Here is a 56,438-nt window from a genome sequence, read left to right as displayed (position 1 = left end):
GTCGATGGCGCCCGCGAGGACGGGCAGCTGGCCGGCCACGTGGGCCGTCACGGCCGCCACCACCCGGCGGCGCTGCGTGTCCGTCAGGAACGCCGCCTCCGACGTGGAGCCGAGCAGGAACAGCCCGTGGACCCCGCCCTCCACGAGATGGCCGACCAGGCGCAGCAGCGAGGGCACGTCCACCTCGCGCTCGGGTGTCAGGGGCGTGCAGACGGGCGGGACGACACCGGTGAGCGGGGCGGGGAAGGTCATCGGGGCTCCTGGCGAGCGGGGTCGCGGGTCGGCTGGTCCTCCTCCACAGGATGGTGGCAGCGGTAGCGGTGTCCGGGCTGCGACGCGGCCGTGAAGTCCGGCATCGTCCCGGCGCACACCGCGTCCGCCTTCCAGCAGCGGGTGCGGAACGGGCAGCCGCTCGGCGGCCGGGTCGCCGAGGGCACGGGCCCGGTCAGCGGGATCGGCTCGACGGGGTGCAGCAGGCCCGGCGTGGCCGAGAACAGGGCGCGGGTGTACGGGTGCCGGGCGCCGTCGGTGACGCGGCCGGCCGGGGTCTCCTCCACGATCCGGCCGAGGTACATGGTGATCACCCGGTCGCTCATCCGCCGTACCGTCTGGATGTCGTGTGAGACGAACACCAGTGCGAGACCGAGGCGTTCGCGCAGGTCGAGCAGCAGGTTGAGGATCTGCGCGCGGACGGAGACGTCCAGGGCGCTGGTCGGTTCGTCGGCGACGAGCAGGGCCGGGTCCAGGGCCAGCGCGCGGGCGATCGCGACGCGCTGGCGCTGCCCGCCTGACAGCTGGCCGGGCAGGGCGTCGGCGAGGGCCGCGGGCAGGCCGACCAGACCCATCAGCTCCCTCACCCGCTCCTCCCGCTCGGCCCGTGTCCCGCGGGCGTGGACGTCCAGCGGGTCGCGCAGGACCCGGCGGACGGTCAGCCGGCGGTTCAGGGCCGTCGACGGGTCCTGGAAGACCATGCCGACGCCCGCGCCGACCGTGGCCCGGCGTTCGGCGGGCGGCATCGTCCACAGGTCCCGGCCCCGGAACGACACCGTCCCGCGTACGGGCCGTTCGATGCCCACCAGCACCTTCGCCAGCGTCGACTTCCCGCATCCCGACTCGCCGACCACGCCCACCGTCTCACCGGCGCCGACGCGCAGGGTGGCGCCGGTCAGCGCGTACACCCGGTCGCGCCGGAACAGGCCGCCACCGCGCGCCCGGTGGACGACGTGCGCGTCCCGTACCTCGACGACAGCGGTCACGGGCGGGCCTCCTCGCTCTGCGCCGACGTCAGGTCCACCGCCGGGTGGTGGCAGGCGGCCGTGTGCGCGGGGGTGCCCGCGAGGACCGGTGCGGCGGTACGGCACGCCTCGCCGGCGAGCGGGCAGCGGTCGGCGAACCGGCAGCCCGCGGGGAAGCCGGCGGGGGCCGGTACGACACCCTTGATCTGCGCCGGCCGTTCCTCGGCGGACTCCAGCGACAGGACACTGGCGAGCAGGCCGCGCGTGTAGTGGTGGGCCGGCGCGGCCACCAGGGCGGAGGTCACCCCGCTCTCCGCGATCTGCCCGCCGTACATGACCACCACCCGGTCGGTGACGTCGGCGACGAGCGCGAGGTCGTGCGAGACCAGGAGCAGCGCGAAGCCCAGTTCCCCGCGCAGCCGCAGCAGCAGTTCCATGATCTGGGCCTGCACGGTGACGTCCAGGGCCGTCGTGGGTTCGTCGGCGACGATCAGGCCGGGATCGCGGGAGAGGGCCATGGCGATGAGGACGCGCTGGCGCTGCCCGCCGGACAGTTCGTGCGGGTAGCTGCGCAGGGTGCGTTCCGGGTCGAGGCCGACCAGTGACAGCAGCTCGCGGGGGCTGCGGCGGCCCCCGCGCCGCACCAGCTGGGCGAGCTGGGCGCGGACCGTCATCGCGGGATTCAGCGCGGACAGGGCGTCCTGGTGGACCATGGCCATCTCGTGGCCGAGCAAGCGCCGCCGGGCGCGCGCCGGTTCGGCGAGCAGGTCCCGCTGCCGGAACCGCACCTGGCCCCGGACCCGCGCCCCCTTGGGCTGGAGGCCCATGACGGTCAGCGCGGTCAGCGACTTCCCGCAGCCCGACTCGCCGACCAGGCCCAGCACCTCACCGGCGTACACCTCGAAGCCGACCCCGGCCACGATGTCCACGCCCCCGTGCCGGTCGGGGAAGCCGATGGTGAGGTTCTCCACGGCGAGCACCGGCTGCCCCTCGCGGGAGGGCAGTGGCCGGGCCCGGGAGCGCAGCCGGCGGGCGGCCTCGGCCAGGCCGGGCAGCGGGAGCACCTCGCCGCTGCCGGGCTCGGGTGCCTCCAGCCGGTCCGGCGGCGCCGCCACCTCGCGCGGTGGGGGCGCCGCCCAGGCGTCGGAGACACCCTCGGACAGGATGTTCAGCGACAGCACGGTGAGCAGGATGAGCAGTCCGGGGAAGACGGTGGCCCACCAGCCGCCGGTCAGCACCATGTTCTTGCCGTCGGCGATGACACTGCCCCAGGACGGGTCGGGGGGCCGTACGCCCGCGCCGATGAAGGACAGCGACGCCTCGAACACGATGGCCTCGGCGACCTGGACGGTGCAGAACACCAGAACGGGGGCGGCGCAGTTGACGGCCACGTGCCGCAGCACGATGTGCGGGGTGCGGGCGCCGATGACCCGTTCGGCGGTGACGTAGTCCTCGCCGTACTGGTCCAGGACGTTGGCGCGGACGACGCGGGCCACCGGCGGGGTGAACAGGAAGGCGATGGCGCAGATCAGTACGCCGATGCCGCCGCCGAACACGGCGACGAGCACGGCCGCGAGGGCGATGCCGGGGAACGCCATCACCACGTCGAGGCAGCGCATCAGCGTCTCGTCGACGGACCGGCGGGAGGTGGCGGCGAGGGCCCCGAGCAGTGCCCCGGCGACCAGGGCGAGCGCGGTGGCGCCCAGGCCGATGGCGAGGGACCACCGGGCGCCGTACATGAGCCGGCTCAGGATGTCCCGGCCCAGGCTGTCCTGCCCCATCCAGTGCGCGGCGGACGGGTGCCCGGTGCCGCCGGCCGGGTCCTGCTGGTCCAGGGGGTCGTCCGGGGCGAGCAGCGGGGCGAGTACGGCGACCAGGACGACCAGGGCCAGGAAGCAGAAGGCCGCCTTCGACGACAGCGGCAGCCGACGTAGGCCACGCAGCCGGACGCCGGGCCGGGAGAGCCGCTCGGTGAGACGCGCGCGCGTGATCATCAGCCCGCCCTCAGACGTGGGTTGACCAGCAGGTACAGGAGGTCGATGACGAGGTTGACGACGACGAACCCGGTGGCGGCGGTCAGGACGACGCCCTGCACGACGGCCGGGTCACCGTTCTGCACGGCGTCGATCATCAGCTTGCCCATGCCGGGCAGGGAGAAGATCGTCTCGATGACGACGGCGCCGCCGAGGAGGTAGCCGACGCGCAGCCCCAGCACGGTCAGCGGGTTGACCAGCGCGTTCCTGAGGACGTTCCGGCCGACCACCACCCGGGGCGGCAGTCCGCTGCCGATCGCGGTGCGCACGTAGTCCTTGTCCAGCTCCTCCACGACCGACGTCCGCACGATCCGGGTCAGCTGCGCGGCCACCGGCAGGGACAGCGCGACGGCGGGCAGGGTCATGGTCCGCAGCCAGCCGGTGACGGAGTCGGCCGGGTTGATGTAGCCGCCGGTCGGGAACCAGCCCCGGCCGACGGCCAGGTACTGGATCATCAGCAGCGCCAGCCAGAACGCCGGCGCCGCCACCCCGATCAGCGAGACGACCCGGATGGCCTGGTCCGGCACCCGGTCCCGGTACACGGCCGCGGTGACCCCGCCGGCCAGCGCCACCACGACCGCCAGCGCGAGACCGAGGAAGGTCAGCTGGAGGGTGAGCGGCAGGGCGGTGGCGACCTGGTCGGCCACCGGGGCGCGGGTGAGGGCGCTGGTGCCCAGGTCGCCGTGGAGCAGGTCGCCGACGAAGTGGACGTAGCGCACGGGCAGCGGGTCCAGCAGCCCGTTGCGTTCCCGGAAGTCGTGCAGCTGCCGGGGGGTCGGATTCGCGCCCTGGAAGAACGCGGACGCGGGGTCGGCGTCCGAGAACCGCATCACCACGAAGACGAACAGCACGATGCCGAGGAACAGCGGTACGAGCAGGACGATCCGCCGGAGCAGGATGCGTACGACGGCCGTCATGCCGTCAGGCCCAACGGGCGCGCAGGAGGTTGACGCCCGGGTACGGCTGGGCCCGTATCCCGGTGAGCCTGCGCGGGTCCCAGGCGGTCATCAGCTCGTTGTGCACCACCGGGTACAGCACGGCCTGTTCGGCGACCACGTCGATGTAGTCCTGGACCATGGCCTTCTTCTTCACGGGGTCGGGTTCCCGGGTCGCCCGGTCCATGTCCTTGAACAGCTGCCGGGCGACGGGGTCGTCGGCCCACCGGGTGTAGCGCATCCACAGGTTCCGGGGCCCGTAGTTGTAGTGCATGATCAGGTCCGCGTCGAGCCCGAACTGGTTGGGGTTGGAGGCGGCGGCGACGACCTGGTAGTCCCGCTTCTGGTCCATCTTGGTGAAGACGGCCGTGGTCTCTTGCGGGGCGAGGGCGGTCTCCACACCGATCGCGTCCCACGAGGCCTTGACGGTCGGCAGGCAGTCGACGATCCAGCTGACGTTGACGGCGAGGATCTCGATCTTGAGGTCCTTCACCCCGGCGGCCTTCAGCAGCGCCTTGGCCTTCTCGGGGTCGTAGCCGTAGACGGTCCTGGCGGGCCGGTAGCCGGGGTTGCCCTCGTCGAGGAAGGACGACGCGGGACTCCCGTGCCCCTTGAGCGCCACCCGCACCATCTTCTCGCCGTCGATGGCGTAGTGCAGCGCCTGGCGCACCCGCACGTCGTCGAAGGGCTTGTGCCGGGTGTTGAACATCAGGAAGAGGTTGTTCATCCCGGCACCGCCCGCGACCTTCAGCCCGCCCTGCTCCAGGCGCGGGATGTTGGCGTAGGGGACGTTGTCGGCGATCTGGGCGCCGGCGTCGGTCCCCGAGATCTTCGCGACGCGCGAGGCCGCGTCCACGATGGTGAGCCAGTTCATGCGCTTGAAGCCCGGCCTGCGGGGGCCGTTGTAGGCGGCGAACGCCTCGAAGGTGGTGTTGGACTTCGGGTGGTGCGCGGTCTGCCGGTACGGCCCCGAGCCGACGGCCAGCCCCCGGACGGCCTCGTCCCAGGCGCCGGGACGGGAGAAGACGTGCTTGGGCATGATCTTGGCGAGGGTGAGCCGGGCGAGCCCGTCGGGGAACGGGAACCCGAGCACCAGCTCGACCGTGCGCGCGTCGATCTTCTTCACGCCGTCCAGCCAGCCGGCGAAGAACCCCTTGGCGAGGGTCTCGGTGTGCGGGTCGAGGATCCGGTCGAAGACGAACACGACGTCGTCGGCGGTGACGGGCCTGCCGTCGTGGAAGGTGGCGCCCGGCCGCAGGCTGAACCGCCAGCGGGTGGCCCCCGGATCCTTCGGCACCTCGGTGGCCAGCGCCGGATACGGCACCCGGGTGATCGGGTCGGTGTCCAACAACCCCTCGTAGATGTGGTTGTTGGCGGCCATGGCGAACGCCGACGCCGTCTGCGTCGGGTCCCAGCTGCCGTCGTTGCCGTACCCGATCACGGCGGTCAGCGTCCGCTCCTTGCCGCCGCCCCCGTGCCCGGTGTCGTTCGTGGACTGCGGCCCGCCGGAGCAGGCGGCCAGCGCGGCGCCCGCCCCCAGCGCCCCGGCACCCCACAGGAACGACCGGCGGCGCGGCGCTGGTACGTCGGGAAACACGTCGTCGCGCACGGGTCCTCCAGCAGGTCGGTGGGGAGGGCTGGGAGATACGACGTCCTACGTCCTACGTCCGATCGGTAGCGCGACCTTAGGAGGGGCTGTGGGGGCGGTCAAGACGGCATGCGCGAATGGCCCAGCCGCCAGAGGTCGGGCCAATGACGGAGCCGACCGGCACCTGGGCTGTCGAGCCGGCGCGCTCAGGCCGTCAGGGTGCCGACGAACTCCGCCCAGGCGGGGGCCCCGACCACCAGCACGGCCCCGCCGGGCACCTTGCTGTCCCGGACGGGCACGACACCGGGAACTCCGTCGGCCACCTCGACGCAGTCGCCGCCCTCGCCGTTGCTGTAGCTGCTCTTGCGCCAAGCGGCACCGGGGAAGTCGTGACCGACCTCGACGCAGTCGCCGCCCTGGCCGTTACTGTGACTGCTCTTGCTCCAGCGGGCGTTGCTCAGGTCGTACTCGCGCATCGTCTGAAGTCCTCCGCCGCCGATTCGATCAGGGGCAGGGACGCCTTCGGCGACGGCGCGGCGGCCCTCAGCAGATCGTAGGCGCGCTGTGCGTGCTTCACCACTGCCGGGTGATCCAGCAGGTTCCCCGAAAACTCCGTCTCTGTATAGGCGGTTGGCGGAGCGTCTTCGAACTCCATGAGCTTCAGCGTGCCGGTCATGTACGCGTGTGCTCCCTCCGCGCACGGGAGCACCGTCGTCAGAACCTTCCGGTCGCGTGCCAGTGCCGTGATGTGCTCCAGTTGTTGGGCCATCACGGCAGGTCCACCCACCGGAACGCGCAACGCGTTCTCGTGCACGATCACCCAGTACTCCGGCCGGGTGGCGTCCTTCAGGATGTGTCCGCGCTCCAGTCGCGCCCCGACGATCTCCTCGACGTACTCGTCGGTGACGAACGGGTTGGCCGCGACGGTCACCGCCTGCGCGTACGCCCGAGTCTGCAACAGTCCCGGCACCGCGGTCGGCGCGAACTCGCAGATCCGCGTCGCCACCCGCTCCAGCTCCACGACCTCGGCGAAGTACTCCGCGTACCGCCGGTCGTCGATGAGCTTGCGGCACAGTCGCTCGAAAATACCGTCGGTTTGCAGGACCTCGTCGATTCGCTGGGTGATGTCCAGCTGGGGTTTTCGAATGGCCTGCTCGAACTGTCCGATGTAGGCGCCGGAGACGAAGACCCGGGCTCCCAGCTCCACCTGGGTGATCCCCGCGTCCTCCCGGCGCCTCTTCAGCTCCGTGCCGAAGAACTCCCAGACCGCCTGACGTGAACCGCTGGCCATGGCCAACCCCCTTCACCTGCCGTGCGCTTGTAGGGCGCGGGCGATTGCCGAGTGTAGATGCGGAACGTCACCCTGGATGCACGAAGCGTGAAACCGGGAAGGGCAGGGAAGCACAGTGAAGGCTCTCGAAGAGGCGGAGGAGACATTGCGGGAACTGCGGGTGGCGCTGGAGAAGGCCGGGGTCGTTCTCCCGTCCCTGGGACTCGACCCGGTCAGTCTCGCGAGAGAGGCGCCCAGCCCGCTGGTGGAGCTGGGCCGCTGCTCGGTGGAGACCGCGCGGAGCCTCACGGCGGCCCTGACGGCGCCCTCGGGGGTGGCGCGGTGAAGCCTCCCGCCGGCAGCCATGTGGTCGACACGCGTACCGGCCGGGTCGGCGTCGTCATGGGGCACGAGGGGCCGTACGTACAGGTGCGGCCCTACGGCGGGGGCCGGGAATGGGACGCCGAGCCGGAGGCGCTGCGCGGGGCGACGCTCGCCGAGCGGCTGAGCGCGGCCACGGCGTACGCCAACGCGCGCAGCCGCGGGGAGGCGCTCTAGTTCCGCCACGGCGTCAGGGTCGCCGAGTTCAACTCGGCTCTCGGCCGGCGGCATGCCATCGGCCCGTTCGCGAAAACGCGAGGCCGGCGTAGCCTCGATCGGCCATGCTGGGGACCCCAGCGTGTGCACTATGAGGAGGAGACGTGGCTGAGCTGGTCAGCCGTCGGCAGTATCCGGTGGAAGTCGATCACGGTGGCTTCGCGCTGGAGGATGCCGATGATCGGCACGTGCCGGTTGGGTTCCCTGAGGACTTCGACCAGGATGTGTTCCTTTCCGCTCACCCTGGGCGTCTTGATTTCGTGAGCGCGGGTCACACTCACACCGCTGACCTCACTGTCGAGGTCTGGGATGCCGAGCCTCCCGTCCCGCCCGGTGCTTGGGAGGAGAACGCGACAGCCGGCCTCTCCTGCTCGTCGGGAGAGCTGCGGGCACGGTCGATCACCGGCGGCCCGATGCCGGAGCTGATTCCCCTCTCGGATGGTCCGGGAAAATGGTCTGTGCGGGTGGTGTGCGCGGGCCGGGAAGCGCTTGCCGCACTGGCCGAGGAAGGCGCTGTGGAGGGAGTGGAGCGGTACGTGGCCCAGTTCTGGCCTCAGGGGTAGCGGGTCGGCGGGCGCGGTTCATGAGCTGCGTGAACCGTGCCCACCGCGAGCGCGCACGTCCCGTCAGGACACGATCTTGACGATGAACCCGTCGTCCGGTCCGTCGAGAATGCGGTTCTTGTCGTAGAACTGCGCCAGCAGGATCCCGGCGGCGCCGTTCTCACCCTTCTTGACCGGCATCACACTGAAGTTGTTCGGCTCTGCCCGATGGTCATATTTCGATTGCGCAGCCCCCTCGTAGGTGCTTTGGAAGGGGAATTCGTCGCACTCCCTGGTGCCGCCCTGCGAGTAACCCGTTCCGTAGTACTTCTTGCAGTTGTAGACAGAACGGTTGTAATTCTCCTTTCGGCGCTTCGAATCCCAGTACAGACGTGTGAGGGGATCGTCGGCAGTCCGACCTGGGAGGTGCTTCCTCGTGCTGGGCGGCAATGTGCTGGACGGTTTGGTGAAGGCCTTCTGAATGTGAAGTGCGACACCCCGCTCAGGTGCCTGTGCTTTTGTGCTGTACTGCAGCGTGGCCAGGACACTCCACGCAGCGGAGCCCGTGGCAGCGTTGGGCAGGTAGCCGGCCTTGTCCCAGCGCGGCGGCAGCATGAAAAGGTCGTGTTTCCCCGGACCGGTAAGGGCCCAGCCAGGTGGGGCTTTGAGGTCGATGGTGGGTTGGTAGACGGCGAAGACGGTGTCGGCCTTCATGCCGGTACTTCCCTGGCCCGCTCTAGCGGTGACGGTGTGCTTGAAGCTCCCTTTCTCCAGCAGCTGCGCCCAGGTCCTGGTGACGGGCATTGCCACACCGCCGCGGGTGTATTTGACCGAGGAGGGCCAGCTCTTCGTGATTCTCCCGTTGGTGGCGATGCCCAGGCCAGGTGCTCCGTTGGTACCGGCTGCGGTGAAGGCTGTGAAGTAGTAGGTGACAGTGATGGTGCGGCTGGCTCTGGGGATCGTCCCGATCGCCAGTACGTCGAAGCTGCTCGTTCCGACGGGCTCACCGTTCACGAGCCAGACCTGGCTGAGCAGGGATCCCGAGCACACCGCGAAGCGTGACTTGAGGTAGAACCGCGACGTTCCGAGCCCACGGATGCACTCGATGGGCGTCATGGAATGCGACGGCTCAGGAAGGCTCACCGCTGGGTCGGCCCCCGCAGCCGGGGTATGTGACTCTGGGATCGTGGCCTGTGCGGAGTCCTTGACGGACAACGGCGCATAGGATTTGGAGGGGCCGACCGTCTCACGTGGCAAGAGCGGCTGCGAATTCTGCAAGGCGCCCATGTGCCGAAGCCTGCTGAGGCCGCCGGGCTGTCTGATCGCACTCAGATTCGGGGCCTTGCCGGTGAGCGGTAGCGCATAGGTCTCGATGTGCGCGGTCTTGCCGCCGTCGGCGTGGGCGGCCTCAAGCGGTGTGGTCAGCGAGGCCAGTAAGGCGGGGAGCATCACGGCAGCTGTCCGTATTCGCGTCCGCCAGGACGGACTCCTCTTCATCGAACCCCCTCTTTCAGGAAACACCTCACCGGTGTGAAGCCTTCAAGGAAGTACCAGGCACGGGAAGCTCACAGCACCGGAGTGTTGCCTTCTGGCGCGATGTCACCAGCTGTTGACCGGAAGGCAGGCAGGTGTGCGGTCGTCACCACCGTCACCAGGCGGGTCGAGCAGTGGTCCAGCACGGTGGGTTCCTCGCTCGACGGCCGGTCACCGCCGAAGCCCTACCTCTCGGAGATCACTTACGGGACAGCCCTCAGGAGCCGGGGGAGGGGGTCCGGTGTCCCCCGGCCGCTTCCCGCATGGGCGAGAATGGTCGCATGAGTCTGTTCCGCGACGACGGCATCGTGCTGCGCACCCAGAAGCTGGGTGAGGCGGACCGGATCATCACCCTGCTCACCCGCGGTCACGGGCGCGTACGCGCGGTGGCGCGCGGGGTGCGGCGCACCAAGTCGAAGTTCGGGGCCCGGCTGGAGCCGTTCTCCCACGTGGACGTGCAGTTCTTCGCGCGGGGGAGCGAGCTGGTCGGGCGCGGGCTGCCGCTGTGCACCCAGAGCGAGACGATCGCGCCGTACGGCGGGGGGATCGTCACCGACTACGCGCGGTACACGGCGGGCACCGCCATGCTGGAGACCGCCGAGCGGTTCACGGACCACGAGGGGGAGCCGGCCGTGCAGCAGTACCTGCTGCTGGTCGGGGCCCTCAGGACGCTGGCCCGGGGCGAGCACGCCCCCCACCTCGTCCTCGACGCCTTCCTGCTGCGCTCCCTCGCCGTCAACGGCTACGCGCCCAGCTTCGGCGACTGCGCGCGGTGCGGCATGCCCGGTCCGAACCGGTTCTTCTCCGTGGCCTCGGGCGGCTCCGTCTGCGTCGACTGCCGGGTGCCCGGCAGCGTCGTACCGTCCCCGCAGACCCTGGTTCTGCTGGGGGCGCTGCTTACGGGAGACTGGGAGACGGCGGACGCGTGCGAGGCGCGCCACGTCCGCGAGGGCAGCGGACTGGTGTCCGCCTACCTGCACTGGCATCTGGAGCGCGGGCTGCGCTCCCTGCGGTACGTAGAGAAGTAGTCCACGGTCGAGGAGACGAGAAGCACATGGTCGTACGCGGGTTCCTGGGGCGTCAGCGGCGCGAGTACACGGCGCCGGAGCCGCATCCGTCCGGTGCCCGCCCGCCCAAGCTGCCGGCCGAGCTGGTCCCGGAGCATGTCGCGATCGTGATGGACGGCAACGGCCGGTGGGCGAAGGAGCGCGGGCTGCCGCGCACCGAGGGGCACAAGGTCGGCGCCGAGCGGGTGCTGGACGTGCTCCAGGGGTCCATCGAGGTCGGTGTGCGCAACATCTCCCTGTACGCCTTCTCCACCGAGAACTGGAAGCGGTCGCCCGACGAGGTCCGCTTCCTGATGAACTTCAACCGCGACTTCATCCGCCGGACCCGCGACCAGCTCGACTCGCTCGGCATCCGGGTGCGCTGGGTGGGCCGGATGCCCAAGCTGTGGAAGTCGGTCGCGAAGGAACTCCAGGTCGCCCAGGAGCAGACCAAGGACAACGACCTGCTCACCCTGTACTTCTGCATGAACTACGGCGGCCGGGCCGAGCTGGCCGACGCGGCGAAGGCCCTCGCCGAGGACGTGAAGGCCGGCCGGCTGGACCCGTCCAAGGTCAGCGAGAAGACCATCCAGAAGTACCTGTACTACCCGGACATGCCGGACGTCGACCTGTTCCTGCGCCCGAGCGGCGAGCAGCGCACCTCCAACTACCTTCTCTGGCAGAGCGCGTACGCCGAGATGGTCTTCCAGGACGTGCTGTGGCCCGACTTCGACCGCCGTGACCTGTGGCGGGCCTGCGTCGAGTTCGCCTCCCGCGACCGGCGTTTCGGCGGTGCCGTCCCGAACGAGGACCTGCTCGCCATGGAAGCCGCCATGAAGGGCGATTCCACCTCCTAGCCACCGGCGGTTCACGCGGGCCGCCGAGGATGCGGATCATGAGACGCCTCACGCCTGTCCTCGCCCTCGGCGCCCTGCTGCTCACCGCCCTGCCCGCCCATGCCGCCGACGACGGCCCCGCGCACCGCGAGAGCTACGGCACCAAGGCGCCCTACGCGCCCCGGCAGGACTTGCGCGACTACCAGGGGCCCCCGGCCGGCTTCGTCCCCGTCTTCACCGAGAACGTCTCCCGGCACGGCTCGCGCGCGGCCACCGACAGCGAGGACGGGGACCTGATCCTCGCGCTGTGGGACAAGGCCGCGGCGGCGGGGCAACTCACGCGCAAGGGGGAGGAGTTCGGACCCCGGGTGCGGGCGCTGCTGGCCGCGATGGCGAAGACCGGCTACGGCAACCTCAGCGGGCGCGGCCGGCAGGAGCTGGCGGACACCGCCGCCCGCATGGAGAAGCGGCTGCCGTCGCTGTTCGCGAAGATCGCCCACGACGGCGAGAAGATCGACGTCGTCAGCTCCGGCCAGGGCCGGGCCGTGGACAGCGGCAACGTCTTCGCCGGCGCCCTCGCCGACGCCGACCCCGCGCTGAGGCCGCTGATCGGGCCGACCCGCACCGACAAGGACCTGCTGTACTTCCACAAGGGGGCGGGCGGCGCGGCCTACCGCGACTACCTTGGCAACGACCAGCGACTCAAGGACACCCTGAACGGCATCACCAACCAGGACCGCACGCGGCAGGCCGCCCGCAGCGTGCTGAGGAAGATCTTCACGGACTCCTTCGTCGCCCAGATCCCGGACCCGACCGGCGCCGCCCAGGCCGTCTACAACCTCTACGCCATCGCCCCCGCGATGAGCGAGGAGAGCCCGGACGGCGCGGGCTGGGGCCTGGAGCGCTACCTCTCCCGCTCGGACGCGGCCTGGTTCGGCTACCTCGGCGACGCCGAGGACTTCTACGAGAAGGGCCCCGCCTTCTCGGACAGCGACATCACCTACAAGATGGCCGGTGTCCTGCTCGACGACCTCTTCAAGCAGGTCGAGGCCAAGCGCGCCGGCACGAGCGACCTCGGGGCCGAGCTGCGCTTCACCCACGCCGAGGAGGTCATCCCGCTGGCCGCGCTGATGGGCCTGCCGGGCAGCACCCGGCCGGCGGCACCGGGGGAGCCGTACACGTACGCCGGCAACCCGTGGCGCGGCGCCTCGGTCTCCCCGCTGGGCGCGAACATCCAGTGGGACGTGTTCCAGAAGGGCGACCGCTACCTGGTGCGCATGCTCTACAACGAGAAGGAGACGGCGTTCAGGGCCGGCTGCCGTCCCGTCGCCCGCAACAGCAGCTTCTACGACCTGGACGAACTGGAGCGCTGCTTCGGGCGGGGCTGAGTGAGCGGCCGGGATCCGCTCAGCCGGCCGCGCAGTCGGCGCACGTGCCGAAGATCTCCACGGTGTGCGCCACGTTCACGTACCCGTGTTCCGCGGCGATGGCCTCCGCCCACTTCTCGACCGCCGGGCCCTCCACCTCCACGGCCCTGCCGCAGGCGCGGCAGACCAGGTGGTGGTGGTGCTCGCCGGTGGAGCAGCGGCGGTAGACGGACTCGCCGTCGGAGGTGCGCAGGACGTCGACCTCGCCGGCCTCGGCGAGGTTCTGGAGGGTGCGGTAGACGGTGGTGAGCCCGACCGAGTCGCCCTTGTGCTTGAGCATGTCGTGCAGTTCCTGCGCGCTGCGGAACTCGTCGACCTCGTCCAGGGCCGCCGCCACGGCTGCACGCTGGCGGGTCGCGCGGCCCTTAACGGGCGGTCCAGCGGTGGTCACCGGTTGCCTCCTCACGTCTGGCGTCTGCCGGGCCATTGTGCCAGTTGGCACCGGCTGTGGTCAGGCGCCGACCTGGTCCCCGGCGCCCCGCGCAACCGGAATCGAGCACTCCGCCGGGTCGCCCGCGGGCTGGGCCGCGGCTGCCGCGCGGGCGCGTCGCCGGGCCAGCGGGGCGGCCAGGGCGGTCAGCGCGACGAACGCGGCGATGGTCAGGAGGACGATCGTGGCGCCCGGCGGGACGTCCTGGTAGTAGGAGGTGACCGTGCCGCTGACGGTCACGGCCACCCCGATCGCCACCGCGATCACCAGCGTGACGGTGAAGCTGCGGCTGAGCTGCTGCGCCGCCGCCACGGGCACGACCATCAGCGCGGACACCAGCAGCAGGCCCACGACCCGCATGGCCACGGTGACGGTCACCGCCGCGGTGACCGCCGTCAGCAGGTTCAGCGCACGCACCGGCAGGCCCGTGACCCGCGCGAACTCCTCGTCCTGGCTGACCGCGAACAACTGGCGGCGCAGGCCCAGCGTGACCAGCAGCACGAAGGCGGCCAGGACGCAGATCGCCCGCACGTCGGACGGCGACACCGTGGACAGCGAGCCGAACAGGTACGACGTCAGGTTGGCGTTGGAGCCGCCCGGCGCGAGGTTGATCAGCATCACGCCGCCGGCCATGCCGCCGTAGAACAGCATGGCCAGGGCGATGTCGCCGCGGGTCCTGCCGTACCAGCGGATCAGCTCCATCAGCACCGCGCCGAGCACCGAGACCGCCGTCGCCGTCCACACCGGGGACGTGGACAGCAGGAAGCCCAGGCCGACGCCGGTCATGGCGACGTGCCCGATGCCGTCGCCCATCAGCGCCTGGCGGCGCTGGACCAGGTAGATGCCGACCGCGGGCGCGGTGATGCCGACCAGCACGGCCGCGAGCAGCGCCCGCTGCATGAAGGCGTAGTCAAGGAATTCCATCAGCTCAGCAGTCCCGTGCGGATCGGTTCGGTGCCCGCCGGTGCGTGCGGGTGTACGTGGTCGTGACCGGGCAGCGCGTGCTGGCCGACCGCGCGGGGCGGCGGGCCGTCGTGCAGCACGCAGCCGTCCCGCAGGACGACCGCCCGGTCGATCAGGGGCTCCAGCGGGCCCAGCTCGTGCAGGACCAGCAGGATCGTCGTACCGGCCTCGACCTGCTGCCGCAGCGTCCGCGCCAGCACCTCCTGGCTGGCCAGGTCGACGCCCGCCATCGGCTCGTCCATGATCAGCAGTTCGGGTTCGCAGACCAGCGCGCGGGCGATCAGCACCCGCTGGTGCTGGCCGCCGGAGAGGGCGTCGACGGAGTCCTTGGCGCGGTCCGCCATGCCGACCAGCTCCAGGGCCCGCCGCACGGCCTGCCGGTCTGACCTGCGGAAGACGCCGAAGCGGGTGCGGGACAGCCGGCCCGAGGAGACGATCTCGGTCACGGTCGCCGGGACCCCGCCCGCGGCGGTGGTGCGCTGCGGTACGTAGCCGACGCGCGCCCAGTCGCGGAAGGACCGGCGGGGGGTGCCGAACAGCTCGACCGTGCCGCCGCTGACCGGCACCTGGCCGATGACGGTGCGGATCGCCGTCGACTTGCCGGAGCCGTTCGCGCCGAGCAGCGCGACGACCTCGCCGCGGCCGACGGTGAGTTCGATGCCCCGCAGCACGGGACGCGCGCCGAGTTCGGCGGTCACGCCGCGCAGGGCTATGACGGGCTCTCGCATGATCCTGCCTTCCGTGCCGGTCACTTGGCGCCCAGCGCCCGGCGGAGTGCCTCGAGGTTGGCCTGCTGGACGGCGAGGTAGTCCTCGCCGCGGGATTTGTCGGTGATGCCTTCGAGCGGGTCGAGGACGTCGGTCCGCAGGCCCGTGTCGTGGGCGAGGGTCCGCGCGGTCTTGTCACTGACGAGCGTCTCGTAGAAGACGGTGCTGACACCGTCGGCCCGGGCCGTGCGCTCCAGGTCCTTCACGCGCGCGGCGCTCGGCTCCGACTCGGGGTCGAGGCCGTTGACGGCCTCCTCGGTGAGGCCGTAGCGCTCGGCGAGGTAACCGAACGCGGCGTGCGTGGTGAGGAAGACCTTGCTCCGGGTGTGCGCGAGGCCATGCCGGAACCGGAGGTCCAGGGCGGCCAGCTCGCCGGTCAGGGTCGCGGTGTTCTTCCGGTAGTCGGCCGCGTGCCGGGGGTCGGCCTTCTCGAAGGCCCTGCCGACGCCCTCGGCGACCTGGGCGTACTTCACCGGGTCGAGCCAGATGTGCGGGTCCTTGCCCGCCCTCTCGCCGTCCTGGTGGCTGTCGTGCCCGGCCGCGTGGCCGCCCACCTCGGTGCCGTGCTCCTCCAGCGTGGTCAGGCCGGCCGCGTCGATCTTGGTGCCGACCGGGGACTGGGCCACCGCCTCGTCGACGGAGGGCTGGAGGCCCTTCAGGTACAGGACGGCGTCGGACTCCTCCAGCTGGGCGATCTGCCGGGGGCTGATCTCCAGGTCGTGCGGCTCCTGGCCGGGGGAGGTGAGCGTGGTGACGCGGACGTGCTTTCCGCCGATCCGCTCGGCGAGGAAGGCCATCGGGTAGAACGACGCGACGACGTCGAACCTGCTGGTGTTGGCCACCACCGCCGGGCCGCGGGAGCAGCCGGACAGCGTGCCGGCCCCGAGGGCGGCGACGGCGGCGACCGCGGCGGCGGATATCAGGCGACGACGTTCGTTCATGACAGTCATTTTCAACAAACATGGAAACCGTTGTCAACTACGCTCACCAGATGGTCTTCACGGGGGCCGATTTGGTCGTGGGGGAGCATGCGCCGGTAACCTGAATCATTCGCTGGAAGCATCTCGCTTCAACGCCCGTCGTCGTAATGAAGAGAGCACCGTGGCCGCCGACAAGATCGACACCATCGTCAGCCTGAGCAAGCGCCGTGGCTTCGTTTTCCCGTGCAGTGAGATCTACGGCGGACAGCGTGCCGCCTGGGACTACGGACCGCTGGGTGTCGAGCTGAAGGAGAACATCAAGCGCCAGTGGTGGCGCTACATGGTGACGTCGCGCGAGGACGTGGTCGGTATCGACTCGTCCGTCATCCTGGCCTCCGAGGTCTGGGTCGCCTCCGGTCACGTCGCCACCTTCACGGACCCGCTGACCGAGTGCACCTCGTGCCACAAGCGGTTCCGTGCCGACCACCTGGAAGAGTCGTACGAGGAGAAGAAGGGCCACGCCCCGGCGAACGGCCTGGCGGACATCAACTGCCCGAACTGTGGCAACAAGGGCCAGTTCACCGAGCCCAAGCAGTTCTCCGGCCTGCTCTCCACCCACCTCGGCCCGACCCAGGACTCCGGCTCCGTCGCCTACCTGCGCCCCGAGACCGCCCAGGGCATCTTCACCAACTTCGCCCAGGTGCAGACCACTTCGCGCCGCAAGCCGCCGTTCGGCATCGCCCAGATGGGCAAGTCGTTCCGCAACGAGATCACTCCTGGCAACTTCATCTTCCGCACCCGCGAGTTCGAGCAGATGGAGATGGAGTTCTTCGTCAAGCCGGGCGAGGACGAGCAGTGGCAGGAGTACTGGATGGAGCAGCGCTGGGGCTGGTACACCGGGCTGGGCCTGCGCGAGGAGAACATGCGCTGGTACGAGCACCCGAAGGAGAAGCTCTCCCACTACTCCAAGCGCACCGCCGACATCGAGTACCGCTTCCAGTTCGGCGGCTCGGAGTGGGGCGAGCTCGAGGGTGTCGCCAACCGCACCGACTACGACCTCGGCGCCCACTCCAAGGCCTCCGGCCAGGACCTCTCCTACTTCGACCAGGAGGCCGGCGAGCGCTGGACGCCGTACGTCATCGAGCCCGCGGCGGGCGTCGGCCGCACCATGCTGGCCTTCCTGCTCGACGCCTACGTCGAGGACGAGGCGCCCAACGCCAAGGGCAAGATGGAGAAGCGGACGGTGCTGCGCCTCGACCACCGGCTCGCCCCGGTGAAGGTCGCCGTCCTCCCGCTGTCGCGCAACCCGGAGCTGTCCCCGAAGGCCAAGGGTCTCGCCCAGGCCCTGCGGCAGAACTGGAACATCGAGTTCGACGACGCGGGCGCCATCGGCCGCCGCTACCGTCGCCAGGACGAGATCGGTACGCCGTACTGCGTGACCGTCGACTTCGACACGCTCGAGGACAACGCGGTGACCGTGCGCGAGCGCGACACCATGAAGCAGGAGCGCGTCTCCCTCGACCAGATCGAGGGCTACCTGGCCAGCCGCCTGCTGGGCTGCTGACACCGGCCGAACCGGCCACCCCGGCCCGTCCCTCCGCCCCGACGCGGGCGCAGGGGCGGGCTGCGCGCTGCTCACGCCGTCGGGCGGGCCCGCCGTCCACGGCCGCGCGGGGGCCAGGCCCGGCCACCGGGCGACGCTCGGTCAACGGTCGTAGGGTGAAGGCGTGTCCAGCCCTCACCGGTTCGGCGCCGACCGCCGCCGCGCCACCGAGGCACGCATCCTCGACAGCGCGCGGGAGCTGTTCGCCGAGAAGGGATTCGACCGCACCACCATCCGCGCCGTGGCGACCGCGGCGGGCGTCGACCCGGCCCTGGTCATGCAGTACTTCGGCTCCAAGCGCGAGCTGTTCACCCGGATCGCGCAGACGCTCCCCGCGCTGCCGACGGCCACCGGCACCGACGCGCTCGTCGAACAACTGCTGGCCGCGCTCGGCCTCGAACTCGGAGGACTCCCCGAGGGTGCGCTGGTGATGATGCGGTCCATGCTCACCGACCCGGCAGCCGCCGACCAGGTCCGCGGCACCCTCGGCCGGCAGATCGACACCGTCGCCGCCGCCCTTCCCGCGGGCGCGGACCCCGAGCTGCGCGCCGCACTGGTCGTCACCACCCTGCTCGGCGTCACCGTCGGCCACCAGCTGCTCGGCCTGCCCCCGCTGAAGGACGCCCCGGCCGACCGCACGGCCGCGCTGCTCCGGCCGGCGCTCAGGGCGCTGGCGGAACCGCGGGAGCGTTAGCGCGTTCGGCCGCCGGCACCGGGAGCCGGTGCCGGCGGCCGAACGGCCAGGTCAGCGGCCCTGGAGCGCCTTGACGTTGTCGCCGAACGTCCAGTTCTTCGACCCGTCCCAGTTGAGGGACCACGTCATCAGGCCCTTGAGCGACGTGCCGTAGTGCTTCCAGGCCTGGGAGACCAGGGAGGGGGACATGTAGCCGCCGCCCGCGCCGGACTGGGCGGGCAGCCCCGGGACCTGCTTGTCGTAGGGCACCCTGATCGTCGTGCCCTGCACCACCAGGCCCTTGTTCAGGCAGTCGGTCTGCGCGGTGAAGCCCTGCACCGTGCCCGCCGAGTAGGAGTCGCCGGAGCAGCCGTACATGCTGCCGTTGTAGTACTGCATGTTCAGCCACCACAGACGGCCGTTGTCCGCGTACCTCTTGATGACCGGCAGGTACGCGCCCCAGATCGAGCCGTAGGTGATGCTGCCGCCGGTGACGTACGCGGTCTCCGGGGCCATCGTCAGACCGAAGCCGGACGGCATCTGGGCGAGGATGCCGTCGATGATGCGGATCAGGTTGGCCTGGGAGGGCGAGAGCTGCCCGATGTTCCCGCTGCCCGTGAGGCCCGTCTCGATGTCGATGTCGATGCCGTCGAAGTTGTACTTCTTCAGGATCGGCACGATGGTCGACACGAAGCGGTCGGCGACCGTGGAGGACGACAGGTCGATGCCGGCCGCCGCGCCGCCGATGGAGAGCAGGATCGTCTGCCCGGACGCCTTCGCCTGGCACATCTCGGCGGGCGTGGCCACCTTCACGCCGGAGTCCATGCCGTCCTCCCACAGGGCCGTGCCGTCCGAACGGATCACCGGGAAGGCCGCGTTGATCACGTTGTAGCCGTGGGCGGGGATGCGGGAGTCGGTGATCGGGGTCCAGCCGAAGGGCGGGTGGACGCCGTTGGCGGCGCCGTCCCAGTTCTCCCAGTAACCCTGGAGCACCTTGCCCGCCGGCCGCGACTTCACCGCGCAGGTGTCGGCGCCGGCGGTGGTGGGAGCGGCGGAGGCGGCCGGCGCGGCGGTGAGGGCGAGCGGGGCGAGGACGGCCGTGGTGACGGCGGCGGTGAGCAGGCGCAACGTGCGGCGGAGCATGCGGTCCTCCCGGTGGGGTGCGGTGAGGTGGGGTGCGGTGCGGTGCGGTGCGGTAACGGGGGGGTGCGGTGTCGGAGGCATGACAGTCGGGGCTATGACAGTGCGGTTGGTCCAGACCTTCCGTCAAGAGGTCTGGACCAGATGTCTGAGGGAGTCGAGGGAGCGGGTCGCACGGCGGGTGGACTGACAAATGTCAGCTGACAGATATTGAAATCTGTCAGTCATTCGTGACAGGCTGGGGGCATGACGCTGCGAACCCGAAACCTCGGTACCACCGGCCCCCAGGTCTCCGCCCTCGGCCTGGGCTGCATGGGCATGTCCGCCCTCTACGGCGACGCGGACCGCGCGGAGTCCGTCGCGACGGTCCACGCCGCCCTGGAAGCGGGCGTCACCCTGCTCGACACCGGCGACTTCTACGGCATGGGCCACAACGAGATGCTCGTCGGCGAGGCCCTGCGCACAGCCCCGCCGGCCCGCCGCGAACAGGCTCTGGTCAGCGTGAAGTTCGGCGCCCTGCGCGACCCGGACGGCAACTGGAGCGGCTACGACGGCCGCCCCGCCGCCGTACGCAACTTCGCCGCCTACTCCCTCCAGCGCCTGGGCGTCGACCACATCGACGTCTACCGCATCGCCCGCCTCGACCCGGACGTGCCGATCGAGGAGACCGTCGGCGCCATCGCCGAACTGATCGAGAAGGGGCACGTCCGGCACGTGGGCCTCAGCGAGGTCGGCGCCGAGACCGTCCGGCGGGCCGCCGCCACCGCCCCGATCGCCGACCTCCAGATCGAGTACTCGCTCCTGTCGCGCGGCATCGAGCAGGACATCCTGCCCACCACCCGCGAACTGGGCATCGGCATCACCGCGTACGGCGTGCTCTCCCGCGGGCTCATCTCCGGCCACTTCTCCCGCGACCGGCAGCTGGCCGCGAACGACTTCCGCGCCCACTCGCCCCGCTTCCAGGGCGACAACCTCCGGCACAACCTCGACCTGGTCGACGCCCTCCGTGAGATCGCCGGGCGGAAGGACGCCACCGTCGCGCAGATCGCCATCGCCTGGGTCCTCTCCCGAGGCGAGGACATCGTGCCGCTGGTCGGCGCCCGCACCCGCGAGCGGCTGACCGAATCCCTGGGCGCCCTCGACGTCACCCTGGACGCGGCCGACCTCGCGGCCGTCGAGAAGGCGATCCCGGCGGACGCGGCGGCCGGAGAGCGCTACCCGGCCGCGCAGATGGCACACCTCGACAGCGAGCGCTGAATCCCCCGGCGGGTACGGTCTAGAGCATGCCACCGACCAGCGAGATCCTGACCGCCGAGCGCATCCTCGAGGCGACCGAGGAGGTGCTGCGCCGCCACGGCCCGGCCAAGGCCACCGTGGTCGACGTGGCCCGCGCGCTCGGCGTCAGCCACGGCAGCGTCTACCGGCACTTCCGGACCAAGGCGGCGCTGCGCGAAGCGGTCACGAAGCGGTGGCTGGACCGTACGTGCCGGTCGCTCGCCGGCACCGCCGTCGAGGACCGCGACCCGCAGGAGCGGCTGCGCGCCTGGCTCAGGGAACTGTTCGACGCCAAACGCCGCAAGGCGCACGACGATCCCGAACTGTTCGCGACGTACGGGGTGCTGGCGGCGGAGAACGGGACGGTGGTCGGCCAGCACATAGCCGATCTGACCGCCCAGCTGACCGGGATCATCACGGCCGGGACCGCGTCGGGCGCCTTCTCGGTGCCCGACCCGGCCGCCGCGGCCCGCGCCGTCTTCCAGGCCACCAGCCGCTTCCACGACCCCTGCCACGCGGGGCAGTGGCGGCGCCCCGGCGCCGAGGAGGAGTTCCAGGCCGTGGTGGACCTGCTGGTACGCGGCCTGTCGGCACCCGGCACGCGCTGATCCGGCACGCGCTGATCCGGCACGCGCTGATCCGGCACGCGCTGATCCGGCATGCGGTGATCCGGCATGCGCGGACCCGTCACGCGCTGATCCGCCAGAAGTCCCGCATCAGCGGGGTCGGCGTGGGGTCGGTCATCGCGACCTGGGTCAGCAGGATCGCGACGGTGCCGGTGGCCGGGACCAGGTGGGCGGTGGTGCCCGTGCCGCCGACCCAGCCGTAGCGGCCCGGCACGTTCCAGGGCTCGGTCCGGTCGATGTCGACCTGGCCCCCGTACCCCCAGCCCTGCCCCTGAAGGAACAGCCGGCCGCTCTCCCGCTGCGCGTCGTTCAGCTGATCGCTCGTCATCCGGCTGACGGAGGCCGCCGAGAGCAGCCGATGCCCGCGCGCCTCCCCGCCGGCCAGCAGCATGCGGGCGAAGCGCAGCCAGTCGTCGGCCGTCGAGACGAGCCCGCCCTGACCGGAGGGGAACGGGGGCATTCGGCTCCAGTCGCCGTCCGGGCCGTCCACCGGCTCCAGCACGCCACCGGCACCCGGCCGGTAGTACGAGGTGAACCGGTCCCGCTCCGCCGCCGGTACCGCGAACACCGTGTCCCGCATGCCGAGCGGTTCGAAGATCCGCTCGGCCAGGAACTCCGGGAGCGTACGGCCCGACACCCGCGCGATCAGCAGGCCCTGGAGATCGGACGAGGTGCCGTACAACCAGGCCGCACCCGGCTGGTACAGCAGCGGCACCCGGGCCAGGGCGGCCAGCCAGTCGTCCGGGGCGGGGTAGGCCTGCGGGGCGCGGCCGTCCTTCTGCACCTCGAACAGCGCGGTGACCGCCGGCAGCGTGAAGTCCGAGGGGAAGCCCCAGCCGGTGCGCGAACTGAGCAGGTCCTCCACCGTGATCGGCCGTTCTGCGGGGACCACGTCGTCCACGGCGGCGGACGGGGTGCGCACCACCACCGGCTCCGCCAGCTCCGGCAGCCACCGCGCCACCGGGTCGTCCAGCGCGATCCGGCCCTCGTCCACCAGCGCCAGCACGCCCGCCGCCGTCACCGGCTTGGTCAGCGAGGCGATCCGGAAGAGCGAGTCCCGGGCCATCGGAGCCGCACCGCCCACGTGCCGATGCCCGACGGCCACAGCCTCGACGTCGTCCCCACGGGCGACCAGCCCCACAGCGCCGGGCACGCCTTTGCCCTCGACGTACCGGTGCAGCATCGCGCGCAGTGCGGTCCCGGTCATGTCCTCGGCCTCCGTTCGCCGATCGAGGGACGGCGCCACCGTCACCGTCCCTTCCTACGACCCGCCCCACCACCGGAACTCATCGCCGGCGCACCCGGAAGCCGAGCGCGCGTTCGCGGCCCCGGCCGCGGGCACCGGCCCAAGGGCCGACTGCCTCCCACCGTTCGCCCGGGTTGGCGATCGAGGCTCCCAAAGACCGCGGCTGCCCGGGCTCATTGCCCGTCCACACGACCGTTCAGATGAAAGAGGAGCCACTCCAGCCGATCCGCCGGGACGCCCAGGGACGCGGCCCAGCCGTGCATGGAGCTGACGTAGGTGGCGTAGCGGGTGGGCCAGTGGTGAGTGCCGGCCACCTGCCAACTGGACCACCCGAGGGCGTTCAGTGAGCGAAAGACCCGGTCGTCGAGGATCAGGGCCCGCTCACACGTGGCGTCGCGGTCGTCCACGGCCGCGAACCACTTGGTGAAGAAGGACCGCCCCACTCCCTTGATCACGAACTGCCGATAGGCCCTGCTCAGGTCACCCCTGCGGACCGTCGCGCGCGTGGTCCGCAGGACGCTGGGCAGACGCGGGTCGCACAGGGCCGCTTCGGTGTACCGCGGCCCGCGTCCGTTGGCGGTGCCGGAGCCCCAGATCATGACGGCCACGAACAGGTCGCGCAGGCCGTCGGGATCGTCGTCACCGACGCGGTCACGGAGACGGGCCAGGTCGCCGCGGCTGATGAGGCGGTCACCGCTCGGCCTGCTCTCGGCTTCGACGCCGATATCGAGCACGTGTTCCGCCCCATGCGGCTCCAACCGTGAGCGCCACGTCCCTGGACGGAAGCGCACGGGCTTCTGTTCGCAATCTCCGTAGCGGACGACGAGCTCCCGAAGCTGCTCCATGAGGTTCCCCCTGACCGAGACGGCGGCATTCCGTCGTGGGCCACAGCGTAGGGGGGACACCGCAGGAGGACACGCGTGTACGCGATGACCCGCATGCGCATCGGGTCGAGCGGGACCGACGCAGCGGACTGCCGGCCCGGCAGACGCACGACGCGTTCCGCAGCTCTGTGGGCGTGGCTACGGTCGCGGCGCGGCGTGCCCAGCGGTCTCATCACGCCGAACCAGGCGTCGAGGGCGGGGTCGGCCGGGGCCGCCGCCGGTGGCCGTCGCGGCCGGGCACCTTCTAGGCTCTGGCCTCATGACGGCGACGCATACCTACGACGTGACGGTCGAGTGGACGGGCAACCTCGGGTCGGGGACGGACGGTTACCGGTCCTTCAGCCGGGATCACGAGGTGCTGGCGGACGGCAAGGCCGGGATCGCCGCCTCCTCGGATCCCGCGTTCCGCGGGGACCCCGCGCGGTGGAACCCCGAGGAGTTGCTCGTGGCCTCCGTCGCCCAGTGCCACATGCTCTGGTACCTCCACCTGTGTGCTGTCGGCGGGGTCACCGTGACCGACTACGAGGATCACGCCCACGGGGTCATGACCATGGACGAGAGCGGCGGCGGGGGCCGGATCACGGAGGTCGTCCTGCGTCCCGAGGTGACGGTCGCCGACGCGTCGATGGTGGAGAAGGCGCGCTCCCTGCACGGCGACGTACCCGCCGTGTGCTTCATCGCCCGCTCGGTGAACTTCCCCATCACCCACGCACCCGTGACGCGCGTCCGGGAGAACTGAGTCACGTGGCGTCCTAGCGCCACGGATCGAGGGCGTGCTTGCCACGGGTCAGGCCCGACTCCAGCCGCCGGAGCACTGCCGGCCCCTCGGCCAGGGGATGGACCCGGGGAGTGCCGGGCGGATACACGCCTTGAGCGATGAGCGCGGTGAGTTCGGCGAGCAACGACGCGTAGAGGGACGGCACCGCGGTCGCGAGCGCGCCGATGTGCAGGCCCTTGATCTGGACCTGATGGGTGAACACCAGGTCGTGCGTGCTGATGCCGGCGTCGCCGGACGCGGCGCCGAACACGACGACGCGTCCGGTGAAGGGCTTGGCGACCGACAGGCTGACCTCGAACGTGGCCCGTCCCACCGATTCCAGGACCAGGTCGACACCGCCGGTGAGGCGGAGGATCTCCTCGGCCAGATCGGGGCGTGCGCCGTCCAGGACGTCGTCGACGCCGAGAGCCCGTACGGTGTCGTGCTTGCCCGGTGACGCCGTGGCGATCACGTGCGCACCGTAGTGGCGGGCGAGGCGGACGGCGGCCTGTCCCACGCCTCCGGCCGCGGCATGGACGAGCACTACGTCACCTGTCCTGATCTCGCCCAACGGCTTCAGGGCCGCCAACGCGGTGGCCCAGTTCAGCACCAGGCCGAGGGCTGCCGCGTCGCTCCAGCCGGACGGGACGGGGAGCGCGCCCGCCGCCGGCATCGTCATGTACTGCGCGAAGGCACCCGGTCCGGTGCCGACGACGTGGGTGCCGAGTGGGAGCGGACCCTCGATGCCCGGGCCGGCACCCACGATCTCGCCGGCGGCTTCGAAGCCTGCCACGTAGGGCGCCCGCGGGCCCCCTCCGTAGGTGCCGTGGCTCTGCGCGACGTCCGCGAAGTTGACCCCGGCGGCGCCCACTCGGACCAGGTACTCGCCGGGCCCGGGCTCGGGGCGGCGCCCGGTCGTGAGGGTCAAGTCCATCGGTCCTCGGTGCGACCGCTGGACCAGTGCCCGTACCGTCTGCTCAGCGGCGGGTCGCCGCTCGTCGATCTCCATGCACCGGAAGGTAGGAGCCTCACACTGGTGTCAAGGTCAAGCCGCGGTCATCCGTCAGCGGGGCCGGCCTCACGCAGGTACGCGTCGAGAGCCGCCTGCCGCTCGCTGAGTCCGGCGATCCGTGCGGCGAGCCGATCGCGGTACCTCCGTACCTCCCGCAGGAACTCCGCGCCCGCCGCGCCCGCGTCGGCGTCGGGGTCAGCGGTGAGGTGGGGCAGGACTTCCCTGATCAACCTCACCGGCAGACCGGACTCCAGCAGGGAGCGGATGACGCCGACACGGTCGATGGTGAACCGGCAGTAGTCCCGGTACCCGTTGCCGCGCCGGCCCGGGACGATCAGGCCCTGGTCCTCGTAGTACCGCAACGACCTGGCACTCACACCGCTGGCTCTGGACGCCTCGCTGATCCTCATGCCCGCAGTCAACGCTCCCGCGCACCGCTGTCTTCCAGGGGCCTGCCTGCCACGCCGACGCGGAGCGGAAGACGGGCAGCAGCGCCGTGGCCGGACCGGGCTTCAGCCCCGGCCCGTGGCCCCCACAGGCTCGCGTGTCTCCGCCGGCTCCAGGTCGCGGGCCGTGCGTTCGGCCGTGCGGCGGGCCCACCGGCCGCTGGTCAGCAGGCCGAGGACCAGAACGGCCAGGCCGCATCCGGCGAGGATCCACCAGCCGGGGCGGGCGGCGGCGACGAACGTGTGCCGGTACGACGACGAGCCGATGCCGGACGCCAGGACCGCGCCGATCACCGCGACGCCGAGCGTCTGGCCCAGCTGCCGGCTGGTGGAGGCGACGGCCGCGGCGACGCCGGCCTGCGCCCGGGGCATGCCCGAGACGGCCGTGTTGGTGATGGGCGCGTTCACGAAGCCGAAGCCGATGCCGAAGAGGACGTAGCCGGCCAGGCGGGTGGGGCCGGTGGTCTGCGCGTCGAACGCGGCGAACAGGACGGCGCTCGCGGTCATCGCCGTACCGGCCACGAGCAGGGGCAGGCGGGGGCCGCGGCTGCCGACCAGACGGCCGGACAGGGGCGCGCACAGGAACGTGGGCACGGCCATCGGGAGCATCCACAGGCCGGCGTGCAGCGCGTCGAGGCCGTGTACGTTCTGGAGGTACAGGGTGGACAGGAACAGGAAGCCGCCCAGGGCCGCGAACGCGCTGATCGCTATCACGGTGGCCCCGCTGAACGGGGCCGAGCGGAAGAAGCGCAGGTCGATGAGGGGTTCGTCGCGCCGGGGCTCGTACCTGAGCAGGGCCAGCAGGGCGGCTGCGGCGATCACGGCGAACGGCACCACCGTGCCGGCGCCCGCGTCCGGCGCCTCGATGATCGCGTACGTCAGCGAGCCGAACAGGGCGATCACCAGCAGCTGGCCGACCGGGTCGGGGCGGCGGGCCCTGGGCGCGCGGGACTCGGGGACGAAGCGGAGGGTGAGCAGGAGGGCGGCGAGGCCGACGGGGAGGTTGACCCAGAAGATCGCACGCCAGCTCACCGACTGCACCAGCAGGCCGCCGACCAGTGGGCCTGCCGCCATGGAGATGCCGACCACGGCGCCCCACACGCCGATCGCGCGGGCGCGTTCCCGCGCGTCGGTGAAGGTGTTGGTGATGATCGACATGGCGACCGGGTTGAGCATCGAGCCGCCCACCGCCTGGACCATGCGGAACACGATGAGGAGTTCCAGGTTCGGGGCGAGGGAGCAGAGCAGCGACCCGATGGAGAACACCACCAGGCCGGCCATGAACACGCGTTTGCGGCCGATGCGGTCGGCGGTGGAGCCGGCGAGCATGAGCAGGGAGGCCAGGACGAGCGTGTACGCGTCGATCGTCCACTGGAGGCCGGACGTGGCGGCGTGCAGGTCGCGCTGCATGGAGGGCAGTGCCACGTTCAGCGCGGTGTTGTCCAGGCTCACGATCAGCAGGCTCATGCAGCAGATCGCGAGCACGAGCAGACGTCGGCGATGGCTCAGCTCGGGCATGCGCTCCATCGTACGCCGATTTCGATAGTGCGGCTAACTAATGAGGGTTACATCGAGCGGTGTGTCGGCTTCGTGTCGGCCGGTGGCCCCGGCTCCCGTTCAGTCCGCCACCCGGGGCAGCCGCAGGCCGAGCGCGCCCAGCCCCACCAGGGCCGCCATCTGCACCGACAGCACCACCGCGAGCGCCTCCGGCATGCCCAGACCGGGGACCAGGGACAGGAACAGGGAGCCGAGCGTCGCCACCCCGACGGCCAGGCACGACTGCTGGAGCGTGGCCGCGAGGCCACTGCCCGCGCCCGCCAGCCGGGCCGGGACGGCCGCCAGCAGGATCCGGTAGTACAGGGGCAGCTCGAGCCCCTGACCCGCACCGCACAGGACCAGGCCGGGCGCGAGCAGCAGCGGGCTCAGCCGCGGCCAGGGACCGAGCAGCACGGTGGCCGTGACCGTCGCCAGGCCCGCGAGGTGCAGCACCGCCGCCAGGGTCACCGCCCGCCCGCCGAACCGCCGTACCGCGCGCGGCGCCAGCATCGACGCGGCGAACTGCGCCACCCCCATCGGCACCAGCGTCAGCCCCGCCCGCAACGCCCCGTACCCGAGGCCCTTTTGCAGCGTGACCGCGCTCACGAACATCCAGCCGGCGAAACCGGTGAACACCGGCAGGCCCAGCAGCAGCCCCCGGCGGATCTCCGGGGCGGCCAGCAGGGACGGCGGCAGCAGCGGGCTCCCGCCGGTCAGCTCACCGCGCCGCTCCACCGCGTGGAACACCCCGGCCGCTACCGGGGCGGCGCACAGCAGCAGCACCGACCACGGCGGCCAGCCCGCGGCCCGGCCCTCGGTCAGCGGCAGCAGCAGCGCGGTCAGGGTCGCCGCCAGCAGTGCCGTACCGGCGAGGTCCCCCCGCGCGGGCCGCGCCGCCCGGCTCTCCGGCACTGTACGCAGCGCACACCCGAAGGCCGCCACCGCGACCGGCACGTTCACCAGGAACACCGCGCGCCAGCCCGTGCCCGCCAGGTCCGCGGCGACCAGCACCCCGCCCAGCACCTGCCCGAGCACGACGGACACGCCGCCGACCGAGCCGTACAGGGCGACCGCGCGGGCCCGCCGCTCACCGGACGTCGTGGCGTGCAGGGTGGCCAGCACCTGCGGCAGCAGCGCCGCCGACGCCGCCCCCTGGGCGGCCCGTGCGGCCACCAGCCACCACGCGCCGGGCGCCAGCCCGCAGGCCAGCGAGGTCACCCCGAAGCCGGCCACGCCCCACAGGAACAGCCGCCGCCGGCCGTGGCCGTCGCCGAGCCGCCCGCCGAGGACGAGAAGGACGGCGTACGCCACCGCGTAGGCCGCCACGACCATCTCCAGCGTCGCCGCGGAAGCGTGCAGATCGTTTCCGATCGCCGGCAGGGCGACGTTGACGACGAAGAAGTCGATCATCGGGAGCGCGGTGCCGAGGAGGAGGGTGAACAGGCCCAGCGGGCCCAGGGGCCGCAGTGGGGCGCCGGTCGTCGCGGAGGTCGTCGTCGTGGTCACGCCCCGACTGTGGGGGAATTGCCCAGCGGGGTACCAGACGGTGCTCATCCGGGTACCGGCACCAACTGGAACCGGGGTGCGGCGGCACGGCACCCTGGGTGCCATGACCATCGCGGGACCGGCGCACACGGGGGAGCCCCCGGCGAGGAGCGAGCACGTCCGGCGCCGGGAACTGGCCGCCTTCCTGCGCAGCCGGCGCGAACGCGTCAGCCCGGAGCAGGTGGGGCTGCCCCGCGGCCCGCGCCGGCGCACACCGGGCCTGCGCCGGGAGGAGGTCGCCCAGCTCTCCGCGGTCGGCGTCACCTGGTACACGTGGATCGAGCAGGGCCGCGCCGCGCACGTCTCCGCGCAGGTGCTGGACGCGGTCGCCCGCGCCCTGCTGATGGACTCCGCCGAGCGGGCCCACCTCTTCGCCCTCGCCGGCACCGCCGACCCGCGCACCGACGCCGTGTGCCCGCTCGCCTCCGACGGCGCGCTCAAGGTCGTGGAAGGGCTCGCGCCCTACCCGGCCAGCCTCCAGAACGCCCGCTACGACGTCCTCGCCGCCAACCGTCCCTTCGCCCAGCTCTTCGGCGACCCCGCCGAGCTGCCCCCCGCCGAGCGGAACTGCGTGTGGCTGCTGGCCGTCAGCGAGCGCTGGAAGCGGGACTTCCTCGACCGGGACGAGATGCTGCGCGACATGATCGCCAAGTACCGGGCTGCCATGGCCGAGCACGTGGCCGAGCCCGCCTGGAAGGCGCAGCTGCACCGGCTGCTGGCGGCCTCCGCGGAGTTCCGCGAACTGTGGGAGCGGCACGAGGTCGCGCCGATGTCCCCGCACGTCAAGCGGTACCGGCATCCGCGCGTCGGCCTGCTCCGGCTGGAGCACCGCAACATGTGGCTGGCCCCGCGGGCGCCGGCCCACCGGGTCGTCGCCTACCTGCCCGCCGACGAGGACAGCGAGGAGCGGCTGGAGCGGCTGGCGGCACTGGCGGACGAGTGACGCGCGCGGTGAGGGACAATGGGAGCTCGCCCTGTGCCGTACGTCCGTTCCGGAGCCCCGCGATGACCCACCCGCTGACCATCGGCCCGCACGCCGTCGTGCCGCCCGTCGTGCTCGCCCCCATGGCGGGGATCACCAACGCGCCCTTCCGCACGCTGTGCCGGGAGTTCAGCGGCGGCAAGGGCCTGTTCGTGAGCGAGATGATCACGACCCGGGCGCTGGTCGAGCGCAACGACAAGACGATGCAGCTGATCCGGTTCGACGCGAGTGAGCGGCCGCGCTCCCTCCAGCTGTACGGCGTCGACCCGGCGACCGTCGGCAAGGCCGTCCGCATGATCGCCGAGGAGGACCTCGCCGACCACATCGACCTGAACTTCGGCTGCCCCGTCCCGAAGGTCACCCGCAAGGGCGGCGGCTCCGCCCTGCCCTACAAGCGGAACCTGCTGCGGGCCATCCTGCGCGAGGCGGTCACCGGCGCGGGAGACCTGCCGGTGACCATGAAGATGCGCAAGGGCATCGACGACGACCACATGACCTACCTCGACGCCGGACGCATCGCCGTCGAGGAGGGGGTCACCGCGATCGCCCTGCACGGCCGCACGGCCGCCCAACACTACGGCGGCACCGCCGACTGGGACGCCATCGCCCGCCTGAAGGAGCACGTCCCGGAGATCCCCGTGCTCGGCAACGGCGACATCTGGTCGGCGCAGGACGCCCTGCGGATGGTGCGCGAGACGGGCTGCGACGGGGTGGTCGTGGGCCGCGGCTGTCTGGGGCGGCCGTGGCTGTTCGCGGACCTGGTGGCGGCGTTCGAGGGCCGCGACGACTTCCGCCGGCCGGCCCTGCGCGAGGTGGCCGACGTCATGGTGCGGCACGCCACCCTGCTCGGGGAGTGGCTCGGTGACGAGGCACGCGGTGTCATCGACTTCCGCAAGCACGTGGCCTGGTACCTCAAGGGGTTCGCGGTCGGCTCCGAGATGCGCAAGCGGCTCGCGGTGACGTCCTCGCTGGCGGAGCTGCGGGCCGGGCTGGACGAGCTGGACCTCGGCCAGGGCTGGCCGGCCGGCGCGGACGGGCCGCGCGGCCGTACGTCCGGCAACAACCGGGTGGTGCTGCCGGACGGCTGGCTGAAGGACCCGTACGACTGCGCGGGCGTGAGCGAGGACGCGGAACTGGACACGTCCGGCGGCTGATCAGCCCTTCTTCGGGTGCGGCGTGGAGCCGTACGCCCTGAGGAAGCGGTCCCGGAAGGAACTCATCCGCCACACCGGGGCGTCGTGCGCGGGCCGCAGCCCGTCGGTCCAGCCCCAGCCGGCGACCTTGTCCAGCACCTTCGGATCCTTGGCGACGATCGAGACCGGCACGTCCCGGCTGGCGTGGTTGCCGCTGACCCGGGCGATGGGCTGGTGGTCGCCGAGGAACACCAGGACGGTGTCCTTGGTGCCGTACCGCTCCAGCCACTGGGTGAGCGCGGTCACCGAGTACTGGACCGACTTGCCGTACTCCTCGCGCGAGCGGGTGGTGTCGGCGATGACGTCCGCCGGGTCGTTGCCCGCCGCCTCGATGCCCCTGAAGACCGAGCCGTCACCCAGCCGGTCCCAGCCGACCATCTTCGGGATCGGCGCCCAGGGCTGATGGCTCGACGTCAGGATGAGCAGCGACATCCGCGACCTGCCGCCGGCCGGCCGCTTGCTGTGCACCCGCTCCTGGTACTGCTGGAGGGCGTACTGGTCGGGCATGGTCGACCAGCTGAACTTCGGGCCCCGGTAGCCGAGCCGGAAGGCGTTGTAGACCTTGTCGAGGCCGTACCACTTCTGCTCCGGCCAGCCCTTCTGCACGCCCGGCATGACCCCGACCGTGTCGAACGCGCCGGTCTTCTTGAACGCCTCCGTCAGGCTGAGGTGGTCGCTGGCCATGACGGTGCGGTAGCGCTGCTGGTTGCTGATCCACAGGCCCGACATGGTGGTGGAGTGGCCGAGCCAGCTGCTGCCGCCGTAGGTCGCCGAGGTCAGCCAGCCGCTCTTCGCGTGGAAACCGGCCCTGGCGAGGGCCTTGGTGCGGGTGTCGAGGGTGGCGTCGACGCCCGGGGCCATGACCGGGTCCTCGATGGCGCTGCGGCCGTAGCTCTCGATGAACGTGAAGATCATGTCCTTGCCGCGCAGGCCGGGGACCAGCTGGCTGCCCGGGGTGTTCCCGAACGCGTCGACGCGGGCCACCTTTTGGAACTCCGCCTCGTCGCGCAGCGTGGCCGAGACCTGGCGGACCTGCGCCTTCAGCGCGGTGGCGGTGCGGTCCGCGGCGACCGGCACGCCGGCGACCTCCAGGCCGAGCGAGGAACACGTGATCCAGACGACCCCGGCGACCAGCGTGCCGCGGGTCGCGGCACCGGTGTGCCGGGCGAGCAGGTTGCTCAGCCGGACCATGGCCAGCGCCGGCAGCACGAGGAGGAGCACGACGGCGACGATCACCCCGGCGACGGCGGCCAGGGTCGTCGTGCGGCCGAGGGAGTCCTCCAGATACGACTCCGCGTCGCCGAACAGCTCCCAGTCGAGGATCACGTTGAAGCCGCGGCCCAGGTACTGGTTGAAACCCATGTCGAGCGCGTTCAGCACGGTCATCGCCCCGAGCGCGACCCCGGACACCGCCGCCAGCACCACCCGGGGCCGGCGCGGCAGCGCGAGCAGCACGGCGGCGCCGATGACCGCCTCGGCGGGAATCCGCAGGAACTTCGCCGGCCCCAGCCCCACCACCTTGTCGGGCATCACGAGCGCCGCGACGACGAGGGCGGCGGCCAGCACCGTGACGGTGACGGACAGCGCCCGGGCGGCGGCCGGATGCTCCTCCCGCCACCGCTGTCGCCACGCCGACCAGAGGGTCCAGGGGCGGCGGAAGGGGCGCGGGGCGGGTGCTGCCACCTCGGCGGCAACCGCCTCCTCGGCTGACTGGAGCGAGCTCATGCCCACCGTTACGGCCCACCGGCGACCGCCGTTCACACCCCCCGGGCAAACACCTGGTCAACGAGCGCGCGCCGGAACCCCCGCGTGCGCGCCCCGCGCTTTCCCGCGCGCCCACCGGGAGCCTGAACACCCCGGCGCCGGGACGAGCCCCGGCCGGCACCTCCTGCGGTCCGTCGCCGCCGGACCCCGTTCTCGCTCGCCCACCCGCCGGCACACCCCCGCTCCAGCTCGCGCGCCGCCGGGAGCCCGCGTCGTCCAGTGCCCGCCGGGACGCTCCCGCTCGCCAGCCCCGGCCGGCAGCCCATGCGCCGTACTGCTGGCCGGCCGGAACCCCCGCGGTCGGCCGGCCGCCGCATCCCGCTAACGCCTGCGCGTCCGCCCGAAGCCCTTGCGGATCGCGTCCACCGGGTTCTACGTCCGAGCTCCCCCGCCGGGACTCCCGGGGCCCGCCGTTCGAGGGGCCCGCTCCCGCTCGCGCGTCGCCGGAGCCTCCAGGTCCAGCTCGTCCGCCGGGCCCCTTGGCCCGCCGTCCGCCGGGCCCGCTCGCTCGCGCGCCGCCGGGAGCCCGCGCGCTCGCGCGTCGCCGGGAGCCTGCGCGCTCGGTCCGTCCGCCGGGCCCCCCTTGTGGGCCGCCGTCCGCGGGATCCCCGGTGGTGTGCCGTCCGCCGGGCCCCGCTCCCGCGCGCCCGGCCGCCCGCCGGGAGGCGCTACGCGCCGCCCACCGCCGTCAGCAGGGCCAGCGGTGCCGCCGCCGAGCGGGCCTCTCGTACGCAGGCGTGCGGATACGGCACCGGCTCGCTGTGCGTGTCCCGCCCGTACCCCGCCCACACCTCCGGCAGCCGGTGCCCGGTCGCCGCCGCCGCGTCCACCAGCGCGTGCGCGACCGTACGGGCCTCGTCGTGCAGCCCGTACCGGGCCAGTCCCAGCGTGATCAGCGCGTTGTCGTGCGGCCAGACCGAGCCGCGGTGATAGGACAGCGGGTGGTACGCCGGCTGGCCGGAGGCGACCGTGCGCACGCCCCAGCCGGAGAAGAAGTCCGGCTCCAGCAGCCGCCGGCCCACCACCTCCCCGTACTCCTTGTCCAGCAGCCCCGACCACAGCAGATGCCCGGCGTCGGACGCCAGCGCGTCGATGCGGCGGCCCTGCCCGTCCAGCGCGAGCGCCGGGAAGGAGTGCTCACGCATCCAGAAGTCGCGCTGGAACCGGTCCCGCAGGTCGGCCGCCGCCTGCTCCAGCAGCGCGGCGTACGTCTCGTCGGCCCACACCCCGCGCGCCACCGCGGCCGTACGGCGCAGCGCGTCGTACGCGTAGCCCTGGGCGCCGGCCGCCATCACCGCGCCGCTGGGCCGGGTGCCGTCGGCGCAGCAGATGGCGCCGGGGGAGTCCTTCCAGTTCTGGTTGGCGAGGCCGCCCTCGTCGGCGCGGTAGACGAGGTAACCGCGCGAGGTGAGGCCGCCGTGGTCGAGCATCCAGCCGACGGCGGCACGCGCGTGCGGCTCCAGCCGCCGGGCCAGGGCGGTGTCGCCGGTCCGCTCGACGTACGCGCCGAGCAGGATCAGGAACAGCGGGGTGGCGTCGACCGAGCCGTAGTAGCGGCCGTAGGGGACCTGCCCGAAGTGGGCCAGTTCGCCGTGCCGGACCTCGTGCACGATCTTGCCGGGCTGGGCGACCCGGGAGATGCCGCCGCCGGTCGCCTGGGTGGCGGCGAGGGCGAGGAGGGTGGCGGCGGCCGGCCGGGGGCGGTAGGGCAGGGTGAAGAGGGAGGTGAGGAGCGCGTCACGGGCGATCAGGGTGAGGAACCAGGGGGCGCCGGCCGCCGGCACCCGCAGCTCCTCGCCGTCGGGTCCGCGCGCGGGGATCTGGAGCGCCGCCAGGTCGGCCAGGCCCCGGGCGCAGGCCGCCGCCAGCTCCGGCCAGCCGGTCGGGAAGGCGACCCCCTCCATGAACTCGCCCTCCAGCCGCAGCGTCTGTGCGTGCACGGCGGCCGGGTCCCGGGGCACGCGCAGGGCCCGCTTCTCGCCGTGCGCCCGGGCCATCACCCGCAGCACCAGCTCCGTCGTGCCGTGCGGTGCGAGGTCGAGGGTCCACACCAGGCGGCGGGCGCCGGTGCCCGTCTCCTCCACGGAGTCGGGGGGCGGATCGGCGGTGATCGTCGTGCTGGAGCGCCACTCGGCGCGCCGGTAGGTGAACTCGATGCCGTCGTCGAGGATCTCGCGGGAGCGTACGGCGCCGGCCTTGACGTAGGTGCGGTGGTCGGAGCGGAGTTCGAACTGGTCGGTGAAGTCGGCGTCGACGGTGAGCGCGAGCCGTACGGTGGTGGCCACCGGGCGATTGCTGGTCACTGTGACCGAGTCCACCAACGAGCTGTCCCCGACGGCCTGTTCACGGAAGAGGGTGTGGGCCGGCGGTTCCTGCCGGCCGCCGCGGGGGACCAGCACGCAGCGGGCGGCGTCCCCGTCCGCGACCGGCGCGAGCACGTCGGGCACCGCGCCGTCGACGGTGAGCTGCCAGCGGCTGAGATGCCGGGCGTCCCGGACGAACAGGCCGTCCGGCAGGCACCCGCCCCGCACTCCGCCGATGTCGCCCCGGTCACCCACGGCGGCGAACGTCGCACCGTGCACGAGCAGATGATGCCGTTCCGTCATCTCTGGTCCCCTCCCTTGTCACTCCTGTCGAACGCGCCACCGCCCGTCGGGGACACGCCCGGTTCCGGGCGGTCCGCGGCCAGCAGGTCGAGCGCGAGCGCGGCGGTCCAGCCGAAGCCGGCCGCACCGCGGGCCTCACCGGTGAACGGATCGACGTACTCGGCGAACCCGGAGGCGTCGGCCAGCCGCACCACGGCCGCGCGCAGGGCGTCGGCCGCCGCCGTCTCGCCGTGCGTCCGCAGCCCGCGCTCCACCAGCCAGCCGGTGTTGAACCAGGCGGGGCCGCGCCAGTACCGGTGCGGGTCGAACGCCTCGCCGAGGAGGTCGTAGCTCGGCACGAGCCGGGTGCGGTCGCCGAACGAGAAGTGCGGCCCCCGCAGGGTGCGCACGAGCGCGGCGGCGATGTCGCGGGGCAGGCCCGGCAGCAGCAGCGGGACCAGGCCGGAGACCGCGCGCTCGGCGACGAGGCCCCCGCCCCGCAGGTCCCGGCAGCGGAACATCCCGGCCCGCGGGTCCCACAGCCGCTCCACCAGCGCCGCCGTCAGCCGTTCGGCGCGGGCGTACCGGCCGGTGCCGGCCGCGCCCAGTTCCCCGGCGATCCGGGCGAGGGCGTACTCGGAGGCGATGAGAAGCGCGTTGAACGACGGGTCCTCGACGGCGAACTCACCGTCCTCCCGCGTGTATCCGCGGTCCCGGTAGTCGGCGGCCAGCCGCACGTACCGCCCGTAGTCCAGGTCCGTCGGCCGGTCCCCGGGCGCGCCGTGGTCGAGGTCGGCGCGGTGGAAGGAGCGGGCCGGGGCCGGGGCGATCCGGGCGAGCGGGGCGTCCCAGCAGGGGCTGTTGTCCATGCCCTGCTCCCAGGGGTGGACGACGGACACCAGGCCGCCGCCGCCCAGGTCCCGCCGGTGCAGCAGATACCGGTGCCAGGCGGCCAGCCGCGGGTGGAGCCGGGCCAGGAAGCCGCGGGCCCGGGAGAGCACGGGGTCGGCGCGGTGCACCAGCCAGGCCGCCAGCGCGTGCACGGGTGGCTGCACGATCCCGGACGTCTGTACGGTGCGCGGGGCGCCCGCGGCGCGCCCGGCGGTGGCGGAGCGCCAGAAGTCGGGGCTCGGGAAGTACGCGTCGAGCGGTACGGAGGGGTTGAACACGATGTGCGGGACGCGCCCGTCGGCCCACTGGGCCGTCAGCAGCGTCTCCAGCTCGGTCTGGGCGCGCAGCGGCGAGACGTGCCGCAGTCCGATGGCGATGAACGCCGAGTCCCAGGACCACTGGTGCGGATACAGGTCGCGGGACGGGACCGTCGAGCTGCCCGTCCAGTTGGCGTCCAGCACCCGGGCCGCTCTGACGTGCGCGGACACCGCCGAGTCCGGCGGATCGTATGCGATCTCGCCGGGTGCGGGACGGGCTGTGAGCTGGGCAGTGCGATCCACTCGGGGCTCCCCGAAGACATCCGGCCGACCGGGTTTGGCTACGACTACCGCAGGGTTACGTCTATTTAACACGCAAAACCCAATATGTAAGGGAAGCTTGATGAACACAAGGGGGTGCGCATGACCGGGCGGCCGGGACGGACGGGCAAAGGCGCGGGACAGGCCAGCTCCGGCGATCTGCTCGAACTGGTGCGCAGCGGACGGGCGGTGACGAGGGGTGCGCTGCAGCAGGTGACCGGACTGTCCCGGGCGACCGTCGGCCACCGCCTGGACCGGCTGTTCCGGGCCGGCTGGCTGCGGGAGGGCGCCGGCGGCCCCGTCGGCTCCCCGCTCGGCGGGCGACCCGCCGTCACCCTGGAGTTCGACGATTCCCACGCCGTCGTCCTCGCCGCCGATCTCGACACCCGGCACGCCCGCGCGGCCGTCCTCACCCTGGCCGGCGACCTCCTCGCCGAACACTCCGGCACGCTGACCGTCGACGACGGTCCGGAGGCCGTCCTCGGTGAACTGGGCCGCTGGTTCGCCCGGTTGCTGGCCGAGGCGGGGAACCGGGCCGGGGAGGTCTGCGGCATCGGACTCGGCGTACCCGGCCCGGTGGACAGCGAGACGGGCCGGGTCGTGCAGCCCCCGATCATGCCGGGCTGGGACGGTTACGACATACGGGGCCGGCTCTCCCGCGCCTTCACCGAGCACACCGGCGCCCACGCGGTCCCGGTCCTGGTCGACAACGACGCCAACCTGATGGCCTACGGCGAACAACGCGCCGGACACCCCGACTGCACGGCCTTCATGCTGGTCAAGGTCTCCACCGGCATCGGCGCCGGGGTGGTCGTGCACGGCTCGGTCTACCGGGGCGTGGACGGCGGGGCCGGCGACATCGGACACATACGGGTGGGCACCGAGGCCCTGTGCCGGTGCGGCTCGTACGGCTGTCTGGCCGCCGTCGCGAGCGGCGGCGCGGTGGCCCGGCGGCTGGCCGCGTCCGGGGTGCCGGCCGCCTCCGGCTCGGACGTGCGGGACCTGCTGGCCGCGGGCCACCCGGAGGCCGCCGCGCTGGCCCGGGAGGCCGGGCGCCGGGTCGGGGACGTGCTGGCGACCGTCGTCACACTGCTCAACCCGGGCGTCCTGATGATCGCGGGCGACCTGGCCGGGACGCCGTTCGTCACCGGCGTGCGCGAGCTGCTCTACCAGCGGGCGCTGCCCCGCTCCACGGCCCACCTGGAGGTCGTCACCTCCCGGCTCGGGGAGCGGGCCGGGCTGCTCGGGGCAGGTGCGCTGGTGGTGGAGCACCTGTACGCGCCGGAGCGGGCCGAGGAGCGGCTCGCGGCGATGGGCGTGTGACGCGGGCGATCGGTGTGTGACGCGGGCGGTGGCCATGTGACCGGGTGGGCGTGTGACGTGGGCGGTGGGCCTGTGACGCGGGCGTTCCCGAGGGCGGGGCCCGTCCGGGGCCGGGTCCGCATGGTGGAACGGGCCGCTCTGTGGCAGCGTGATTCTCGCCACCCTTGATAAGGGTCGCGCTCAGATGAGCGGATCATGCGCGGCTGCACTTCTCCAAAGGGTGGCACTGGGTGCCACCCTTTGATCGTTCATCGATCGAACTCAGTCGTGCTGGACGACGCTCACGTGAGCGCGAATCTCACCTCAGAGGAGCCGTTGTCTTCAAGAAGTGAAAACACAGAGCGTGCTTGGCTTGCCAAGCCTTGACTTTCGATCCGCTGGCGGACAGGTGGTTACAGGCGCATGACGCACAAGTGGACGTACCCAGGGGCCTTCGATCTGGGTATGTTCCTGGCCGTCAGGGCAGCCACCGTGGCCTCAAGGAGTCGAGACCCGTGTCGGAAAACAAAGATCCCCACGCAGTGAAGTTCGTTTACGACTTCACCGAGGGCAACAAGGACCTCAAGGACCTCCTCGGTGGCAAGGGTGCCAACCTCGCCGAGATGACCAACCTGGGTCTCCCGGTCCCTCCCGGCTTCACCATCACCACGGAGGCCTGCAAGGTCTACCTGGACAGCGGTGAGGAGCCCGCGGCACTGCGTGACGAGGTCAGTGCGCACCTCGACGCCCTCGAGCGGAAGATGGGCAAGAAGCTCGGCCAGCCCGACAACCCGCTGCTGGTCTCGGTCCGCTCCGGCGCCAAGTTCTCCATGCCCGGCATGATGGACACCGTCCTGAACATCGGCCTCTCCGACAAGTCGGTCAAGGGCCTGGCCGAGCAGGCCGGCGACGACCGCTTCGCCTGGGACTCCTACCGCCGGCTGATCCAGATGTTCGGCAAGACCGTCCTCGGCGTCGACGGCGACCTCTTCGAGGAGGCCCTCGAGAAGGCCAAGCACGCCAAGAAGGTCACGGTCGACACCGACCTGGAGGCCGCCGACCTGAAGAAGCTGGTCACGACCTTCAAGAAGATCGTCAAGGCGGAGGCCGGCCGCGACTTCCCGCAGGACCCGCGCGAGCAGATGGACCTCGCCATCAAGGCGGTCTTCGACTCCTGGAACGGCGACCGCGCCAAGCTGTACCGCCGCCAGGAGCGCATCCCGCACGACCTCGGCACCGCCGTCAACGTCTGCTCCATGGTCTTCGGCAACCTGGGCCCGGACTCCGGCACCGGCGTCGCCTTCACCCGCGACCCCGCCTCCGGCCACCAGGGCGTCTACGGCGACTACCTCCAGAACGCGCAGGGCGAGGACGTCGTCGCGGGCATCCGCAACACCGTCCCGCTGGCCGAGCTGGAGCAGATCGACAAGAAGTCGTACGACCAGCTCATGCAGATCATGGACACCCTGGAGAACCACTACAAGGATCTCTGCGACATCGAGTTCACCATCGAGCGCGGCCAGCTCTGGATGCTCCAGACCCGCGTCGGCAAGCGCACCGCCGGCGCCGCCTTCCGCATCGCCACCCAGCTCGTGGACCAGGGCCTGATCGACGAGACCGAGGCGCTCCAGCGTGTCACCGGCGCCCAGCTGGCCCAGCTGATGTTCCCGCGCTTCGACGAGTCCGCCAAGGTGGAGAAGGTCGGCCGGGGCATCGCCGCCTCGCCGGGCGCCGCCGTCGGCAAGGCCGTCTTCGACTCCTACACCGCCGTCAAGTGGTCCCGCTCCGGCGAGAAGGTCATCCTGGTCCGCCGCGAGACCAACCCCGACGACCTCGACGGCATGATCGCCGCCGAGGGCATCCTGACCTCGCGCGGCGGCAAGACCTCCCACGCGGCCGTCGTCGCCCGCGGCATGGGCAAGACCTGTGTCTGCGGCGCCGAGGAGCTGGAGGTCGACACCAAGCGCCGCCGGATGACGGTCCCCGGCGGCCACGTGGTGGAGGAGGGCGACCTGATCTCCATCGACGGCTCGTCCGGCAAGGTCTACCTGGGCGAGGTCCCCGTCGTGCCCTCCCCGGTCGTGGAGTACTTCGAGGGCCGGATGCACCCCGGCGCCGACGACGCGGACGAGCTGGTCGAGGCGGTGCACCGCATGATGGCCTTCGCCGACCGCAAGCGCCGCCTGCGCGTACGCGCCAACGCCGACAACGCCGAGGACGCGCTGCGCGCCCGCCGCTTCGGCGCCCAGGGCATCGGCCTGTGCCGCACGGAGCACATGTTCCTCGGCGACCGCCGCGAGCTGGTCGAGCGCCTGATCCTGGCGGACACGGAGCTGGAGCGCGAGGAGTCCCTCAAGGCCCTGCTGCCGCTCCAGAAGAAGGACTTCGTGGAGCTCTTCGAGGCGATGGACGGCCTGCCCGTCACCATTCGCCTCCTCGACCCCCCGCTGCACGAGTTCCTCCCCGACATCACCGAGCTGTCGGTCCGCGTGGCCCTGGCCGAGTCCCGCCAGGAGCCGCACGAGAACGACCTGCGCCTGCTCCAGGCCGTCCACCGCCTGCACGAGCAGAACCCGATGCTGGGCCTGCGCGGCGTACGCCTCGGCCTGGCCATCCCCGGCCTGTTCACCATGCAGGTCCGCGCGATCGCCGAGGCCGCGGCGGAGCGCAAGGCCGCCAAGGGCGACCCGCGCGCGGAGATCATGATTCCGCTCGTCGGCACCGTCCAGGAGCTGGAGATCGTCCGCGAGGAGGCGGACCAGGTCATCGCCGACGTGCAGGCGGCGACCGGTACGGCGCTCAAGCTGGCGATCGGCACGATGATCGAGCTGCCGCGCGCCGCGCTGACCGCCGGCCAGATCGCGGAGGCGGCCGAGTTCTTCAGCTTCGGCACCAACGACCTGACCCAGACGGTGTGGGGCTTCAGCCGCGACGACGTGGAGGCCTCGTTCTTCACGGCCTACCTGGAGAAGGGCATCTTCGGCGTCTCCCCGTTCGAGACGATCGACCGGGACGGCGTCGGTGCCCTCGTGAAGTCGGCGGCGGAAGCGGGCCGGCGGACCCGCCCCGACCTCAAGCTCGGCGTCTGCGGCGAGCACGGCGGCGACCCGGAGTCGGTGCACTTCTTCCACGAGGTCGGCCTGGACTACGTCTCCTGCTCCCCGTTCCGCATCCCGGTCGCCCGCCTGGAGGCCGGCCGCGCGGCGACGCAGTCGACGGGCAGCGACCACCGCTAGGCCGGACCCCGGACCCCGGAGCCGTCGCCGGTCCCCGACCCTCATCCGATCGGCGACGGCTCCGGCACACGAAAAGAGAGGCGGCGGCATCCCTGTGCGGGGGGTGCCGCCGCCTCGCGTGCGTACGGCGGCTTCAAGGAAGCGCGTCGAAGTCGTACTCCAAGACGTACGAGGCGGCGTCCAGGGTCATCTCGCTGACCTCGACGGGGCGGCCCTCGTGCGTGTAAGCGGTGCGGCAGATGAGGATGACCGGAGTGCCCGCGGACATGTCCAGCTGGGTCGCCTCGTCCTTCGACGGCATGCGTGAGCGGATCTCCTCGCGGAAGTGCACCGGCTCGTATCCGAGTTCGGCGAGCCTGGCGTATGTGCCGCCAGGTCCGGTGTCCTCCTGGGTGATGGCGGACCCGGCGACCAGCGACTGGGCGAGGTAGCTCGTCGCGAGCAGGACCGGTTTGCCGTCCAGGACAAAGCGCCGACGCCTCACGCACACCATCTCTTCGTCGGCCAGGTCCAGGACCGTGCCGATGCGATCGGGTACCGCTTCCTCGGACACGGTGACCCGGTCGACCTGGAGTGTCCGGTTGTCGATGTCCGCCGACCAGATGGAACGGCCGTTGCCCCACTGGTCGCGCGCCAGTCGCTGGATGCCCCGGCGTCGCAGCGGGCGGAAGGTCCGGACGAACACGCCGGCGCCCTTGCGGGCTTCGGCGAGGCCTTCGTCCCGCAGGACGCTCAATGCCTGCCGGGCTGTCATGCGGGCCACGCCGTGCGTGGCCATGAGGTCGTTCTCTCCAGGAAGCCGATCACCGGGACTGTACTCACCCGACTGGATCGCCTGCCGCAGGGAGTCCGCGATCCGCTCGTACTTGGGCCGGCGGTCGTCGTCGGCAGTGGCCATTCCGGAACCCTCCTCGCTTCTCTAGACACCTTAGGCCATAGCTCTGGGGGCTCGCTCGCTGCACGTCGTCGCGCCCCTAGGTGTCGCCGCGCGCCCCATATGGCGCCGCGCCCCGACTTGTCATCTCTAGAGATGTGACGGAATCCTGAGATGTATAGAGAGGTGCTGCCCGCCTCTCGGGTGAGTGGTGCGCACGCCGTCACCGAGCCCCGTAGAGGCGCCGATCGAGACGGTTCGACGGCCGGAGCCAGCGCTGCCGCACTCGCAACGGCAGCGGCGAGGAGTGAGTGCGGATGACCTTCGTGATCGACCGGTGCCCCGGTCCGGAGTCACCACGGCTCGGCTTGATGATCCTGGCTCCGGTTCCGGAGTCCGTTGCCAGGGCGCGGCGCTGGTTTCGGAGGTTCATCACCCCGTATCACCCGCTCTGCTCGGTCGATGACTGCACGCTGATGATCTCGGAACTGGTGACCAACGCGATCCTGTACGGGCGGTCGGACGACGAATGGCTCGTCCGGGTCGAGTGGTTCCGGGACGGGGCGTCGCTGCGTGTGGAAGTGCACAGTCCGGGGTCTCCGGCGGGGGTGCGCCTGCGCCGACCGGAGGTCGATGACGCGCACGGACGCGGGCTGCTCCTGGTCGACTCCCTCGCCGCATCCTGGAACTGCGGGCCGAGCCGGTTCGGGGGAACGGTCGTCTCCTTCGTGATGGCCGAGGCCTGGCCCGCGTGAAGGGTGAGGGCCCCGTCGGCCGACACACTCCCGCAACCCCCCTTTCGTAATCGCGTCGCATGGTTGATCGTTGGGCCGTGCATCGATGACGGATGTCTGGGGGCACAGGATGACGATCAGCCGCAGGAGCCTGCTGGCCGCGGGTGCGGGCGCCGGACTGCTCACCGCGTGCGGAGGCAACACCGGGCGCGGGGGCGGGGGTTCGGGGCCGTCGCTGTCGCAGTGGTACCACCAGTACGGCGAGCAGGGCACCGAACAGGCCGTGCGGCGCTACGCCGGGGCGTACAAGAGGGCCCGCGTCGACGTGCAGTGGCGGCCGGGGAACTACGACCAGCAGACCGCCGCCGCCCTGCTCACCGGGGCCGGACCCGACGTCTTCGAGGTCAACGGGCCGACGCTCGACCAGATCCGGGGTGGCCAGGTCGTCGACCTCACCGGGCTGCTGGAGGGCGTCAGGGACGACTTCGCGCCGGCCGCGCTCGCGCCGAAGACGTACGACGGCAGGATCTGGGCCGTCCCGCAGGTCATCGACACGCAGCTGCTCTACTACCGCAAGAGCCTGCTGAAGGACGCCGGTGTGGAGCCGCCCACCACCCTGGACGCCCTGGTCGACGCGGCCCGCGCACTCACCGACCGCAAGACCAAGGGATTGTTCCTCGGCAACGACGGGGGAGCGGGTGTGCTCGGCGGAACACCCTTGTACGCGGCGGGACTCAGCCTCGTCACCGAGGACGGGAAGCCCGGCTTCGACGACCCCGCCGCCGCCCGCACCCTCGGCAAGCTGCACCGGCTGTACGCCGACAAGTCGCTGCTCCTGGGCGCGCCCAGCGACTGGTCCGACCCGTCCGCCTTCGTCCAGGGGCTGACCGCGATGCAGTGGTCCGGGCTGTGGGCGCTGCCGCAGGTACGCAAGGAACTCGGCGACGACTTCGGGGTGCTGCCGTTCCCCGCGGACGGGTCCGGCGGCCGGCCCGCGGTGCCCGTCGGCGCGTACGGGTCCGCCGTCAGCGCGCGCAGCGGGCACCGGGAGGCCGCCGAGGACTACGTGAAGTGGCTGTGGGTGGAACGGACGGACTTCCAGCAGGACTTCGCGTTGTCCTACGGCTTCCACATCCCGGCCCGGATCTCCCTGGCGAAGAAGGCCGACCGGCTGAGGTCGGGGGCCGCCGCCGACGCCGTCCGGTTCACCACCGACCACGGCTACGCCCAGCCGCTGCTGTGGACCCCGGCCGGCCAGACCGCCTACCAGGACGCGCTCAGCCGGATCATCAGGAACGGGGCCGATCCCGCGCGGGAACTGCGGCCGGTCGTCGGGAAGGTGTCGGCCGAACTGGACCGCGTGAAGAAGAAGCCGTGAGGCGGCGGCGGGCACTGTGGTTCTGGGTGTTCGTCGGGCCGTTCGCCCTCGGGCTCGCCCTGTTCACCTACGTACCGCTGCTGTGGAGCGTGGCGCTCAGCTTCTTCGACGCGCACAACACCGTCACGCCCACGCACTTCACCGGACTGGACAACTACACGGCGATGCTCCAGGATCACGCCTTCCTGGACAGCCTGCGCACCTTCCTCGTCTTCACCGCCGTCATCGTGCCCGTCACCTACGGGTGCTCCCTCTCCCTGGCCCTGATGGTCAACCGGGTCCGGCGCGCCCGGGCCTTCTTCCGGTCCGTGTTCTTCCTGCCGGCCGCGTGCAGTTACGTGGTGGCCGCACTCGTGTGGAAGATGTCCGTCTTCAGCGGGGTGCGGTTCGGGCTGGCGAACACGGTGCTGGGCTGGTTCGGCGCCGCCCCCGTCGCCTGGCTGGCCTCGCCCGATCCGCCCTGGTACTGGCTGGTCATCGTGACCGTCCGGCTGTGGCTCCAGGCCGGGTTCTACATGATCCTGTTCCTCGCCGGGCTCCAGCGGATCGACCCGGTGCTGTACGAGGCGGCGGCCGTGGACGGGGCCCGGCCCGGCTGGACCGTGCTGCGGCACGTCACCCTGCCCCAGCTGCGGGCCACCTCGGTCGCGGTCGTGCTGCTGCTCGTCGTCAACGCCTTCCAGGCCTTCGACGAGTTCTACAACCTGCTGTCGGACGCGCGGGGCTATCCGCCGTACGCCCGGCCGCCCCTGGTCTACCTCTACTACACCGCGCTCGGGCAGGGGCAGAACCTGGGGCTCGGCAGCGCGGGCGCGGTGATCCTGGCGCTGGTCGTCGCCGTCGTCACGGTGGGGCAGGCGCGCTGGCTGCGGCTGGGAAGGACGGACGGCGATGGATGACGCCCTGGTACGGGCCGGCCGGGCGCTGCGGCTGGTGCTGCTGATCACGCTGGCCCTGCTCTTCCTGATCCCCTTCTACCTGCTCCTGCGCAACGGCCTGGCCGCCGAGCGGGACATCACCTCCCCGCAGTGGACGTTCTTCCCGCGTCAGGTGCGGTGGGGGAACGTCGGCGAGCTGTTCGCCGATCCGTCCGTGCCGTTCGCCCGGTCCCTGCTCAACTCCGCGCTGATCGCGGTCGCCACCACCCTGGGCACCCTGCTCCTGGCCTCCCTCGCCGGGTACGGCCTGGCCCGCATCCCCTACCGGCACGCGAACAAGGTGTTCTACGCCGTCCTGGGCACCCTGCTGGTCCCGGCGGCCGTCACCTTCGTCCCCAGCTTCGTGCTGGTGTCGTCGCTGGGCTGGATCTCCACGTTGCGGGGGCTGATCGTCCCGACGTTGTTCCCGGCGTTCGCCTGCTTCGTCTTCCGGCAGTACTTCCTGGGGTTCCCGCACGAACTGGAGGACGCGGCGCAGGTGGACGGGCTCGGGTACTGGCGGACGTACTGGCTGGTCGTCGTGCCCAACGCCCGGCCGGTGTTCGCCGCCGTCGGGACCATCGTGTTCCTGGGCGCCTGGAACTCCTTCCTGTGGCCGCTGGTGATCGGGCAGGACCAGAACGCCTGGACGGTGCAGGTCGCCCTGTCCACGTTCACCACCGCTCAGGTCGTACGGCTGCACGAGCTGTTCGTCGCCGCCGCCGTGTCGGTGCTGCCGCTGCTGCTGGTGTTCCTGTGCTTCCAGCGGTGGATCGTGGCGGGGGTGGAGCGGTCCGGGATCGACTGAGCGGGCGAGGGCCGGCGGGACGCGCTCCCCGGCCGGCCCGCCCCGCGCCCGCGATCAGTCGAGAGACGGTGGGGCCGCCCGGACCTCGTAGGTGGCCACCCGTACCGTCCCGTCGTCCAGGCACTGGCCGCCGGCCAGGTCGAAGCGCTGCTTGAGCAGGGGGGACGCCACGAACGGGCGGCCCTCGTGGCTGCCGGTCAGGCCGCGCGAGAGGACGGCCGCGCCGGTGAAGGGGTCGCGGTTGTCGACGGCGTACAGCCGGTCCGCGCGGTCGCGGAAGACGGCCACCTGGCGGCCGTCCGGCAGCAGGGCCGCCACCCCGCGGCCCGGGACCAGCGTGCTCAGGTCGCAGACCGTGAACCAGCCGTCCGCCAGCTGGAGCTGTACGGTCAGGTCGGTCGTCTCGAGTGCCAGGGTCATCGCTGGGCGCTTCCTTCCAGGACGTCGTCGGCGGGCCGCAGGCCGATGTTCAGCAGCGGCAGGTCGGGCTTGATCTGGTCGCGCTCGGGGACGAAGGAGACGACCGGGTCGGGGGTGTCCGGGGCGTTCACGAAGGACACGAACCGGGCCAGCCGCTCGGGGTCGTTGACGGTCTCCGCCCACTCGTCGCGGTAGTGCGCGACGTGCGCCCGCATCAGCTTCTCCAGCTCGTCGCAGATGCCGAGCGAGTCGTGCACCACCACGTCGCGTACGTGCTCCAGGCCGCCCGGGATCCGCTCCAGCCAGGTGCTGGTGCGCTCCAGGCGGTCGGCCGTACGGATGTAGAACATCAGGAACCGGTCGATCAGGCGCACCAGTTCGGCGTCGGAGAGGTCCTGGGCCAGCAGGTCGGCGTGGCGCGGGGTGGCACCGCCGTTGCCGCCGACGTACAGGTTCCAGCCGTTGGAGGTGGCGATCACCCCGAAGTCCTTCGACTGGGCCTCCGCGCACTCGCGGGCGCACCCGGACACGGCCGACTTCAGCTTGTGCGGGGACCGCAGCCCCCGGTAGCGCAGCTCCAGATCGATCGCCATCCGCACCGAGTCCTGCACGCCGTAGCGGCACCAGGTGGAGCCCACGCAGGACTTCACCGTGCGCAGTGACTTGCCGTACGCGTGCCCGGACTCGAAGCCGGCGTCCACCAGCCGCGCCCAGATCAGCGGCAGCTGCTCGACCCGGGCGCCGAACATGTCGATCCGCTGACCGCCGGTGATCTTCGTGTAGAGGCCGAAGTCCCGGGCGATCTCGCCGATCACGATCAGCTTCTCGGGCGCGATCTCCCCGCCGGGGATCCGCGGCACCACCGAGTACGAGCCGTTCTTCTGGAGGTTGGCGAGGAAATGGTCGTTGGTGTCCTGGAGGGCCGCCTGCTCGCCGTCCAGGACGTAGCCGCTGGCGCCGATCTCCGGGGCGAGCGAGGCGATGACCGAGCCCACGGCCGGCTTGCACACCTCGCAGCCGTCCCCGCCCCGGGCGCCCTCGCGGCCGTAGTGGTCCAGCAGCTCCCGGTACGACGTGACGCGCAGGGCGCGGACGATCTCGTACAGCTCCTCGCGGGTCTGGGGGAAGCAGCCGCACAGCCCCTTGTCGACCTCGACGCCGGACGCCTCCAGCTCGGCGGTGACCAGCTGGCCGAGGACCTTCACGCAGGAGCCGCAGCCGGTGCCGGCCCGGGTGCACTTCTTCACCTCCGGCACGGTGGTGCACGCGTGGTCGGTGACCGCGCCGCGGATCGTGCCCTTGGTGACGTTGTGGCAGGAGCAGATGACCGCGTCGTCCGGCAGCGCGGACGGGCCGAGCCCGTCCGCCGGGCCCGCGCCGGCGGGCAGCACGAGCGACTCGGGGGAGACGGGCGGCACCGAGCCGGTGAGCGCGCGCAAGGTGCCGTACGCCTCCGCGTCGCCGACCAGGACACCGCCGAGCAGTGTGCCGTCCCGGCCGATGACCAGCTTCTTGTACAGGCCGGCGCGGGAGTCGGAGTAGACGACGTCCAGGCAGTCCGCGGTGGTGCCGTGCGCGTCGCCGAACGACGCCACGTCCACGCCGAGCAGCTTCAGCTTGGTGGACAGGTCGGCGCCGGTGAAGGACGCCTCGTCGGCCGCGATCGTCGCCGCGGCGGTCGCCGCCTGCTCGTACCCGGGCGCCACCAGGCCGTACACCCGGCCGTCCGCCGCCAGCGCGCACTCGCCGATGGCGAAGACGTGCGGGTCGGTGACGGTGCGGCACTGCTCGTCGACCGTGATGCCGCCGCGCTCGCCGACCGTCAGACCGCACTCGCGGGCCAGCTGGTCGCGGGGGCGGACGCCGGCGCTGAAGACGACCAGGTCGGTGGCGAGTTCGGAGCCGTCGGACAGCCGCATACCGGTGACGGCACCAGAGGCGTCCGTCACGATCTCCTGGGTGCCCACGCCCGTGTGGACCGCAAGGCCCATGTCCTCGATGGTCCGCAGGAGCGCCGCGCCACCGCCCTCGTCCACCTGCACCGGCATCAGCCGCGGCGCGAACTCCACGATGTGGGCGTCCAGTCCGAGGCCCTTGAGGGCGCCCGCCGCCTCCAGCCCGAGGAGGCCGCCGCCGACCACGGCGCCCGTCGAGGCCTTCCGCGCCGCGTATTCCTCGATGGCGAGGAGATCCTCGATGGTGCGGTAGACGAAGCAGCCGGTGGCGTCCTTGTTCGGCACCGGCGGCACGAACGGGTAGGAACCGGTGGCCAGGACGAGGACGTCGTAGCCGACGACCAGACCGGAGCGGGCGGTGACCCGCCGCGCCTCGCGGTCGATCGTCTCCGCCGGGTCGCCGAGGTGCAGCTCGATGCCGTGGTCCTCGATGAACCGCTGGTCGGTCAGGGACAGGTCCTCCGGCGTCCGGCCGGAGAAGTACGAGGTCAGCTGGACGCGGTCGTACGCCGGACGGGGTTCCTCGCACAGCACGACCACGCGGTGCGTGGCGGTCAGGCCGCGCTCGGCGAGCGCTTCGAGGAAGCGCTGGCCGACCATGCCGTGGCCGACGAGCACGATCGTGGGGGTGGCCTCCGGGGTGGCGGACATTCAGGAGCCTCCATCGTGGGTGAGCAGGTGGAGCAGGGGGCCGTCACCGGGGAGCGGCTCTGCTCCCTCCCAGGCGCGGGCGAGCGTGCCCACGGTGCCGAGTTCGCCGACGAGGACTCCGCCGACCAGGCGTTCGTCGCGGACGACGACCTTGCGGTAGGTGCCCCGGGTGGCGTCGGCGAGCCGCACCACGTCGTCGCCGGGCCGTACCTCGGTGTCGCCGAACGCGGCGAGGTCGAACGGGGAGCCGGGGCCGGTGAGGGTCAGCCGGGTCAGGGATCGGGTGCCGCGGTAGCGGGCGCCCGGGTCGCCGGCGAGCAGCCGTGCGAGCACGTCGGCCTGTTCCAGCGCGGGGGCGGCCAGGCCGTAGACCGTGCCGTCGTGCTGCGCGCAGTCGCCGACGGCGTGGATGTGCGGGTCGGAGGTGCGCAGCGCGTCGTCCACGAGGACGCCCTTGTGCACGGCGAGCCCGGCCTGTTCGGCCAGGCCGGTGCGCGGGCGCACCCCGCAGGCGACCACCACGAGGTCGGCGTCCAGGGCGTAGCCGTCGGCCAGTTCCACCGAGCGGACCGCGCCCGCGACGCAGCGCACGTCCCGCACGCGGCACTCGGTGTGCACCTCGACGCCCAGGTCCGTCAGGTGCCGCAGCACCAGCCGGGAGGCGTCCGGGTCGAGCTGGCGCTCCATGAGCCGTTCGGACTGCTGGGCGAGGACCACCTGCGCGCCGCGCACGGCGAGCGCGCGGGCCGCGGAGACCCCCAGCAGGCCGCCGCCGATGACGACCGCGCGCACCCCCGGCCGGACGGCCTTCGCCAGGCCCAGGCAGTCGTCCAGGGTGCGGAACGCGTGCACGCCCTCGGGCAGGCGGTGGTCGGTCGTGAACAGGCCGCGCAAGGGTGGCAGTACGGGGTTGGAGCCGGTGGCCAGGACCAGTGTGTCGTAGGCGATCGGCATGCCGTCGGCGCGGGTGACGGTCCGGGCGGTCCGGTCGATGCCGGTGATCCGGGCGCGCAGCAGGCCGGTGGGCGGCGGGAGGGCGATCACCTCCGGGGCGTACCGGCCGGCCAGCACCTCGGCCAGCAGGACGCGGTTGTACGGGGGGTGCTCCTCCTCGCCGACGAGCAGCGCGGGCGTACCCAGCTCGCCGAGCCGCCGGGCGAGCCGTACGCCCGCGAGGCCGGCGCCGATCACCACCACACGCGTATTCGAGGTCATGTCCCGAGCGTGCGGCCCCGACGTTACCCGGTGGCATCCCCGCTGTTTCCCGCGGGGAACGCTGCCCTCAGTGGCGGCACACCGGGGGTGTGAGGCCCGCGTGCCGGGGTCACCCGCCGGTCAACGGCCCGGCGGCGCCTGCCCGGTGCCGCGGCGGCTGCCCGTCAGGTGCGCGAACACCACCACGTTGCCCTGGTAGCCGGTCGTCCTGGAGTAGCCGCCGCCGCAGGTGATGACGCGCAGTTCGGGGCGGGGCGCGGCGCCGTACACCTTCGCGTCGGGGAAGCCCCGGGACGGGTACACCTCCACCGCGTCCGCGGTGAAGACGGCCACGCTGCCGTCCCGGCGGTCCACCTCGACGGTGGCGCCCCGCTTCAGCGCGCCCAGGTCGTAGAAGACGGCGGGGCCGTCGGTGTTGTCGACGTGCCCGGCGACGACCGCGGTGCCCGCCTCGCCGGGCACGGTGCCGGCCTCGTACCAGCCGGCCAGGTTCTTGCGCCCGGCGGGCGGCGCCTCCAGATTGCCGGAGCGGGTGAGGGCCAGGCCCGTCAGCGGGGCGTCCACGCGGATCGCGGGGATGCGGATGCGGACCGGCGGGGACGGCGCGAGGGCGGGCGCCGCGAGCCGCTCGCCCCGAGGGTCCGGGCGGCCCTCGGCGGCCGTCGGCTGCGGGGGCGTGCGGCGGCCGGTGCCACCGTCCAGCAGCCACACGCCCGAGCCCAGGGCGACGACGGTGACGGCGGCTATGGCGGTGTCGCCGAGCCTGGCTCTCCTGCGCATGCGAACCCCTCTCCCGGGGGCGCGCCCCCGAACGGGACCCGGAGAAGGGGACCGGTCTCGGGGCCGGTCCCCTCCCCCTCCGGGCCGCGAGGGGCGTCGGACCCGGAGGGGGCGGGACGTGCGGTACCGGCGGACGGACAGCGGAGGGTGTCCGTCAGATCCCGTCGCCTCTCGCCCGGCGATGCAGGAGCCAGGTACCGCCCACGGCGGCGACGGCCAGCGCCGCCACACCCGCCGTGGTCTGCACGGGGTCGGGACCGAGTCCGCCGCCGACCCCCGTCTTCACACTTCCCCGCGGCTGCACCTGTTCGTGCGCCGCGCCCAGCGCCACCACCAGGTCACCGGCCACCTGCCGGCTGCCCTCGGCGCACCTGGCGACGATCTCGTACGTCCCGGGCTGCGCGCTCGGCGGCACCCGGAACTGACCGATCGCCTCACCGGCGTGCGCGGTGGGCGCCAGCGTGAAGACGCCGGCACCGACCGCGCCCGCGTCACCGGTCGCCGAACCCCGGTCCCCGCACACGGCGGTGTTCACCGTGACCTGACCACCGGGCACCACGGTGGACGGGTACACGTCCAGGCGGCCGGTGCCCCCGGCCAGGCCGTGGGCGGGGGCCGCGGCGGTCACGGCGAGCGCCGTACCGGCCAGCAGACGGGCAGTGCGTCGCATGGTGCTCCCCAGAGCTTGTCCGACTCGTCCAGGGGTGCGCCCCTGCCCTACCGAGATAAGTCGCACTCACGGGGATCCGCTTCCCGGGCGCCGCCGTGAATGCGGTGAACGGGTGGCGCGGGCGGCCCCCCACACGGCCCAGCCGGGTGGTGTTCCGGCAGGTCACGGCCATGCGAGGGGTCGAGTATGAAAAACACACGATTGGCCTCCACCCGCCGGTCCGCCCCGTCGACGGGGCGGACCGGCGCCTGGCGCCGCTCCGGCTCAGTTCACGTTGACCGCGCTCCAGGCGGCGGCGACCGCGGCGTACTCGGCGCTGCCGGCGCCGTACAGGTCCCTGGCCGCGTCGAGGGTGGCGGTGCGCGCGCCCGCGTAGTTCGTGGAGGACGTCATGTAGACCGTCAGCGCGCGGTACCAGATCCTGCCGACCTTGTCGCGGCCGATGCCGGTGAGCGTGGCGCCGTTCGCGGTCGGCGAGTCGTAGCTGACGCCGTTGATCGTCTTCGCCCCGCTGCCCTCGGCGAGGAGGTAGGCGAAGTGGTTGGCGACGCCGGAGGAGTAGTGGACGTCCAGATTGCCGACCGACGCGCTCCAGTAGTCGGCCGAACTGCCGTCCCGGGAAGGCCGGTCCATGAAGCGCAGGGCGGCCTTGCCGAAGCCGGGACGGACGATCTTCTCGCCGATCAGGTAGTCCCCCGGGTCGGCGGAGTTGCCCGCGTACCACTCGACCATGGTGCCGAGGATGTCGGAAGTGGCCTCGTTCAGCCCGCCGGACTCCCCGGAATAGGCGAGCGCCGCCGACTTGGACGTCACGCCGTGCGTCATCTCGTGCCCGGCGACGTCCAGCGCCACCAGCGGGCCGAAGGTGGTGCCGTCACCGTCGCCGTACGTCATGCAGAAGCAACTGTCGTCCCAGAAGGCGTTGTTGTAGTTGCTGCCGTAGTGGACGCGGTTGTACGAGCCCTTGCCGTCGTTCCCGATGCCGTTGCGCCCCTGCACGTTCTTGTAGTAGTCCCAGGTCGCGTCGGTGCCGTACTGCGCGTCGACCGCCGCCGAGGAGCGGTCCGCGGTGGTACCGGTGCCCCAGTGGTTGTCGGCGTCCGTGAACAGGGTCGCGGGGGCCCGGCTGAGGCAGATGCCGAAGATGCACAGGTCGGTCTTGCCGGCGGCGTCGCCGGTGTAGGTGTTCCCGCGCGTGGGGTCCTTCAGCTGGTACGACGATCCGGAGGGGGTGGTCTCCAGTGGCACCGTCCCGCTGTACAGGGACGCGCCGTCGCCGGCGGCCGTCTCGATGCTGTCCCAGGCGTCGATCCGGGTGCCGGTGCGGGCGTCGGTCAGCACGGTGCGGGCGACGGGGTTGCCGAGCGTGTCGAGGCCGACCGCGTCGGTCCGCCAGGCCAGCCGGGGGCTGCCGTGCAGGGCGTCGACCACCAGCCGCGGCTTCGCCTCGACCTGCTTGAGGCGGTCGCCGGGGTGGGCCGCGCGCAGGGCGCTCACCGCGAGAGCGGCGGCCTTCGGGCCGGGGACCTCCGGGGTGACGGAGGGCAGGGAGACCGGCTGCCGGGTGGCCCGGTCGGCGCCGCGGTAGCGGCCGTCCCGGGCCAGATGGACGACGAAGTCGCCGCCGAGGACGGGGAGCCGGTGGTAGGTGCGGTCGTAACGGACGTGCTGGGTGCCGTCCTTGTCCACGACGACGTCCCGGACGCTGGTGTCCTGCCCGGCGGTGAGGCCCAGGCCGGCCGCGTGGGCCAGGAGTGCCGAGGCCGCGTTGTGGACCGCGGCGGACCGGGTCGGTACGCCGTCGGCGTGGGCGGCGGGGGAGAGGGTGGCGGTCAGCAGGGCCGCGGCGGTGACGGCGGCGCCGGTGGTGGCGATGCGACGGGTTCCTCGGACGTGGTGCCGTATCCGGCTCATCTGTCTCCTCGGGAAGGCGCCCGGCAGGCGTGGGGGTGGCGCGGATGTCACTGAGATTTAAGGGGGCATGACAAGTTGTGTCCATAGCGCCGTCATGGAGATGTGCGGGGAGCCGGCGAGGGTACAGAATCGGTTCCGTGATCGCCGAGGACCGCCCACCCCGCAGCTCACACCCCGGCGCGACGCGCGACCCCCGCCCGTTCTTCGTCTACGGCACCCTGCGGGCCGGCGCGGCGAACCACGACCGGTTCCTGCGCGGACGCACCGGCGCCGGGGAACCGGCCCTCCTCACCGGCGCCGTGCTGTACGACGGCCCCGGCTACCCCTACGCCGTCGAGCAGCCCGGCGGACAGGTGCGCGGGGAACTGGTGGCCGCGCTCCCGGAGGCGTACGAGAGCCTGCTCACCGACCTCGACCGGCTGGAGGGGTACGTACCGGGCGACCCCCACAACCTCTACGAGCGCGTCGCCCGGGACGTCGAACGCGCCGACGGCAGCACCGTCCGCGCCTGGGTGTACCTGGCCGCCCCGCGCGTCGCCGACCGGTTGCGCGTCAGGGGCCGGCCGATCCCGGGCGGCGAGTGGCCCGACGGCCGCTGACTCAGCCCAGCAGGGCGAGCCCCTCGGGCACCTCGATGCCGAACTCCTCCGTCACCACGCGCCGCGCCTCCGCCTCCCCCGTCAGCGTGCGCCCGGTGACCGTGCCGTCGGCGAGGGTCTGTGTGAACCGGGCGCCGTCCAGGGCGAGATGGCGCTCGGCGGTGGTCCGCTGGAGATAGGGGCGGCGGGTGAACGGCGAGCGTGGGTGCGTGGCGACGAACCAGTTGAACACGTCCAGATCGACGGCGGTGAACGGCTCCCGCGTGAACGCGTACTGCCCGGCCCACACCCCGCCCCGGCGGTCGTACGCCTGCAACTCCCACAGCTCCAGCGGCCCCTCGTGCGGCAGCCGCGCCAGCCGGTGCCGGCGCCCGGCGCCCTCGAACTCGGCGCCGGGGACCAGCGGCACGGGCAGCAGCAGCGCCCCCGGGGCACCGAAACCGACGTCCGCCAGATACGGCCCGGCCTCGCCCGCCACCTCCACCTGGAGCATCGTGTGCGTCCGCGGCCGGCTGTCCGGACTCTCCGCGCCCAGCACCACCCGGCCGGCCAGCGGGGTCACCCGGAAGCCGAGCGCCTCCAGCGACAGCCGGAGCAGGGTGTTGTGCTCGTAGCAGTAGCCGCCACGCCGGCCGTGCACCATCTTCGCCATCAGGTCCGCGGGCGCCAGCGAGGGCACCGATCCGCGCAGCGGGTCCAGGTTCTCGAACGGCAGCGACAGCGCGTGCGCCAGGTGCACACCCCGCAGGGTGTCCAGGCAGGGCCGCCGCTCGCCCTGCCAGCCGATGCGGTCGAGATAGGCGTCGAGGTCGTACTGCTCGGTGTCGGCCATACCCCGAACCTACGCGAGAGCGTCCCCCGGCCGCGTCCGTCGCCCCAGGACCTCCAGCCGCACCGCGCACGACTTGAACTCCGGCATCCCCGACGTGGGGTCCAGGGCCGGGTTGGTGAGGGTGTTGGCGCGGCCCTCACCCGGCCAGTGGAAGGGCATGAACACGGTGTCCGGGCGGATGGTGGCGGTGACCCGCGCAGGCGCCACGGCCCGGCCCCGCCGGGAGACCACCGCGACCGGGTCGCCGTCGGCCGCCCCCAGCCGGGCCGCGAGCCGCGGATGCAGCTCCACGAAGGGCCCCGGCGCCGCCGCGTTCAACTCCGCCACCCGCCGGGTCTGCGCCCCCGACTGGTACTGCGCCACCACCCGGCCGGTGGTCAGCAGCAGCGGATACTCCTCGTCCGGCTCCTCGGCGGTCGCCCGGTGCACGACGGGAACGAACCGGGCCCGGCCGTCGGCGGTGGCGAACCGCTCCAGAAAGAGCCGCGGCGAACCGGGATGCCCGCCCGCCCCGGGACCGGGACCGGAACCGGGGCCGGGAGCCGCCGGGCTGCCGTCGGCCCCCGCCGCCGCGAGGCTGTCCGGCTTCGGTGCCGGGCTGCTGTCCGGGTGCGGTGGGGTGCGGCTGTCCGGCCGCGGTGCCGCGCCGCTGCCCGTACCCGCCGCGGTGCCATGACCGGCGCCGGGTGCCCCGCCGGCGTGCGCGCGCGGCACCGAGCCCGCGTCCGCGCTGCCGAGGGCACCTTCCACCCCGCCCGGGACACCGCCCCCGGCTGCCCGGGCCCCGTCCCCGGCCGTCCCCGCCGCCGGGGCCTCGCCTCCGGCCGTCCCCGCCGCCCGGGCCTCATCCCCAACCGCGCCCGTCGCCCCGGCCGTCCCTTGCGCCGGCCCGCGCCCGTCCGCGCCCCCGGTATCCGTCGTGGGCGGGTCGGCCGGGCAGGGCCAGAAGATGCCGTTCTCCTCGGCGAGGCGGCGGTAGGTGATGCCCGAGTAGTCCGCGGGGCCGCCCGCGCTGGCCCGGCGGAGTTCCTCGAAGACCTCCTCGGGGTCGGTCGGGAAGCCCTTCTCGACGCCGAGCCGGGCGGCCAGCTCGTGCAGGACGTACAGGTCGGTGCGGACGCCGGGCGGGGGAGCGACGGCCCGGCGGCGCAGCAGCACCCGGCCCTCCAGGCTGGTCGTCGTGCCGGTCTCCTCCGCCCACTGGGCGACGGGCAGCACGACGTCCGCCAGCTCCGCCGTCTCCGACAGGACGACGTCGGCCACGGCGAGGAAGTCCAGCGAGCGCAGCCGCTCCT

General features: G+C 72.3%; 51 protein-coding genes (2 of these 51 only partly in view). 20 read left to right on the top strand and 31 right to left on the bottom strand.

Going from position 1 to position 56,438, the window contains the following annotated elements; translation table 11 throughout:
• The 7 genes from ACGFT1_RS15620 to ACGFT1_RS15590 all read right to left on the bottom strand — a co-directional run.
• Nucleotides 1-252 carry the beginning of a dihydrodipicolinate synthase family protein gene (locus ACGFT1_RS15620; protein WP_373909500.1) on the bottom strand. Its footprint begins 732 nt before the window's first position, so only the first 252 of its 984 coding nucleotides appear in the window; it begins with the start codon at nt 250-252; the stop codon falls past the left edge of the window.
• Entirely contained in the window at nt 249-1,256 is a 1,008-nt protein-coding gene (locus ACGFT1_RS15615; RefSeq protein ID WP_373909499.1) for an ABC transporter ATP-binding protein, read from the bottom strand. Before ACGFT1_RS15615 ends, ACGFT1_RS15620 begins: the two co-directional genes overlap by 4 nt.
• Nucleotides 1,253-3,229, bottom strand: a complete 1,977-nt coding sequence (locus ACGFT1_RS15610; RefSeq protein WP_373909498.1) for a dipeptide/oligopeptide/nickel ABC transporter permease/ATP-binding protein — start codon at nt 3,227-3,229, stop codon at nt 1,253-1,255. The genes ACGFT1_RS15615 and ACGFT1_RS15610 overlap by 4 nt, the downstream gene beginning before the upstream one ends.
• The gene (locus ACGFT1_RS15605) at nt 3,229-4,185 is read right to left on the bottom strand and encodes an ABC transporter permease (protein ID WP_373909497.1); all 957 of its coding nucleotides are present in this window, start codon (nt 4,183-4,185) and stop codon (nt 3,229-3,231) included. Before ACGFT1_RS15605 ends, ACGFT1_RS15610 begins: the two co-directional genes overlap by 1 nt.
• 4 nt (nt 4,186-4,189) lie before the next feature.
• On the bottom strand, nt 4,190-5,812 hold the full coding sequence (locus tag ACGFT1_RS15600; RefSeq protein ID WP_373909496.1) for an ABC transporter substrate-binding protein: 1,623 nt from the start codon (nt 5,810-5,812) through the stop codon (nt 4,190-4,192).
• A 185-nt stretch (nt 5,813-5,997) separates the two neighbouring features.
• On the bottom strand, nt 5,998-6,267 hold the full coding sequence (locus tag ACGFT1_RS15595; RefSeq protein WP_373909495.1) for a DUF397 domain-containing protein: 270 nt from the start codon (nt 6,265-6,267) through the stop codon (nt 5,998-6,000).
• Nucleotides 6,249-7,082 carry a helix-turn-helix transcriptional regulator gene (locus tag ACGFT1_RS15590; protein WP_373909494.1) on the bottom strand — a complete coding sequence of 278 codons (834 nt, stop codon included), beginning with the start codon at nt 7,080-7,082 and terminating at the stop codon, nt 6,249-6,251. Before ACGFT1_RS15590 ends, ACGFT1_RS15595 begins: the two co-directional genes overlap by 19 nt.
• Before the next feature lie 115 nt (nt 7,083-7,197).
• Between ACGFT1_RS15590 and ACGFT1_RS15585 the strand changes: the two genes are divergently transcribed.
• From ACGFT1_RS15585 to ACGFT1_RS15575, 3 genes are all read left to right on the top strand, one after another.
• Nucleotides 7,198-7,407, top strand: a complete 210-nt coding sequence (locus ACGFT1_RS15585) for a hypothetical protein (RefSeq protein WP_373909493.1) — start codon at nt 7,198-7,200, stop codon at nt 7,405-7,407.
• Nucleotides 7,404-7,619 (top strand): hypothetical protein, encoded by a 216-nt coding sequence (locus tag ACGFT1_RS15580; RefSeq protein WP_373909492.1) that lies wholly within the window; start codon nt 7,404-7,406, stop codon nt 7,617-7,619. Before ACGFT1_RS15585 ends, ACGFT1_RS15580 begins: the two co-directional genes overlap by 4 nt.
• A 143-nt stretch (nt 7,620-7,762) precedes the next feature.
• Nucleotides 7,763-8,221, top strand: coding sequence for a hypothetical protein (locus ACGFT1_RS15575; protein ID WP_373909491.1), 459 nt, complete (start codon nt 7,763-7,765; stop codon nt 8,219-8,221).
• A 63-nt stretch (nt 8,222-8,284) separates the two neighbouring features.
• On the opposite strand, the gene ACGFT1_RS15570 is transcribed toward ACGFT1_RS15575, so the two are convergent.
• The gene (locus ACGFT1_RS15570; protein ID WP_373909490.1) at nt 8,285-9,652 is read right to left on the bottom strand and encodes a hypothetical protein; all 1,368 of its coding nucleotides are present in this window, start codon (nt 9,650-9,652) and stop codon (nt 8,285-8,287) included.
• 362 nt (nt 9,653-10,014) lie between these two features.
• On the opposite strand from ACGFT1_RS15570, the gene recO reads away from it, so the two are divergent.
• From recO to ACGFT1_RS15555, 3 genes are read left to right on the top strand one after another with little or no spacing between them, the layout of a single operon-like run.
• Nucleotides 10,015-10,761 (top strand): DNA repair protein RecO, encoded by a 747-nt coding sequence (recO, locus tag ACGFT1_RS15565; RefSeq protein ID WP_030735659.1) that lies wholly within the window; start codon nt 10,015-10,017, stop codon nt 10,759-10,761.
• A gap of 26 nt (nt 10,762-10,787) precedes the next feature.
• The gene (locus tag ACGFT1_RS15560) at nt 10,788-11,636 is read left to right on the top strand and encodes an isoprenyl transferase (protein WP_373909489.1); all 849 of its coding nucleotides are present in this window, start codon (nt 10,788-10,790) and stop codon (nt 11,634-11,636) included.
• A 38-nt stretch (nt 11,637-11,674) separates the two neighbouring features.
• Nucleotides 11,675-13,003 carry a histidine-type phosphatase gene (locus ACGFT1_RS15555; protein ID WP_373909488.1) on the top strand — a complete coding sequence of 443 codons (1,329 nt, stop codon included), beginning with the start codon at nt 11,675-11,677 and terminating at the stop codon, nt 13,001-13,003.
• A 19-nt stretch (nt 13,004-13,022) separates the two neighbouring features.
• On the opposite strand, the gene ACGFT1_RS15550 is transcribed toward ACGFT1_RS15555, so the two are convergent.
• The 4 genes from ACGFT1_RS15550 to ACGFT1_RS15535 are packed head-to-tail and all read right to left on the bottom strand — an operon-like array spanning nt 13,023 to nt 16,143.
• Nucleotides 13,023-13,433, bottom strand: coding sequence for a Fur family transcriptional regulator (locus ACGFT1_RS15550; RefSeq protein ID WP_121788903.1), 411 nt, complete (start codon nt 13,431-13,433; stop codon nt 13,023-13,025).
• 60 nt (nt 13,434-13,493) lie between these two features.
• Entirely contained in the window at nt 13,494-14,396 is a 903-nt protein-coding gene (locus ACGFT1_RS15545; RefSeq protein WP_373909487.1) for a metal ABC transporter permease, read from the bottom strand.
• The gene (locus ACGFT1_RS15540) at nt 14,396-15,163 is read right to left on the bottom strand and encodes a metal ABC transporter ATP-binding protein (RefSeq protein WP_373909486.1); all 768 of its coding nucleotides are present in this window, start codon (nt 15,161-15,163) and stop codon (nt 14,396-14,398) included. The genes ACGFT1_RS15545 and ACGFT1_RS15540 overlap by 1 nt, the downstream gene beginning before the upstream one ends.
• A gap of 20 nt (nt 15,164-15,183) precedes the next feature.
• Complete coding sequence (locus ACGFT1_RS15535) at nt 15,184-16,143, bottom strand: metal ABC transporter substrate-binding protein (protein ID WP_373909485.1); 960 nt, start codon at nt 16,141-16,143, stop codon at nt 15,184-15,186.
• 160 nt (nt 16,144-16,303) lie between these two features.
• Here ACGFT1_RS15535 and ACGFT1_RS15530 point away from each other — a divergent pair, with 160 nt between their 5' ends.
• Entirely contained in the window at nt 16,304-17,686 is a 1,383-nt protein-coding gene (locus tag ACGFT1_RS15530; protein ID WP_373909484.1) for a glycine--tRNA ligase, read from the top strand.
• Nucleotides 17,687-17,849: 163 nt separating this feature from the next.
• Nucleotides 17,850-18,419, top strand: a complete 570-nt coding sequence (locus ACGFT1_RS15525) for a TetR family transcriptional regulator (protein ID WP_373909483.1) — start codon at nt 17,850-17,852, stop codon at nt 18,417-18,419.
• Nucleotides 18,420-18,470: 51 nt separating this feature from the next.
• On the opposite strand, the gene ACGFT1_RS15520 is transcribed toward ACGFT1_RS15525, so the two are convergent.
• Nucleotides 18,471-19,541, bottom strand: coding sequence for a chitinase (locus ACGFT1_RS15520; RefSeq protein WP_373909482.1), 1,071 nt, complete (start codon nt 19,539-19,541; stop codon nt 18,471-18,473).
• Nucleotides 19,542-19,784: 243 nt separating this feature from the next.
• On the opposite strand from ACGFT1_RS15520, the gene ACGFT1_RS15515 reads away from it, so the two are divergent.
• Nucleotides 19,785-20,795, top strand: a complete 1,011-nt coding sequence (locus tag ACGFT1_RS15515) for an aldo/keto reductase (protein WP_373909481.1) — start codon at nt 19,785-19,787, stop codon at nt 20,793-20,795.
• A gap of 26 nt (nt 20,796-20,821) precedes the next feature.
• Nucleotides 20,822-21,421: a TetR/AcrR family transcriptional regulator gene (locus ACGFT1_RS15510; protein ID WP_373909480.1), complete on the top strand. Its 600-nt coding sequence runs from the start codon at nt 20,822-20,824 to the stop codon at nt 21,419-21,421.
• A gap of 79 nt (nt 21,422-21,500) precedes the next feature.
• Here ACGFT1_RS15510 and ACGFT1_RS15505 read toward each other — a convergent pair whose 3' ends face one another.
• The gene (locus ACGFT1_RS15505; RefSeq protein WP_373909479.1) at nt 21,501-22,646 is read right to left on the bottom strand and encodes a serine hydrolase domain-containing protein; all 1,146 of its coding nucleotides are present in this window, start codon (nt 22,644-22,646) and stop codon (nt 21,501-21,503) included.
• 212 nt (nt 22,647-22,858) lie between these two features.
• Entirely contained in the window at nt 22,859-23,530 is a 672-nt protein-coding gene (locus ACGFT1_RS15500) for a hypothetical protein (protein WP_373909478.1), read from the bottom strand.
• Nucleotides 23,531-23,828: 298 nt separating this feature from the next.
• On the opposite strand from ACGFT1_RS15500, the gene ACGFT1_RS15495 reads away from it, so the two are divergent.
• The gene (locus ACGFT1_RS15495; RefSeq protein ID WP_373909477.1) at nt 23,829-24,308 is read left to right on the top strand and encodes an OsmC family protein; all 480 of its coding nucleotides are present in this window, start codon (nt 23,829-23,831) and stop codon (nt 24,306-24,308) included.
• 13 nt (nt 24,309-24,321) lie between these two features.
• Here ACGFT1_RS15495 and ACGFT1_RS15490 read toward each other — a convergent pair whose 3' ends face one another.
• From ACGFT1_RS15490 to ACGFT1_RS15475, 4 genes are all read right to left on the bottom strand, one after another.
• Complete coding sequence (locus ACGFT1_RS15490; protein ID WP_373909476.1) at nt 24,322-25,335, bottom strand: zinc-binding dehydrogenase; 1,014 nt, start codon at nt 25,333-25,335, stop codon at nt 24,322-24,324.
• Between the two features lie 47 nt (nt 25,336-25,382).
• On the bottom strand, nt 25,383-25,748 hold the full coding sequence (locus ACGFT1_RS15485; protein WP_373909475.1) for a MerR family transcriptional regulator: 366 nt from the start codon (nt 25,746-25,748) through the stop codon (nt 25,383-25,385).
• 102 nt (nt 25,749-25,850) lie between these two features.
• Entirely contained in the window at nt 25,851-27,302 is a 1,452-nt protein-coding gene (locus ACGFT1_RS15480; RefSeq protein ID WP_373909474.1) for an MFS transporter, read from the bottom strand.
• 99 nt (nt 27,303-27,401) lie between these two features.
• Complete coding sequence (locus ACGFT1_RS15475; protein WP_373909473.1) at nt 27,402-28,826, bottom strand: MFS transporter; 1,425 nt, start codon at nt 28,824-28,826, stop codon at nt 27,402-27,404.
• 103 nt (nt 28,827-28,929) lie between these two features.
• Here ACGFT1_RS15475 and ACGFT1_RS15470 point away from each other — a divergent pair, with 103 nt between their 5' ends.
• Nucleotides 28,930-29,808, top strand: coding sequence for a helix-turn-helix transcriptional regulator (locus tag ACGFT1_RS15470; RefSeq protein ID WP_373909472.1), 879 nt, complete (start codon nt 28,930-28,932; stop codon nt 29,806-29,808).
• A gap of 62 nt (nt 29,809-29,870) precedes the next feature.
• Nucleotides 29,871-31,001: a tRNA dihydrouridine synthase DusB gene (dusB, locus tag ACGFT1_RS15465; RefSeq protein WP_373909471.1), complete on the top strand. Its 1,131-nt coding sequence runs from the start codon at nt 29,871-29,873 to the stop codon at nt 30,999-31,001.
• On the opposite strand, the gene ACGFT1_RS15460 is transcribed toward dusB, so the two are convergent.
• The 3 genes from ACGFT1_RS15460 to ACGFT1_RS15450 form a co-directional block, all read right to left on the bottom strand.
• On the bottom strand, nt 31,002-32,765 hold the full coding sequence (locus ACGFT1_RS15460; protein WP_373909470.1) for a CDP-alcohol phosphatidyltransferase: 1,764 nt from the start codon (nt 32,763-32,765) through the stop codon (nt 31,002-31,004). It lies immediately after the preceding gene.
• A gap of 707 nt (nt 32,766-33,472) precedes the next feature.
• Complete coding sequence (locus ACGFT1_RS15455) at nt 33,473-35,410, bottom strand: glycogen debranching N-terminal domain-containing protein (RefSeq protein ID WP_373909469.1); 1,938 nt, start codon at nt 35,408-35,410, stop codon at nt 33,473-33,475.
• Entirely contained in the window at nt 35,407-36,840 is a 1,434-nt protein-coding gene (locus ACGFT1_RS15450; RefSeq protein ID WP_373909468.1) for a hypothetical protein, read from the bottom strand. The genes ACGFT1_RS15455 and ACGFT1_RS15450 overlap by 4 nt, the downstream gene beginning before the upstream one ends.
• A gap of 120 nt (nt 36,841-36,960) precedes the next feature.
• Between ACGFT1_RS15450 and ACGFT1_RS15445 the strand changes: the two genes are divergently transcribed.
• Together ACGFT1_RS15445 and ppdK are read left to right on the top strand one after the other, a co-directional pair.
• Nucleotides 36,961-38,181, top strand: a complete 1,221-nt coding sequence (locus ACGFT1_RS15445) for an ROK family protein (RefSeq protein ID WP_373909467.1) — start codon at nt 36,961-36,963, stop codon at nt 38,179-38,181.
• Between the two features lie 494 nt (nt 38,182-38,675).
• Nucleotides 38,676-41,396 (top strand): pyruvate, phosphate dikinase, encoded by a 2,721-nt coding sequence (ppdK, locus tag ACGFT1_RS15440; protein ID WP_373909466.1) that lies wholly within the window; start codon nt 38,676-38,678, stop codon nt 41,394-41,396.
• Nucleotides 41,397-41,529: 133 nt separating this feature from the next.
• Here the strand turns inward: ppdK and ACGFT1_RS15435 are convergent, their stop codons facing one another.
• A complete protein-coding gene (locus ACGFT1_RS15435; protein WP_373909465.1) occupies nt 41,530-42,294 on the bottom strand; it encodes a GntR family transcriptional regulator in 765 nt (254 codons plus the stop codon).
• Between the two features lie 293 nt (nt 42,295-42,587).
• Here ACGFT1_RS15435 and ACGFT1_RS15430 point away from each other — a divergent pair, with 293 nt between their 5' ends.
• From ACGFT1_RS15430 to ACGFT1_RS15415, 4 genes are all read left to right on the top strand, one after another.
• Nucleotides 42,588-43,025, top strand: a complete 438-nt coding sequence (locus tag ACGFT1_RS15430) for an ATP-binding protein (RefSeq protein ID WP_373909464.1) — start codon at nt 42,588-42,590, stop codon at nt 43,023-43,025.
• 109 nt (nt 43,026-43,134) lie between these two features.
• On the top strand, nt 43,135-44,382 hold the full coding sequence (locus tag ACGFT1_RS15425; protein ID WP_373909711.1) for an ABC transporter substrate-binding protein: 1,248 nt from the start codon (nt 43,135-43,137) through the stop codon (nt 44,380-44,382).
• Nucleotides 44,379-45,281 (top strand): carbohydrate ABC transporter permease, encoded by a 903-nt coding sequence (locus ACGFT1_RS15420; protein ID WP_373909463.1) that lies wholly within the window; start codon nt 44,379-44,381, stop codon nt 45,279-45,281. The genes ACGFT1_RS15425 and ACGFT1_RS15420 overlap by 4 nt, the downstream gene beginning before the upstream one ends.
• Nucleotides 45,274-46,107, top strand: a complete 834-nt coding sequence (locus ACGFT1_RS15415; protein WP_373909462.1) for a carbohydrate ABC transporter permease — start codon at nt 45,274-45,276, stop codon at nt 46,105-46,107. Before ACGFT1_RS15420 ends, ACGFT1_RS15415 begins: the two co-directional genes overlap by 8 nt.
• Before the next feature lie 54 nt (nt 46,108-46,161).
• On the opposite strand, the gene nirD is transcribed toward ACGFT1_RS15415, so the two are convergent.
• The 6 genes from nirD to ACGFT1_RS15385 form a co-directional block, all read right to left on the bottom strand.
• Nucleotides 46,162-46,527 (bottom strand): nitrite reductase small subunit NirD, encoded by a 366-nt coding sequence (gene nirD, locus ACGFT1_RS15410; protein ID WP_373909461.1) that lies wholly within the window; start codon nt 46,525-46,527, stop codon nt 46,162-46,164.
• On the bottom strand, nt 46,524-49,133 hold the full coding sequence (nirB, locus tag ACGFT1_RS15405) for a nitrite reductase large subunit NirB (protein WP_373909460.1): 2,610 nt from the start codon (nt 49,131-49,133) through the stop codon (nt 46,524-46,526). The genes nirD and nirB overlap by 4 nt, the downstream gene beginning before the upstream one ends.
• Nucleotides 49,134-50,348, bottom strand: coding sequence for an NAD(P)/FAD-dependent oxidoreductase (locus ACGFT1_RS15400; protein ID WP_373909459.1), 1,215 nt, complete (start codon nt 50,346-50,348; stop codon nt 49,134-49,136). It lies immediately after the preceding gene.
• Between the two features lie 120 nt (nt 50,349-50,468).
• Nucleotides 50,469-51,128, bottom strand: a complete 660-nt coding sequence (locus ACGFT1_RS15395) for a class F sortase (protein ID WP_373909458.1) — start codon at nt 51,126-51,128, stop codon at nt 50,469-50,471.
• Nucleotides 51,129-51,282: 154 nt separating this feature from the next.
• Entirely contained in the window at nt 51,283-51,798 is a 516-nt protein-coding gene (locus ACGFT1_RS15390; RefSeq protein ID WP_373909457.1) for a hypothetical protein, read from the bottom strand.
• A gap of 264 nt (nt 51,799-52,062) precedes the next feature.
• A complete protein-coding gene (locus tag ACGFT1_RS15385) occupies nt 52,063-53,712 on the bottom strand; it encodes a M4 family metallopeptidase (protein WP_373909456.1) in 1,650 nt (549 codons plus the stop codon).
• 137 nt (nt 53,713-53,849) lie between these two features.
• On the opposite strand from ACGFT1_RS15385, the gene ACGFT1_RS15380 reads away from it, so the two are divergent.
• Nucleotides 53,850-54,311, top strand: a complete 462-nt coding sequence (locus ACGFT1_RS15380; protein ID WP_373909455.1) for a gamma-glutamylcyclotransferase family protein — start codon at nt 53,850-53,852, stop codon at nt 54,309-54,311.
• A 1-nt stretch (nt 54,312) separates the two neighbouring features.
• Here the strand turns inward: ACGFT1_RS15380 and ACGFT1_RS15375 are convergent, their stop codons facing one another.
• Together ACGFT1_RS15375 and ACGFT1_RS15370 are read right to left on the bottom strand one after the other, a co-directional pair.
• Nucleotides 54,313-55,143 carry an arylamine N-acetyltransferase gene (locus tag ACGFT1_RS15375; protein WP_373909454.1) on the bottom strand — a complete coding sequence of 277 codons (831 nt, stop codon included), beginning with the start codon at nt 55,141-55,143 and terminating at the stop codon, nt 54,313-54,315.
• A gap of 9 nt (nt 55,144-55,152) precedes the next feature.
• Nucleotides 55,153-56,438 carry the 3' portion of a molybdopterin oxidoreductase family protein gene (locus ACGFT1_RS15370; protein WP_373909453.1) on the bottom strand. The gene runs 1,237 nt beyond the window's last position, so only the last 1,286 of its 2,523 coding nucleotides appear in the window; its start codon lies beyond the right edge, outside the window; it ends in the stop codon at nt 55,153-55,155.

Origin of the sequence: Streptomyces sp. Y20 (genome assembly GCF_043195475.1) — a bacterium.
Taxonomy (GTDB): domain Bacteria; phylum Actinomycetota; class Actinomycetes; order Streptomycetales; family Streptomycetaceae; genus Streptomyces.
This window is presented reverse-complemented; position numbering and strand designations above follow the sequence as displayed.

Bases quoted from the DNA above. Each gene is read 5' to 3' on its own strand.
- ACGFT1_RS15540 (WP_373909486.1), bottom strand. From the start codon at position 15,163: ATGCGAGAGCCCGTCATAGCCCTGCGCGGCGTGACCGCCGAACTCGGC.
- recO (WP_030735659.1), top strand. From the start codon at position 10,015: ATGAGTCTGTTCCGCGACGACGGCATCGTGCTGCGCACCCAGAAGCTG.
- ACGFT1_RS15375 (WP_373909454.1), bottom strand. From the start codon at position 55,143: ATGGCCGACACCGAGCAGTACGACCTCGACGCCTATCTCGACCGCATC.
- nirD (WP_373909461.1), bottom strand. From the start codon at position 46,527: ATGACCCTGGCACTCGAGACGACCGACCTGACCGTACAGCTCCAGCTG.
- ACGFT1_RS15545 (WP_373909487.1), bottom strand. From the start codon at position 14,396: ATGGAATTCCTTGACTACGCCTTCATGCAGCGGGCGCTGCTCGCGGCC.
- ACGFT1_RS15385 (WP_373909456.1), bottom strand. From the start codon at position 53,712: ATGAGCCGGATACGGCACCACGTCCGAGGAACCCGTCGCATCGCCACC.
- ACGFT1_RS15515 (WP_373909481.1), top strand. From the start codon at position 19,785: ATGACGCTGCGAACCCGAAACCTCGGTACCACCGGCCCCCAGGTCTCC.
- ACGFT1_RS15415 (WP_373909462.1), top strand. From the start codon at position 45,274: ATGGATGACGCCCTGGTACGGGCCGGCCGGGCGCTGCGGCTGGTGCTG.
- dusB (WP_373909471.1), top strand. From the start codon at position 29,871: ATGACCCACCCGCTGACCATCGGCCCGCACGCCGTCGTGCCGCCCGTC.
- ACGFT1_RS15470 (WP_373909472.1), top strand. From the start codon at position 28,930: ATGACCATCGCGGGACCGGCGCACACGGGGGAGCCCCCGGCGAGGAGC.
- ACGFT1_RS15555 (WP_373909488.1), top strand. From the start codon at position 11,675: ATGAGACGCCTCACGCCTGTCCTCGCCCTCGGCGCCCTGCTGCTCACC.
- ACGFT1_RS15495 (WP_373909477.1), top strand. From the start codon at position 23,829: ATGACGGCGACGCATACCTACGACGTGACGGTCGAGTGGACGGGCAAC.
- ACGFT1_RS15390 (WP_373909457.1), bottom strand. From the start codon at position 51,798: ATGCGACGCACTGCCCGTCTGCTGGCCGGTACGGCGCTCGCCGTGACC.
- ACGFT1_RS15535 (WP_373909485.1), bottom strand. From the start codon at position 16,143: ATGAACGAACGTCGTCGCCTGATATCCGCCGCCGCGGTCGCCGCCGTC.
- ACGFT1_RS15430 (WP_373909464.1), top strand. From the start codon at position 42,588: ATGACCTTCGTGATCGACCGGTGCCCCGGTCCGGAGTCACCACGGCTC.
- ACGFT1_RS15425 (WP_373909711.1), top strand. From the start codon at position 43,135: ATGACGATCAGCCGCAGGAGCCTGCTGGCCGCGGGTGCGGGCGCCGGA.
- ACGFT1_RS15395 (WP_373909458.1), bottom strand. From the start codon at position 51,128: ATGCGCAGGAGAGCCAGGCTCGGCGACACCGCCATAGCCGCCGTCACC.
- ACGFT1_RS15460 (WP_373909470.1), bottom strand. From the start codon at position 32,765: ATGAGCTCGCTCCAGTCAGCCGAGGAGGCGGTTGCCGCCGAGGTGGCA.
- ACGFT1_RS15445 (WP_373909467.1), top strand. From the start codon at position 36,961: ATGACCGGGCGGCCGGGACGGACGGGCAAAGGCGCGGGACAGGCCAGC.
- ACGFT1_RS15485 (WP_373909475.1), bottom strand. From the start codon at position 25,748: ATGAGGATCAGCGAGGCGTCCAGAGCCAGCGGTGTGAGTGCCAGGTCG.
- ACGFT1_RS15505 (WP_373909479.1), bottom strand. From the start codon at position 22,646: ATGACCGGGACCGCACTGCGCGCGATGCTGCACCGGTACGTCGAGGGC.
- ACGFT1_RS15520 (WP_373909482.1), bottom strand. From the start codon at position 19,541: ATGCTCCGCCGCACGTTGCGCCTGCTCACCGCCGCCGTCACCACGGCC.
- ACGFT1_RS15590 (WP_373909494.1), bottom strand. From the start codon at position 7,082: ATGGCCAGCGGTTCACGTCAGGCGGTCTGGGAGTTCTTCGGCACGGAG.
- ACGFT1_RS15560 (WP_373909489.1), top strand. From the start codon at position 10,788: ATGGTCGTACGCGGGTTCCTGGGGCGTCAGCGGCGCGAGTACACGGCG.
- nirB (WP_373909460.1), bottom strand. From the start codon at position 49,133: ATGTCCGCCACCCCGGAGGCCACCCCCACGATCGTGCTCGTCGGCCAC.
- ACGFT1_RS15610 (WP_373909498.1), bottom strand. From the start codon at position 3,229: ATGATCACGCGCGCGCGTCTCACCGAGCGGCTCTCCCGGCCCGGCGTC.
- ACGFT1_RS15435 (WP_373909465.1), bottom strand. From the start codon at position 42,294: ATGGCCACTGCCGACGACGACCGCCGGCCCAAGTACGAGCGGATCGCG.
- ACGFT1_RS15510 (WP_373909480.1), top strand. From the start codon at position 20,822: ATGCCACCGACCAGCGAGATCCTGACCGCCGAGCGCATCCTCGAGGCG.
- ACGFT1_RS15500 (WP_373909478.1), bottom strand. From the start codon at position 23,530: ATGGAGCAGCTTCGGGAGCTCGTCGTCCGCTACGGAGATTGCGAACAG.
- ACGFT1_RS15480 (WP_373909474.1), bottom strand. From the start codon at position 27,302: ATGCCCGAGCTGAGCCATCGCCGACGTCTGCTCGTGCTCGCGATCTGC.
- ACGFT1_RS15490 (WP_373909476.1), bottom strand. From the start codon at position 25,335: ATGGAGATCGACGAGCGGCGACCCGCCGCTGAGCAGACGGTACGGGCA.
- ACGFT1_RS15400 (WP_373909459.1), bottom strand. From the start codon at position 50,348: ATGACCTCGAATACGCGTGTGGTGGTGATCGGCGCCGGCCTCGCGGGC.
- ACGFT1_RS15455 (WP_373909469.1), bottom strand. From the start codon at position 35,410: ATGACGGAACGGCATCATCTGCTCGTGCACGGTGCGACGTTCGCCGCC.
- ACGFT1_RS15595 (WP_373909495.1), bottom strand. From the start codon at position 6,267: ATGCGCGAGTACGACCTGAGCAACGCCCGCTGGAGCAAGAGCAGTCAC.
- ACGFT1_RS15605 (WP_373909497.1), bottom strand. From the start codon at position 4,185: ATGACGGCCGTCGTACGCATCCTGCTCCGGCGGATCGTCCTGCTCGTA.